Genomic DNA, 54,937 nt, shown 5'->3' with positions numbered 1-54,937 from the left:
GAAGCCGATCGGCGCCCACGGCCACGCCGGCACGTAGGCCCTCACCTTGCGCTTCTCGATGGCCGCGACCATGGCGCGCACGCCCACCTCGGTGTCGACCATGAACCGGGTCCGGTGCGCCACGTGCTCGTTCATCTCCGAGCGGATGTAGCCCGGGTGGATCACCGACACGTCCACGCCCGGGACGCGCTCGGAGCGCACCCCTTCGGCGAGGGCGGACACACCCGCCTTGGTGGCGGCGTAGACCGTCATGGCCTTGCGCATCCCGCGCAGCGCCGACATCGACGAGATGATCACCAGGTGGCCGCGGCCCTGCGCTCGGAAGATCTCCAACGCCGCCTCCGTCTGGGCCAGCGCCCCCACGAAGTTGGTCATGGCGGTCTGCCGGTTGGCGTCGAAACGGCCGGTGCCCAGCGCCGCGCCCTTGCCCAGCCCGGCGTTGACCACGACCCGGTCGACACCGTCCAGAGCGGCGGCCAGTTCGCCGAACACCCGGAAGACGGCCTCGTCGTCGGTGACGTCCAAGGCCCGCAGCACCACGCGCCGTCCGGGGTGGGCGGCGGCGATCTCCTCGCGCAGCCCCTCCAACCGGTCCACGCGCCGGGCGCACAGGCCCAGGTCGTAGCCGAGCGCCGCGAACTGTCGGGCCATCTCCGCGCCCAGACCGGAACTGGCGCCGGTGATGACGACGGTGCCCTCGCTCACGCGTCCTCCCTGTCGCCGACGTGCCGCAGCATCCGCCCGGCCACGGCCCGCATCGCCCGGTCGTACAGGGGGCGCGCCAGACGCTTGCCCCAGAACGCCGCTCTGGCCTGCGCGTCGGGGATGATCAGGTGGGTGCCCCGGTCGATGGCCCTCACGACCCGGGCGGCGATGTCCTCGGCGCCCAGGCGCGACCCGTTGATGAGCCTGACGGCGCTCTTCTCCACCTCGGGGTCGCTGCCGCGCAGGGACGACGCCAGGTTGGTGCGGAAGAACGACGGGCACACCACCGACACCCGCACCCCATAGGGGCGGAGTTCGTGGTGCAGGGTCTCGCTGAGCGCCACCACGGCCGCCTTGGTCGCGTTGTAGGAGCCCATCGCGGGCGGGTGGATGAGACCGGCGGCCGAGGCGGTGTTGACGATGTGCCCCGATCCCTGGCGCTTGAACAGGGGGGTGAAGGTCCGACAGCCGCGCACCACACCGAAAAGGTTGATCTCGGTGATCCACCGCCAGTCGTCCATGTCGAGCACGTCGATGCGACCGCCCGCGGCCACACCGGCGTTGTTGACCAGCAGGTCCAGGCCCTCCCAGTGCTCTTCGACCCAGGCCAGGGCGTTCGCCCAGTCCTCGTCGGAGGTGACGTCCAGGCGCAGGTACTCCGCCTCGGCGGGCAGGCCCGCGGGGGCCTCGTCGGCCAGGTCGGTGGCGAGGACGCGGTCGCCGCGCGCGGAGAACGCCGCGACGAGCGCGGCGCCCAGCCCGGAGGCGCCACCGGTCACCAGGACGGTGCGGCGGGTGGAAGAGGTGGTCATGTCCGGCTCCGTGTTCCATCGGTTCGCTGACGACCGACGGGAACCCGGTGCGCCAGGTCGGGTCCGTCGGCGGACGCCTCCGCCCTGCGGCGGCGCGTCGCGCCAACGATCCTAGTGAACGGTGTTCGGTATCTCCTCGACCGGTACCGCACACCATCCCGGGTACCGTCCGTGGACCCCTATCATTCCCGCATGAGCGAACCCACGATTCAGCGCGGCGACGACCACCCCCACCGAGGCGAGGTGCGGGAGGTCCCCACCTCCGAGAACGCCACCAGGCTCGCCTACGCCCCCGAGCGGGACGGCCTGGCCGACGCCGGGGAGATCGTGTGGACCTGGGTCCCCTTCGAGGAGGACCCCTCCCAGGGCAAGGACCGGCCGCTGCTCGTGGTCGGCCGCAAGGGCCGACGACTGCACGGATTGATGCTGTCCACCCAGCGCCCCGAGCAGTGGGAGCGTGAGGACTGGCTGCCCATCGGACCGGGCCCCTGGGACCGCGAGGGCCGCGACTCCCACCTGCGCATGGACCGCCTCTTCGAGTTCGACGAGGACGACATCCGCCGTGAGGCCGCCGTTCTGGACGAGCGGACGTTCTGGCTGGTCGCCGACGTCCTGCGTGCCCGCTACGGCTGGAGCTGACCGGCGCCGGGGCCCGCGCCGACGCGGGCCCCGGGCCCGTGCGCGCTCCCGACGCGGGGCGACCCGGACCGATAGTCTGGACGGACCACCCCGGCCAGGTCCTTCGACGCGGCGGGCCCCGGTACTCGGGGGTGGCCCTCCCGACTTGCGAGAGAGAACGCCATGAGTGACATCGAGCGCGAGGTACGCGCGGTAGCCGAACGTGCAGGGGACGCGGCGGCCGACCTCGCCCCGCTCAGCCGGGCGGTCAAGGACGCCGCGCTGACGGCGATCGCCGACGCCCTGGTCAAGAGGGCCGACGAGATCACGGCCGCCAACGCCGAGGACGTGGCGCGGGCCCGGCGGGACGGCACCTCCGAGGCCATGATCGACCGACTCACGCTGACCCCGGGGCGCATCGAGGCCATCGCCGACGCCGTGCGCGAGATCGTCGAGCTCCCCGACCCGGTGGGCGAGTCCCTGCGCGGCGGTGTGCTCCCCAACGGCCTGGACCTGCGCCAGATCCGTGTCCCGCTCGGCGTGGTCGGCATCATCTACGAGGGCCGGCCCAACGTCACCGTCGACGCCGCCGCGCTGTGCCTCAAGAGCGGCAACGCCGCCCTGCTGCGCGGCTCCTCCTCGGCCTACGACTCCAACACCGCCATCGTCGGCGTCATCCGCGACGCCCTGGCCGGCACCGGGGTCCCCGTGGACGCCGTGCAGCTCGTGCCCGGCCGCACCCGCGAGTCCTCCCTGGCCCTCATGCGGGCCCGAGGGCTCGTCGACGTCCTCATCCCGCGCGGCGGCGGCTCCCTCATCCAGGCCGTGGTGCGCGACTCCACCGTCCCGGTCATCGAGACCGGCGAGGGCCTGTGCCACGTGTACGTGGACGCCGAGGCCGACCTCGACAAGGCCGTGGACATCACCGTCAACGCCAAGGCCCAGCGCTGCTCCGTGTGCAACGCCGCCGAGACCCTGTTGGTGCACGAGGCGGTCGCCGAGGAGTTCCTGCCCCGGGTCCTGGCCGCGCTCGCCGAGGCGGACGTGACCGTGCACGGCGACGACCGGGTGCGAGCGATCGCCGCCGCCCACGACTCGCCCGCCACGGTGGTCGAGGCCGGCGAGGAGGACTGGGCCACCGAGTACCTGTCGATGGACCTGGCGGTGCGGGTCGTACCGACCATCGACGAGGCCCTGGCGCACATCCGCCGGTACTCCACCAAGCACACCGAGGCGATCATCACCGACTCGCTGAGGGCCTCCCGGTATTTCGTCTCCCGGGTCGACGCCGCGGCCGTGATGATCAACGCCTCCACCCGTTTCACCGACGGTGGAGAATTCGGGTTCGGGGCGGAGATCGGCATCTCCACCCAGAAACTGCACGCCCGCGGTCCCATGGGGTTGACCGAGATGACCTCGACCAAGTACATCGTCACCGGTGACGGCCATGTGAGGTGAGTCGCCCTCACTCGGGGCCGTCGCGGACATCCGTCCGGGGCGGCCCTCGGCGTAACCGGGGCGGCCGGGTCGGGGCACGTCACCGAGGGTGCCGGACCGCTATTGGCACCTCGTCCGTTTTCCCGGCGGAAACCTGGACAGAAGGGAATCTTCTTGTAGCAAGTATTCCCAAAGCGGCGAGAGGTCGGTACTTTCACTGGGGTGTCTTCCCGAAGCTCTTCCCCGCTCGGAGAACCGGAACGTCACCCCCACGGTCACGATGAAAGGAATCCCCCCGCATGAAGATCCGGAGTACGGTCGCGGCCGTCGCCACGGCGGCCCTCGCTGTCGGCGGTGCAACGCTCATGGCCGTTCCCGCCCAGGCTGACCTGGTCACCCTCTGCTCGGGCCACGGCGGTGCCATCACGCTGCCCACGGACCTCGCCGTTCCCGCCGGCAAGAGCTGCTTCCTCGACGGCACCGTCATCCAGGGTGACGTCACCGTTCGCAAGGGTGCCAACCTCCACATTCTGGGCGGTGAGATCCAGGGCGAGGTCATCGTCCAGCAGGACGGTTACTTCGACGCCTCCGACACCTCCGTCGACGGCCGCGTCGTCAACCGCGGCTCCTACGGCACCTACCTGGAGGAGAGCACCGCCGGCGCGGCGCTGCGCACCGTCCCGGTGAACGGCGCCTCCAACGACGGCTTCGCGTTCGTCGTCGACTCCTCCGTCAAGAACATCAACGCCGAGACCGGCGCCGTCTACGTCGAGGGCTCCCGGATCGGCGGTGCCGTGAAGGGCACCGGCGTCGAGTACCTCGACGTCTACGACTCGGTCGTGCGCGGCGCCCTCACCGTCAGCGGCTCCACCAGCGGTGGCATCCTCTGCGACAGCGAGGTCCTCGGCGCCGCCTCCTACACCGACGGCGCCGGCCCGGTCGCCATCGGCGCGGGCGAGCAGGAGGGCTTCTGCTCGTCGATCAACTACATCGACGGCAAGCTGACCGTCACCGGCATCACCGGTGGCGTCTACATCGACAACAACATCATCGGCGGCGACCTGGCCGCGTCGGGCAACAGCCCGACGGCCCAGATCGGCGACGCCAACCGCGTCCGCGGCGACATCCTCACCCAGGAGGTGGCGCTGCGCTCCTTCAGCGCCGCCGTGGTCGAGGAGTTCGAGGCCCACCAGGAGGACCTGGTCGAAGAGGTCGAAGAGGCTCGCGCCGAGACCGTCGACGAGGCCATGGCCGCCGGTCCCGCCTTCTAGGGCGACGACAGCGGTTCACCCCTCCTCGCGCATCGGCGCCGCCGGCATCCAGTGCCGGCGGCGCCGAGCTTCGTGACGGGGGTCGGCGGATCGTCGCGCTGGGCCGGTCCGATCACCTCCGTGCCGGGGAGGAACCCGACGTCGAAGCGGTCGGCGGGGAAGGAACCGCTACCGTGTGGGCGACGCGAAGAGGCGTCGTACGAGGAGAGGGCCCATGCCGACCACACCGACCACCGAGTCCTACGGCGACCACCCGAGCACGATCGTCCACCGGTGGGAACCGGAGGGCGGGGGCCCGCCCGCACCCGTGGCCGTGCTGCTGCACGGGGGGTGGTGGCGCGATCTGCACGACGCCTCGCTCATGGACCCCCTCGCCCGCGACCTCGCCGAGGCCGGATGGGCGGTGTGGAACGTCGAATACCGGCGCACCGGCACCGACGGCGGCGGCTGGCCGCGGACCCTGGAGGACGTCGACGCCGCCCTGACCCACCTCGGCCGGGCCCTGCGCGCCGCCCCCGACCGCTACGACACCTCCCGGGTGGTGAGCGTCGGACACTCCGCCGGCGGACACCTCGCCCTGCTCAACGCCCTGTCCCTGGACACGCCCGTCACCGAGGTCGTCGCCCTGGCGCCCATCACCGACCTGGAACGGTGCGCTCGGGCCGGACTCGGCGAAGGGGCCGTCGAGCCCTTCCTGGGCGCCGACCCCGAACCGGGGCTCCACTCCATCGCCTCGCCGTTGCACCGGGTCCCGATCGGGCGTCCCCAACTGGTGGTGCACGGCGACGCCGACCAGCGCGTCCCCGTCGAGCACACGCGCGCCTACGTGACCGCGGCCCGCGCCGCCGGCGACCGGGTGGAGTTCTCCGAGCCGGTCGGGGCCGACCACTTCGCCGTCATCGACCCCGGGCACCCGGCCTGGGGCGGGGTGCGCGCCCACCTGGCGCGCTGAACGCGACGGGAGGGGCGGGGCCCGAAGGCCCCGCCCCTCCCGACGAACCCGCGGTGGGGGTCAGGTGCCGGAGTTCTGCTCGCCGCGCGCGCCGCCGCGCCAGCGGTCGGCCACCGTGTCGAAGATCTTCCCGCCGGCGCTGGCCGCGCTGCCCGCGACATCGCGCAGCGTGCCGAGCAGCGGGTCGCCGGTGCGCTCCCACGACTCCTTGTACGACTTGGCGGCGTTGCGCGCCTCCTCGCCGACCCGGGCCTCCTTGTCGGTGGAACGGCGCGGGTAGTCGCCGTCGAGGATGCGCCGGTAGGAGCCCTCCTCCACCCAGCGGTCCAGCTCGGCCAGGCGCACCACCGCGAACGGGTGGGTCTGGCCGACCAGGCTGAGCAGCTTGATCAGGCCGTCCCGGGCGTCACCGCCGCTCTCGTACTCGCGGGCCTGCTCCAGGAAGGCGTCGGGGTTCATCTCCGCCAGACGCGAACCGCCGGCCAGCTTCATCAGCGCGCGCTTGCCCGCCTCGGGGTCCTGCGCCGCGAGGATCCCCGCCCGGTCGCAGGACAGCTCCGACTTGCGGTACCACTCCTCCAGGGCGGCCACGATCGCCTGGAGACCGATGTAGCCCAGCGGTACCCACGCCACCCGGGTCGCCAAGCGGATCAGCGCCAACAGCATGGTGCGGTAGACGGCGTGACCGCTGAGGATGTGGCCGACCTCGTGGCCGACGACGAAGCGCTGCTCGTCGGCCTCCAACAGGTCGAACAGCCCCGTCGTCATCACGATGAACGGCTTGTGGCTGCCGATCGCCATCGCGTTGGGCTTGGGGTTCATCTGGATGTACAGCTCCGGTACCTCGTCCAGGTCCAGGACGTAGGCGGCGTCGCGCACGTAGTCGTACACGTGCGGGAACTGGGTGGGGCCGACACGGACCGCGCTCGACAGGAACATCAGCCGCAGGGAGCGCTCGTTGAACAGCCCGGAGAGGCGCTTGAAGACCTCGTCGAACCCGCGCAGCGACCGCAACGCGACCAGCGCGCCACGGTCGGCGGGATGCTCGTAGGCACGGGGCGAGATGTCGGAGAGCCGGACGCGGACGCGATCTGGTGAGTTGGACATACCGGCATGCTATGCGGCGTCATGCCGCTTGGCCACGGTTTCGGGCCATCGAGATATGACGCGAGCCTCGTAACCGTCGAGGTCGGCGGGAAGCGCTCCGGGGAACCTCGGGGAAGGGGCCCGGGGGAAGATCAGGGGCGCTTCGGGGAAAGGCCGGGGACGGCCCGGGGGCATCGGAGGGCGCGTCGGGAGGATCGATGGGAAGGAAGCGGGCGGGAGCGTCGTTGTCCCTGTTCCACGGGGCAAACCCGTGAAAATGGACTAACAGGGCAAAGCGTGCGGCGTTCGCGTGCGGCGTCGGCTAATCTCGGTTGGCCGATTCCGGCGCGCGACACCGAGGAACGGAGCACGCGAGTGGCGCACGAGGACAACAAGGGGAGCGGCGTCCGCACCCCGCCGACCCGCGTCGGCATCATGGGCGGCACCTTCGACCCCATCCACCACGGCCACCTCGTCGCGGCCAGTGAGGTCGCCCACCTCTTCGACCTCGACGAAGTGGTGTTCGTCCCCACCGGGATGCCCTGGCAGAAGGACCCCGCGAAGGTCACCCCGCCCGAGGACCGCTACCTCATGACGGTCATCGCCACCGCCGAGAACCCCCAGTTCCGCGTGGACCGCATCGAGATCGACCGGCACGGGCCCACCTATACCATCGACACCCTGAGGCAGTTGCGCGCCTCCTACGGGCCCGACGTCGAACTGTTCTTCATCACCGGGGCCGACGCCCTCGGCGCGATCCTCGGCTGGCAGAACGCCGACGAACTTTTCGAGCTCGCGCATTTCGTAGGCTGTAACCGTCCCGGTCACCGGCTCAGTGACTCCGGACTACCCGAGGGCAAGGTCTCCCTGGTGGAGGTCCCCGCGCTGGCCATCTCCTCTACCGAGTGCCGCGAGCGCGTGCGCAAGGGCGAACCCATCTGGTACCTGGTCCCGGACGGCATCGTCCGCTACATCAACAAGACCGGGCTCTACCGAGACAGCTGAAAGGCAGCAAGCACAACGTGACAGTCACCGACAGGGCGCTGGAAATGGTCAAGGTCGCCGCAGAGGCCGCCTCCGACAAACTCGCCCAGGAGATCATCGCCTACGACGTCAGCGAACAGCTGGCCATCACCGAGGCCTTCGTGCTCTGCTCGGCGCCCAACGACCGCCAGGTCCGCGCCATCGTGGAGGAGGTCGAGGACCAGCTGCGCCTCAAGGCGGGGGCCAAGCCCCTGCGCCGCGAAGGCGAGCGCGACGGTCGCTGGGTGCTGCTGGACTACGCCGACATCGTCGTGCACATCCAGCACGAGGAGGAGCGCGGGTACTACGGCCTGGAGAGGCTGTGGAAGGACTGCCCGACCATACAGCTCCCCGAGAGCGCGCGCGGCGCCGAGCGCACCCCGCTGGACGAACTGTAGGAAGCGGTTTGTCCCGCATACCCCCGAGTGGAGAGACGCACCAGGTGAGCGACACCCGTCGTGTGCTGTTCTGGCGGCACGGCCGAACCGCGTGGAACGTGGAGAACCGGTTCCAAGGCCAGACCGACATCGAACTCGACAAGGTCGGACACGCCCAGGCCGAACGGGCCGGGCGGTTGCTCGCCACGATGGGCCCCGACCTCATCGTGGCCTCCGACCTCAAACGGGCCGCGGACACGGCGGGCTACCTCGGTCGGGTCACGGGGATGCCGATCGAATTCGACAAGGGGCTGCGCGAGCGCTTCGGCGGATCCTGGGAGGGGTTCACCGGCAAGGAACTCGCCGAACGGTGGCCCGAGCGGCACCCGCGCATGGACATCCCCGACGGGGAGCCCATCGGGGACGTGGGGGACCGCATGTACGCGGCGATCCACCGGGCGCTGTCCCGCACCCCGGAGGGTGGTCTGCTCGTCGTCGTCAGCCACGGCGCGGCGCTGCGGGTCGGCATCTCCCGGTTGCTCGGGATCCCCGACGAACAACGCGAGATCCTCGGTCCGCTCAGCAACTGCTGCTGGTCGGTGCTCCAGCAGCGAAGGGACCGGTGGCGGCTCATGGAGCACAACGCCGCGAGCCTGCCGGAACCGGTCGTACTCAGCGACGACGCGTAATCCGTTTCGACGTCCGGGCGGGATTCCGCTATGGTGTGGGAGTCGGCAGCGCACACAGTGCGCGACCGACTCCCACAAGGGGCTATGGCGCAGTTGGTAGCGCGCCTCCATGGCATGGAGGAGGTCTGGGGTTCGAATCCCCATAGCTCCACGGACTCAGGGCGATCCTGCTCGCAAGCTTCGCTTGCTCGCCGGGTCGTCCTTCGTGTTTCCCGGGGGGAGACCCCCCGAACCCCCCGAGGTGACCCCCTGTGGCGGGGGTGGTGTGTGTCGGTGGGGTGGGTGGGGGCTTCTGCCTCGACGGGACGGCTGCGCCTGTTCGCGGGGGCGTTCTTCGTGTTCACCCGGGGCCCGGAACTTTTTGGGGTGACCGCCTGTGGCGGGGGTGGTGTGTGTCGGTGGGGTGAGAGGGACTTCGGCCTCGACGGGACGGCTTCGCGCGTTCCTGGCGGGGGAGACCTCTGAGTCCTCCGGAGGTGACGCCTGCGGCGGGGCCGCGTCCGTCGGGGGCGCCTGCGTGGCGGTCTCGCCCGTGTCCCCGACCCGTCTCAGGAGATCTGGCGGCGGTAGGTGTTCATCGCGAAGCCGTAGGCCACGACGAGGATGCCCACGCACCAGGCCGTCGCGATCCAGATGTCGTCGCCGACCGGCTGCTCGGCGAACAGGTCGCGGATCGTGTTGACGATGGAGGTCACCGGCTGGTGTTCGGCGAACCACCGCACCGGGCCGGGCATCGTGTCGGTGGGCACGAACGCCGAGCTGAGGAACGGCAGGAAGATGAGCGGGTAGGAGAACGCGCTCGCGCCGTCCACGGTCTTGGCGGTCAGACCCGGGATCACGGCGATCCAGGTCAGCGCCAGGGTGAACAGGAACAGGATGCCGATGACCGAGAGCCAGGCCGTCAGCCCCGCGCCGGTGCGGAACCCCATGAGGAGCGCGACGCCCGTCACGGTCGCGAGCGAGACCAGGTTGGCGACCAGCGAGGTCAGCACGTGTGCCCACAGCACGCCCGATCGGGCGATGGGCATGGACTGGAACCGCTCGAAGATCCCGCCCTGCATGTCCTGGAACAGCCGGAACGCGGTGTAGGCGATGCCCGAGGCGATCGTGATGAGCAGGATGCCGGGCAGCATGTAGTTCACGTACGACTCCGAGCCGGTGTCGATCGCGCCGCCGAAGACGTAGACGAACATCAGCATCATGGCGATCGGCATGACCGCGGTCGTGACGATGGTGTCCGGGCTGCGCGAGACGTGGCGCAGGGAGCGCCCCAGCAGGGTGGTGGTGTCACTGAGGAAGTGCGTGGTCATGACCGTTCCTTGTCCGTGCCGTCGTCGCCGACCAGAGCGAGGAAGACGTCTTCGAGGGAGGGCTGCTTCTCGACGTACTCGACGGTGGCGGGGGGCAGCAGCCGCTTGAGTTCGTCGAGGGTGCCGTCGACGATGATGCGGCCCCGGTGAAGGATCGCGATCCGGTCGGCGAGCTGTTCGGCCTCGTCCAGGTACTGGGTGGTGAGCAGCACGGTGGTGCCGTTCTCGGTGAGTTCCTTGACGGTCCGCCACACCTCGATGCGTGCCTGGGGGTCCAGCCCGGTGGTGGGCTCGTCCAGGAAGATGATCGGCGGGTCGCCGATCAGGCTCATCGCGATGTCCAGGCGGCGACGCATGCCGCCGGAGTACGTCGCCACCTTCCGCCCGCCCGCGTCGGTGAGCGAGAAGCGGGCGAGCAGGTCGTCGGCGACCGCGCCCGGGTCCCGGAGGTGGCGCAGCCTGGCGACGAGCACGAGGTTCTCCCGGCCGGTGAGGATCTCGTCCACGGCCGCGAACTGTCCGGTGAGGCTGATGGAGTCGCGCACCTTCGCCGGCTGTGCGGCGACGTCGAAGCCGTTGACGCCGGCCGTGCCCGCGTCGGCCTTGAGCAGGGTGGACAGGATCCTCACCACCGTGGTCTTGCCCGCTCCGTTCGAGCCGAGCAGGGCGAAGACGCCGCCCCGGTCCACGTCGAAGTCCACACCCCGCAGCACACGCAGGTCCTTGTAGGACTTCTCCAGGCCCCGTACCCGGATCGCCGGGCCGGCGGTCGAGCGCGCCGTCATGAGCGGTTCCCCTCTTCTTCCTCGGCGCGTGCCACGGCTGCGACCAACCGGTCGCGCTCCTTCTTGATCCACTGGCCGTCCGAGTAGTTCGCGAGGAACATCTCCGCGAACTCCACCGGGTCCTCTCCGACGACCGCGCGGATCGGGGTCCCGTCCGCCGCGGCCTGCTCGAACAGGTCCGCGAGCTCCTCCAGCATCGACATGAGGACGTCGCCCTTGACGATCGAGCCGAAGTACATCAGGTACCGCTCCAGCGCTTCGGCCGTCGTGCGGTAACTCGCGGGAAGCGCCTTGACGCGCGCCTTGTGCTCGCGCCAGCGGCGCTTGTCACCGAAGTCGCCGACGATCTTCTCGATGAACGATGTCATCGGATCTCTCCTTCTTCTCTTTCGACGGCCGCGCGTTCGGCGGCCCGGTGGTGCTGCCCGGGAAGTCGGCCGGCGTGCGAGGCGCACGCCGACCGGTGCTCGCGCGGGCCGATCACGTTGGTGGTGGAGCGGGTCTTCTCGGCACCGTCGTCACCCGTCTCCTTCGCGGAGCTGTTCCAGTCGTTGGGAGAGGAAGCTCCACGTGCTCCAGAACTCGTCGAGGTACTCCCGTCCCTGTGCGTTGAGGGAGTACACCTTGCGCGGCGGCCCCTTCTCCGACGGGACCTTCTCCACGTCGACCAGGCCGCGCTTCTCGACCCTGAGGAGCAGTGCGTAGACCGTGCCCTCCGCGATGTCGGAGAACCCCTGCTCCCGCAGCCATGCCGTGATCTCGTAGCCGTACGCGGACCGCACGGCCAGGATCGCCAGGACGATGCCCTCCAACGTGCCCTTGAGCATCTCCGTCATCTGCCTGCCCACGGAACACCTCTTCCGGCTACTCAATACTGTTGACTACTGGTACATAGTAGCAATGAATAGTGGGGGCGCAAGTCCCCGGTCGCAACGGGGTTCCCGCCCTGGGAGGGTCCGGACGGCGCAGAGGCGGGTACCGACCACGCTCGCGTGTCACCCGGCCCGTGCCGGGGCGGGTCGTGGCGGTATCGCTCCGCGTGCGCACGGCGGTGGTCGGGCGCGGGTCGTTCCAGGCCGGGGCCGACGGCCACACCGGGGTTCCTCGGGGTGTCCCCTCTTCGGCGTCGACCCGTCCGCGCTGCCCGGTCCCGCACGTCGGGGGAGTGGAGAGCGGGTCCTGCTTCGGTGAGGTGCGCGAGGTCGTGCGCCGCTGATTTCCCGAGGTGGAGGAGATGGTGATCCCGGGCGCGGACCCCGGTGCGGTCGTTTTTTCGGCGCCGCTCCCGAGGTGGTCGGGGGCGGCGCCGGTGGGGGATGTTCGAGGGTCGTCAGCCTCGGTCAGGGCTGAGAGGCCGCCAGTAGGAGCGCGGTCCATTCGGCGGCGGGGACCTCCAGGTGACCGAGCCCCGGGTTCTGTGAGTCACGCACGGCAGCGGCGGACGGAAGGTCCGCGACCTCGACACATGCGGCCTCGTTGGCGCTGTAGCTGGACTTGTGGAAGTTCGAGGGAGGGGGACCGCCGGTGTGCATCGTCGTGTCTCCGGGGGTGGGCAACGCTGCCGTCTCTCGTCTGCTTGCCCCTCACACCTGTCCGCGACACCCGACCTGACCTCATGAGGCCACCGGGCTTCGCGGCCTTTCCCGTGCAGCCCTTACGGGGTACGGTGAGCGCGGGATATGCTTCTGGTGAGCATCGCGAAGGCCCCGGTCGCCGAGACCGGGGCCTTCGTCGTTTTCGGCCTACCGGTTTTGCTGTGCCGTGGAAAGAAGCGCCGCCCACTCGGAGCAAGGGAAAAGTAGGTGCCCCGCATCCCTGTTCTGCGTGTCTCGCACGGCTGCGCCACCGGTGGGGAGTTCGGCGATCTCAACGCAGTCCTGCCCCTTCGCGGAGCTGTAGCTGGATTTGCGGAAGTGCAGGTGGGATGTGCTCTGGTGCATCAGGTCCTCTCTTCGAGCCGGCTGAGCCGATCCTCCAGCCATGCCCGAGAGGCCTCCACGCTGAGCGCGGCGGCTTGGACGTGATCGAGGACGGTCTCGTAGATCGTAGTCTGCTCGGGTTCTTCTACGAGCAGCCCACCTCCGCCGACCTGTTCGACATAGACCACTGTGGGGTCGGACGGAAAATCGAGCACCACGAAGGACCCGTCCATTCCCGCATGCGGACCGGCCTCGTCCGGGAGCACCTGGATACGCAGGGACGGCCGTTGGATATCGATCAAGTGTCGGATCTGGTCGACCGCCACATCTGACGGGAGCTTACGGAACGCGGTCTCGTCGATGACCGCCCACAGTCGAGGCGCGTCCGTGCGCGACAGGAGGTGCTGGCGCATCATCCGCACTTCGACGCGGCGATCGATTTCAGCGTCGTCGGTGACTCCACCGGAGCGGATGACGGCGCGGGCGTAGGCCTCGGTCTGGAGAAGCCCAGGGACGTATTGCACCTGGTAAGTGCGGATAAGGGAGGCTTCGTTCTCCATGTCCACATAGGTGCCAGCGCCGAGAACGTCCCGGTATCCGTACCACCAGCCACTGATGGAAGCCTCACGTGCCAACTTCAGGTAGGCCTCGCGTTGGGTTTCGTCAGTGACCCCGTAAATATCGAGAAGCACCCGCAGGTCGACCTCGCGAACCCGAAGGACCTTGCGGTTCTCGATACGGGTGATCTTCGATTCGGACCAGCTCCGGCCGGGTGCCCGCTTCTTGGCTTCAGCGGCGGCCACCTTTGCTGTGAGGCCCGCCTCTTCCCTCAGCCGGAGAAGCTGTCTGGCCAGCCGACCTCGGCGAAGCATAGGGCTGGAGGCCACAGTCTCGGTACTCCCTCGTGAGCTGCTGCGCTGACGTGCCGAGCCTACGCGGCGAACCGAATTTTCGGACATTGAACGCATCCTTCGATAGAAGCCATCAGCAGCTGCTCAGATTGTTGCACGCTTTTAAAAATGCATCTTGCACTTTTGTATGTAGGGGGGCACGATGGTGTCACCAGAAGCTCGCCGGGCCTCCCACCCGGCACCCTTGACCGGAGGTGTGCGCATGGCGCGCTACCGCTACTTGAACTGCTCTGAGTCGCTGACGATCCGATGGCTGCTCACCGAAGTGCTCCGTTGGCGACGACCCCGGCGCGCGAGTCGGATCCGGCTCTACATCGCTCACCCGGCCCGGGACCTCGCGCCCCTGACCCTGGCCGTCCGCGCACTTCTCAGCGTGCGAGGTGCCGTGTGAACCGGGTCTGCGACATCCGCCGCCTCTCCTCGATCCAGGCGTTGGGGGTGTGGGCGAGCGTCCACCACGTGCCCTTGCGCTACCTGGGGCCGACCCTCGAAGGGCACGCCGTCTACGCCGCCACCCACGGACGCGCCACCCGGGTCGCGGTCACCTCCGGACGCGACCCGCACCCGCTCCCGCTCGTCTGGCGTAGCCCCTTGGAGGCGCTGTGACCACCGACCCGACGCCGCGCATGCCGGACGACCTCATCCACCGCCGCTGGGTCCTCACCCTCGAACCGACTCCGGACGGCGGCACCGAGGTGGTCGCCTACCGGCCCATCGGCTGGACCGGCCCCCACCCCCACGAACGCCTCGCCGCGCCCGACCACGCGACCATGCGCGCCCTCCTGACCCGCCGCCACACCCGAACGGAGCCCACCGTGACCGACCACGTCGACCCCGACCCGATCCCGGACGACCTCACCCCCGCCGAACGCGACGCGGTCCTGCGTCAGGGCAGGGTCATCGCCGACCAGCGCGCCGCCGGTGCCCCTCTCCTGGGCGATCCCGACCGTGACTACCGCCACGGCGACTGAACCCCGATCACCGTGACGCGACGGCGCCGGCCGGGAACACGTCCCGACCGGCGCCGTCCTCCGATTTCTCGCCGAGAGGTCACTCCTCCCGGCCGTAGTCGGCGTTCTGGTCCCGGAACATCGTGTGCTGGTGCACCTCGGAGGTCTCCACCCGGGCTGGTCGGAGAACTCGATCCACGCCGAGGGCCCGTCCAGACGGATGTAGGTGTCCACGTCGTCGGCGTCGATGGAACCGCTCCACGACAGGCGGGTCTCGTCGTACTCGGACACGTACCGCTCGATCAGCGCGTCCGCGGCCTCCTCGTCCAGGGCCGCGACCGCGGTCGGCATCGTCACCTTCGTGGCCCTGCGGCCACGGTGTGCGGTTGAAGTGCCGTCGGTCATGGGTCCCCCGGACGGTGTCCCGATCGTTTTCCGTTCCCCGATGCTCGGTGAACAGGGTGATGGCGGGACCAGAGCCGGTTGAAGGACCCGTGAGAAAAGCGCCGAAGGAGCGCGGGCGCTTCACGGCGTGACGGCGAGGGCCTCGATCTCCACGAGGACCTCGGGGCGGGCGAACCCCGCGACCTGGAGCACGGTGATCGCGGTCGGGTGCGGCCCCCACACCTCGGCGGCGGCCCGGTATCCGGCGGTCACGTCACCGCCCGCCTTCAGGTGGACGGTCAGCTTGGCGACACGGGTCTGGTCGGCCCCCGCCTCGGCGAGCACCGCGAGCACGTTGCGGAACGCCTGCGCCGTCTGCTCACCGAGGTCGTCGGAGACGACCGCGCCGGTGGCGTCGGTGCCGTTCTGCCCGCCGACGACGATCAGGGATCCGCCGTCGACGCGGACCCCCTGCGAGAACGCGGGGTGGGTGTGGAGCGCGGCCGGGTTCAGGTGGGTGATCTCCGACATGTCAGTTCTCCTCGGGGTTCGCGGCGGCGCGGCGTTCGCGCAGCCGTCGGATCTTGTGGCGGTTGCCGCACCGGCGCATCGAGCACCAGGTGCGCGATCCCGCGCGCGAGGTGTCCAGGTACATGAGGGCGCAGTCGTCGGCGGCGCAGATGCGGACGCGGTCGGGGCGGCCGAGCGAGGTCACCGCGTCGCGCCCGATGACGGCGAGCAGCCGGTCGGACGTGGGCTCCACGCGCGCACCGAGCTGTGGCGGCAGGTCGGGCATCGCGGCGTACCGGTCGATCACGGCGGCGGCCTCGTCCGGGAGCGGCAGGTCGCGTGCGACCGTCATCACGGCTCGGGCGATCGCGTCACGCAGCTCGCGTGCGTGCCGGTACGCCGTCCCGTCGACCGGTACCGCCGCCTCGAACCGCTCCCGCCACCACCGCTCCACGTCCGCCGGACCGTGCCAGTGCTCCCATTCGGGTGGGCCCTCGAACCCGCCGGTGTAGGCGAAGTCGAACGCGAGCGCGCCGGAGTCGAACCACCAGCGCCGCCCGTCAGGGGCGTCCAGCCACTGACCCGTGGTCGGTGTGCTCATCATGTAACCAGGCTAGGTGGTTACCGATGGCGGCACAAGGACCTGGGCGGGTGACTCCCCGGTCACGGGCGGCGAGGCCTCCGGTCCTCCCCCCGGTCCGGGACCGCCGCCTCGGCGTACCGCTCGGCGAGGAGGGCGAAGGCGTCCTTGAGCGCGTCCGGGCCGACGACCTCGATGTCGGCGTCGAACCGGCCGAGGTCGGCGGCCAGCGCGACCCACGACCACGAGCCCACGACGAGCCTGCACCGGTCGGGCCCCAGTTCCTCGACGACACCGTCCCGGGTGTACGCGGACACGGTGGTGGCGGGCAGGCCGAGGATCACCTCTCCTCGACAGGGGGGACCGCCGGGGCCGTCGGATCCACCGAACCGGGCGGCGACGAAGGCTCCCGCGTCCCCTCCCGGAGGCTCGCGGGGGGTGAACCGCGGTCCGGTGGGCGTGCGCGGGGCGATACGGTCCGCGCGGAAGGTCCGCCAGTCGTCCCGGTCCAGGTCCCAGGCGAGCAGGTACCAGCGCCCTCCCCTGGTGACCAGGTGGTGGGGCTCCACCCGCCGTGGTGGGGGACCGAGGGGGTCGTCACCGCGTTCTCGGTCCGGTGAGGTGTGGTCGAAGCGCAGCACCTCGCGTGCGTGCACGGCGGCGCCCAGCGTCGTGAGGACGTCGCCGTCGACCGGTGTGTCCGGTCGGGGGCCCGAGGTCTCGACCGCCGCGACCTCCAGGGTGTCGATCCGGCGGCGCAGCCGTGCGGGCATGAACTGCCGGACGGTGTTCAGGGCGCGCGTCGCGTCCTCGGCGATGCCGGCGCCCGCGGCGGAGGTGGCGGCCAGGCGGAGCGCCACGGCCAGGGCGACGGCCTGCCCGTCGTCGAACAACAGCGGGGGCAGGTCGGCACCCGCGTCGAGCCGGTATCCGCCGTCGGGGCCCTTGACGGTCGCGACGGGATAGCCGAGCTCGCGCAGCCGGTCGATGTCACGGCGCACGGTGCGCGGGCTGACGTCCAGCCGTTCGGCCAGGAGCGCCCCCGGCCAGTCCCGACGTGCCTGGAGGAGCGAGAGCAGCGTCAGCAGCCGCACGGAGGTCTTCTGCATGTCCCCATTCTGTCCGAGGAAGAGGCCACGCCCTGGCCTCTTCCCCGGCGATCGTGTCCATGGGACGGCGGGTCGCCGAACACGGTGATCCGCCATGGGAACGATCGAGTACGAGGAGCCGGACATGTCCGTCAACACCGTGGTCCACGCGAACTTCCGGGGGGACGCCCGCGCGGCGCTGGACTTCTATCAGGGCGTCTTCGGCGGGGACGTCGCCGTCATCACCTACGGGGACGCGCACAACGTCACCGACGAGTCCGAGTCGGACCAGGTGATGTGGGGGCAGGTGGTCTCCGCCGCCGGCTTCCACCTGATGGCCTACGACGTGCCCGGACACACTCCGTGGAACCGGGGGGAGAACGCCTACTTCGTGTCGGTGCGCGGCGACTCGGTGGAGGAGGTCACCGCCTACTGGAAGGGGTTGAGCGAGGGCGGCACCGTCGTACAGCCCTTCGCGGAGTCCCCGTGGGCGCTGGCCTACGGCATGCTCAGGGACCGTTTCGGTCTCACCTGGGTCCTGGACGTCCCGCGCCCCTACGACGCCTCCTGAACCGCCCGGGGCCGGACGGCGCACGCCGTCCGACCCCGGGCGGTCATCGAACCGGCCCGGCCCCCGTCGGGGGCCGGGCCTCGCTCACTCCTTCGGGGTCACTTGGTGACGAAGGGGACCAGCGCCTCGTTGACCTCGGCGGCGTGCGTCCACAGCAGACCGTGGGGGGCGCCCTCGATCTCCACGTACTCGGCCTCGGGCACGGCCTCGTGGAACGGGCGCGCGGTGGCGTCGATCGGCAGGATGTTGTCGGCGGTCCCGTGCAGGATCAGGATGGGTTTGCCCGCCTCACGGACGGCCGCGACGTCCGCGCGGAAGTCCTCGATCCAGGTCGGCACCACGGCGTAGGCCGCCACGGGGGCGCTGCCGACGGCCGTGTTCCAGTTGGCGGTCACGACCTCCTGGCTGATCCGGGTGCCCAGGTTCTCGTCCAGGTTGTAGAAGTTCTTGTAGAAATCCGTGAACCAGGCGTACCGGTCGGTGTACGCCGCGTCGGCGATGCCGTCGAAGACCTCCTGCGGTACCCCGGTCGGGTTGTCGTCGGTCTGGAGGAGGAACGGCTCCAGCGAGGCCAGGAAGGCCAGTTTCGCGACGCGCTCGTGTCCGTGGTTCTTGACGTACCGGGCGAGTTCGCCGGTGCCCATGGAGAAGCCGACGAGGATCACGTCGCGCAGGTCCAGGGTCTCCAGCAGGGTGTTCAGGTCGGCGGCGAAGGTGTCGTAGTCGTACCCCTCGCCGACCTTGGAGGAGCCGCCGAAGCCGCGCCGGTCGTAGGTGATCACGCGCTTGCCGGCCTTGATCAGCTCGCGCGCCTGGAGTTCCCAGCTGGCGCCGTTGAGCGGATAGCCGTGGATGAGGACGACCGGCTGCCCCTGGCCGTGGTCCTCGTAGTAGAGCTCGATGTCCGTGCTGTTCTCGGTGCCGACCTTGATGAACGCCATGATCTCGCCTTTCCCGCTGTGGAGAACGGTCGTTCTCTCTCTTGTCGGCTACTATAGAGAACGATCGTTCTCATTGCAAGGAGGGGACCGAAGTGATCGATGACGTGCAGGCCCGGGAGAGGATCGTGGTCGCGGCCGACGCACTCTTCTACGCCCACGGGGTCAACTCGATCGGGATGGACGCGGTGCGCGAGCGGTCCGGTTTCCCCCTCAAGCGCATCTACAAGCTGTTCCCGTCCAAGGAGGACCTCGTCCTCGCCGTGCTCGATCACCGGTCGCGGCGCTGGGACTCGGGCATCGCGCGGGCCGCGGAGACCGCCGCCGACCCCACCGGCCGACTGCTGGCCGTCTTCGACTTCCTCGCCGCCTGGTTCCGTGAGGACGACTTCCGGGGCTGCGCCTTCATCAACGCCTACGGCGAACTCGGCCCCGGCTCCTCCCGGGTGGCGGGTGCGGTGCGCGCGCAGAAGGAGTCCTTCCAGCGCTACGTCGACGACCTGGTCGGTCGGATCGGCGGTTCTCCCGGGCTGGCCGCGCAACTGGTGCTGCTCGCCGAAGGCGCGCAGACCACCGCCGCCATCTCCGGCTCCCCGGCCGCCGCCGACGTGGCCCGCGACGCGGCCCGCATCCTCATCGAGGCCGACCGCGACGCGGCCCGGGACCGATGAGGGGACGCTCCCCGTCGCGATGTCCGCCTCCTCGGGGTGATCAGCGGCGCAACCACACGGCGGTGTCACCCGGCAGGCGGTCCTCGACCGGGCCGCTGGCGAGCAGGACCCTCCCCTCGGGCAGCTCCACCGGTTCGGGGCCCGTGTTGACCAGGACCAGGGTCTCCGGTCCCCGCCAGAAGGCCAGCACCGGCCCCTGGTCCGACGTGTCGTCCCAGACGAGGCCCTCGTCGGAGGCGAACCCGCGACGCAGTCCCAGGGCCCGCCGGTACAGGTGCAGTGTCGAGTCCGGGTCCCGTTCCTGGGCGGTCACGGAGTACCGTCCCCAGTCGGTGGGCTGGGGCAGCCACGACCCGTTCACGCCGAACCCGAAGGAGGTGCCCCCCTCGGTCCACGGGAGCGGCACCCGGCAGCCGTCGCGGCCCTTGTCGGTGCCGCCGCCGCGGACCCAGCGCGGGTCCTCCAGGGCCTCGCGGGGTAGATCGGCGACCTCCGGCAGGCCCAGCTCCTCACCCTGGTGGATGTAGGCCGACCCCGGCAGGGCGAGCTCCAACAGGGCCAGCGCGCGTGCCCGGCGCGTGCCCAGGGCGAGGTCCGGGGCCGGGTCGCGACCGTCCCCCAGGAGCCAGGTCCGGTGATCGGTGCCCGGGGGCAGCCCCAACGCCGACACCGGGCGCACCACGTCGTGGTTGCCCACCACCCACGTGGGCACGGTGCCCACCGCGCGGGCGTCGGCCAGCGAGGAGTCGATGACCTTCCGGTAGGCGTCCGCGTCCCACGGCGTGCGCAGGAAGTCGAAGTTGAACGCCTGGTCCAGTTCGTCCGGCCGGGTGTACAGCACGCGCCGTTCACCCGGCAGCCACACCTCTCCCACGGTCGCGGGCGGCGGGTCGAACTCCGCCAGCACCCGGCGCCAGTCCCGGTAGACGTCGTGGACCTCGGGCCGGTCCAGGAACGGGTGATCGGGGTTGGCCAGGATGTCCTCGAACCGGTCGCCCTCCACCAGCACCAGGTCGCGCAGCGGATCCAGGTCCTTGACCAGGGCGTAGGCGACGTCGACGCGGAATCCGTCCACCCCGCGTCCGCTCCAGAACCGCAGGATGTCGCGGAACTCCTCGCGGACCCGCGGATGATCCCAGTTCAGATCCGGCTGCTCGGGGGCGAACACGTGCAGGTACCACCGACCGTCGGGCACCCGGGTCCACGCCGGTCCGCCGAAGGTCGAGCGCCAGTTGGTCGGCGGCAGCGCGCCGTCGGGTCCCCGGCCGGGGCGGAAGACGTACAGGTCGCGCTCGGGCGCGTCGGCGGAGGCCAGGGCCGCCCGGAACCACGGGTGCTCCTCCGAGGTGTGGTTGGGCACGATGTCCACCATCACCTTGAGGTCGAGCCGGTGCGCCTCGGTGACCACGGCGTCGAATCCGGCCAGGTCCCCCAACCGGGGGTCCACGTTCCGGAAGTCGCTGACGTCGTACCCCCCGTCGGCCCAGGGCGAGGTGTAGAACGGCGACAGCCAGACCCCGTCCGCGCCCAGGTCCGCGATGTGCCCCAGCCGGTCGACGAGTCCCGCCAGGTCGCCGACCCCGTCCCCGTCGCCGTCCGCGAAACTGCGCGGATAGACCTGGTAGAGCACCGCGTCGCGCCACCATCGTCGTTCCATGGCCGCCTTCTCGTCCGCCGGATGTACCCGATGTCGCGTCCACGTTACGAGCGCGGTCCCTGAGGGTGCAATGCCCGGGTGGAGAGTGGCCATATACACCATTCATGTGGCTTTTTGGGGGCTTTCTTCCGTGTTTCTATGTTGACCTGATCACACTTTGAGTGACATCGTTCTCACACGACCACGGGAAGCCTGACGACCCAGACGCACTCGGTGCCTCGCGACCGGACACCCTCCGGGCGCGGAAGGAGAGAGTCATGTCCGTACTGTCACGTCGTGGTGTGCGCGCGTTCGCCGCCGGCACCTCCGCCTTCGCCCTGGCCCTGGCCACGGGCTGCGGATCGCCTCCGGGCGAGGAGGTCGGGGGGGAGGGGGAGAGCGCCGGTCTGGCCGACGACCCCCAGTTCGTGTGGGCCGTCACCGGAGCGGACCGGCAGATCCACGAGGACGTCGCCCGCCTGTGGAACGAGGTCAACCCCGAAGAGCAGGTCGAGGTCTTCTTCCTCGCCCCCACCGCCGACGAACAGCGCCAGGCCATGTTCCAGGACCTCCAGAGCCAGGCCGGGCAGTTCGACGTCCTGGGCCTGGACGTCATCTGGACCGGTGAGTTCGCGGACTTCGGCTACATCGAGAGCCTGGAGGACCTGCGCCCGGAGATCTCCGACGTCAGCCTGCCCGGCGCCATCGACAGCGCCCAGTGGCAGCAGGAGCTCTACGCCCTGCCCTACTCGTCCAACGGCGCGTTCCTGTACTACCGCACCGACCTGATCGACGAACCGCCCACCACCTGGGACGAGCTGTACGAGACCGGCACGGAGGCCGCCGAGGAGGCCGGGATCTCCGCCTACGTCGGCCAGGGCGACCAGTACGAGGGTTTCGTCGTCAACTACCTGGAGCTGTTCTGGGCCGCCGACGGCGAGCTGTTCGACGAGGGCCAGACGGAGAGCCTGTTCCTGGAGGGCGACGCCGCCACCACCGCGCTGGACTTCATGACCGAGGCCTATGAGAGCGGCTTCTACGCCGAGGGCTTCGACTCCATGGTCGAGGACGACGCACGCGCCCTCTTCCAGGCCGGCGAGGCCGTCTACATGCGGAACTGGCCCTACGCCGTGCCGCTGCTGGAGGGCCAGGAGGGCGAGGAGAGCGAGGTCGCCGAGGACTTCGCGGTGGCGCCGCTGCCCACCTTCGACGGCGAGGGCAGCACCAGCGCCCTGGGCGGGCTCAACAACGCCGTCAGCACCCTGAGCGAGAACAAGGAACTGGCCCGCGAGTTCGTCCTGTGGGCCGCCACCGACCCCGACGCCCAGGCGATCCTGGCCGACAACAGCCTGCCGCCCACCATGCTCAGCGCCTACGAGGGGGCCGAGGACCCCAACTTCGAGATGCTCCGGGACATCCTGACCGACGCGCACGCCCGGCCGCCGGTGCCCGGGTACAACTCGCTGTCCCTGACGATCCAGGACAACCTGCACCCCGCCTACCTGGGGCAGGCCGACGCCGAGGAGTCGTTGGAGACGGTCGACGGGGCCGCCGACGACGCGCTCGAACAGGAGTAGGGCCGCCCATGGCGACGATCCGCAGCGCCGGTCCACCGGTGCGTAAGAAGGACGAACGCATCCGTCGCGGACTCGGAGAACGGGCGATGGGGCGCATCTTCCTGGCCCCGTCGTTCACCTTCATGGCCGTGATCGCGCTGTTCCCGGTCTTCTACGCCCTCTGGATGAGCCTCTACCAGATCCGGGGCTTCCGCCAGGAGTTCATCGGTATAGACAACTACCTGCGGGCCCTGAGCGACCCCGGCTTCTACAACGCGGTCCTCAACACCCTGATCTTCACGCTCGCGTCGGTATCGCTGGAATTCGTCATCGGTCTGATGTTCGCGCTGATCATGCACCAGGTGTTCGTCGGTCGAGGCCTGGCCCGCGCGATCATCCTGGTGCCCTGGGTGATCCCGACCGCCGTCGCCGCCCAGGTGTGGCGGTACATGTTCGACCACAACCCCGGGTTCGTGAACGGGGTGCTGAACACGGAGATCAACTGGTTGCGCGACCCCGCCTGGTCGATGGTCGGGATCATCGCCGCCGACGTCTGGAAGACCGCGCCGTTCGTGGCGCTGCTGCTGCTCGCGGGGCTCCAGACCATTCCCAAGGACTACTACGAGGCGGCCAGGGTCGACGGGGCCGGGGCGATACAGCGCTTCTGGTCCATCACCCTGCCGCTGCTGCGTCCGGCGATCGTGGTGGCCCTGTTGTTCCGCACCGTGGACGCGCTGCGCATGTTCGACTTCGCGTACGTGTTCGCGGGGTACTCGAACTCGCTGGCCACGCTGTCGGTGTACGCGCAGCGCTTCCTGGTCGCCGAACCCCAGCTGGGGTACGCGAACGCGCTGTCCACGGTCACGTTCGTGGTCGTCATGCTGGTCGGTCTGGCCTTCATCAGCCGGATGGGCCGCCACATGGTCGGTGACGTGGCACGGCGAGGGGAGAAGCGATGACGGAGCGGACGGAGACGGACCGGGCGCGGGGAGCGGTGCGCCGCGCGCACCGGCCGCGCCGCACCACGCATCCGGCCGTGACCGGCGGGCTCAAGATCCTGGGGCTGGCCCTGGTACTGGGATGGTGCCTGTTCCCGTTCCTGTGGATGGGCATGACCAGTCTGCGCACCGGTTCGGTGGCGCTCACCGATCCCAACATCCTCCGTGGCCCGTTCAGCCTCGCCAACTACGAGCAGGTCCTCGACCTGGGGTTCCAGTACGCGCTGCGCAACTCGCTGATCGTGGCGGCCCTCACCACCATCATCTGCATCCCGGTGGCCTCACTGGCGGGTTACGCGCTGGCGCGGCTGCCGCTGGCGGGCAGGTTCCTGCTGCTCGCGGCGACCCTGGTGGCGACGCTGTTCCCGCCGGTGGCACTGGTCAACCCGCTGTACCAGATGTACCTCAAGCTCGGCGAGTGGACCGGGATCAACCTGCTCAACACCTACACGGGCCTGGTGATCCCGTACGTGGCCCTGACCCTGCCGCTGGCGATCTTCATCCTCGCCACGTTCTTCGCGGGCATCCCCCGCGAGATCGAGGAGTCGGCGAAGGTCGACGGGGCCACGCCGTTCCAGGCGTTCTGGCGTGTGGTGGTCCCGCTGGCGGCGCCCGGCGTCGGGGCGGCGGCCATCCTCACCTTCGTGTACGCCACCAACGAGTTCCTGCTCGCGTTCTCGTTCGCGCCCCGCGACCTCAACGTGCAGACCGTCCCCGTGTTCGTCGGCACGTTCGAGCGGGTCGGCTACGAGAACCCGATCGGGCAGATCATGGCCGCGTCGGTGCTGGTGTCGGTTCCGCTGATCGCCTTCGCGCTGATCCTGCAACGCCGGATCGTGGCCGGCCTGACGTCCGGGGCGGTCAAGGGCTGAGTCCGGGCGCCCGGGTGGCGGGACCCGGTCAGGACAGGCAGGCGCGGACCACGGCGGCCATCCGCTCCCGGGGTTCGAGGACCTCGGGGCGGGTGACCCCGCGCAGGATGAGCCCGTCGACGTAGGCCATGAGGCTGCGCGAGGCGGACTGCGGATCGTCCGCCCCCAGGTGGTCGAGGATCCGCCCGCCCCACTCCTGGACGGCGGCGGCGCCCCGGGCCAGTGCCGCGGCGATCCGGGGGTCGTGGGTGGCCTCCACCGACAGCGCGTACCGGGCGACGGTGCGGACCCGGTCGGTGGTCACCGCCGCCCCGACGAATCGGGCCAGGGCGTCGATGAGGTGATCGACGGTGGGCTCGTCGGGGGTGTGCGTCCTCGCCCAATCCCGTCGGTCCAGCTCCTCCAGCCGTTCCACCACCCCGATGATCAGCGCGTCGCGGGTGCGGAAGTGGTTGGAGGTCGACCCCTTGGGCAGGCCGGCCGCGGCGTCCACCTTTCCGTGGGTGAGGGCGTGCACGCCTCCGGTGCCCAGCAGGGTGATGGCGGCGTCCAGGGCGCGATCGCGGGTCCGTGACATGGTTCTACTATAAACGTAGTGACTCTTCACTATGATCGTAGTAGCGTGGTGCCATGAACGGAAGAGCACTGATCGTCGGCGGCGGTATCGCCGGACTCGCGGCGGCCCGAGGACTCCTGCGCGCGGGCTGGGAGGTCGACGTCCGCGAACGCCTCTCCGAGCCCCCCGACATCGGTGGCGCCCTGGGCATGTGGTCGACCGCTCTGGAAGCCCTGGACCGGCTCGGCCTCGTCGATGAGGTGCGCGCCGTCGGATGCGCCCCCACCGGCGCCCTGATCGCCGCCTCCGACGGCAGGACCCTCGCCCGACTGGACTCCCGAGGTCCCTCCGCCCTCCTCGTCTCGCGTTCCACGCTGCTCCGGATCCTCGTCGCCGCCCTGCCCGCGGACACGGTCCGCTGGAACACCCCCGTCACGGCCGAGGAGATCGGACGGGCCACCGGGGCGGACGGGTTCGACGTGGTCATCGGCGCCGACGGCATCAACGGGACGGTCCGGCGGACCGTGTTCCCCGGCGCGCCCGCCTCCCGGCCGCTCGGCACCATCGCCTACCGAGGCGCGGTCCCCGGCCATGTGGACGCCTTCAGCGAGACGTGGGGGAACGGCCGGATCTTCGGGATCACCCCGATGGACGGTGAGAGGACCAACTGGTACGCCTCCCTCAACGCCGACCTGCTGCGCGGGCGCGACCCCGACGAGGACCCGGTCACGCTGCTGCGCGACCTGTACGGGGACTGGCATCCCGGGGTCGCCCGGGTCCTGGCGGGTCTGCCCGGCACCGCCATCGACCGGCGCGTCCTCCACGACCTGCCCGTCCTGCCCTCCTACGTGTACGGCCCCCACGCCCTCATCGGCGACTCCGCCCACGCCATGGCGCCCCACCTGGGGCGGGGGGCCTGCGAGTCCCTGGTCGACGCCGCGGCCCTGGCGGAGGCGCTCTCCCTCGGCCCCACGGTCGCCGACGGGCTGCGCCGCTACGACCGCCTCTGCCGCCGCTCGGCCGGACGGATCGTGCGCGCCTCGCGGGTGATGAACCGGGTCGCCATGGTCTCCCGCCTCACGGGCGTCCGCGACGGCGTGCTGCGCACCGCCGGAACCCTGATGCGATGATCGCCGCGGTGCTCTGGGCCGGCCGGAGCGGTCGGCCCCGCACCGGGGGAGGGGGTGGTGTCCGGGCCCTCGCGGTTCGGGAGGTTCTCGCGCCCCCGTCCTCTTCGCCGTGGTCGTCCTGCCGGGGCGACCGTACGGGGCCGGGGCGCGGGTCCGCAGGGAGCGCGCCTCGCCCCCGTGCCCGGTGCCCCGGCGCTCGGTGCCCCGCTTCGTCCGCGATCCGCCCCGGGGCGGTCCCGAAGCCCCCGCCCCGGCCGGGGGAGCGGCCGGGGCGGGGACCGGGAGGGACCGGCGACGATCAGACGGTCGCGGAGGGCTCCGGCAGACCGGCCCCGATCTCGGAGATGTGCAGGGCCGCCACCAGGTCCCGGTAGAGGCCGTCGCGTTCCAACAGTTCGGCGTGGGTCCCCTGGGCCCGTACCCGGCCGTCCTCCAGGAGGATGATCCGGTCGGCGTGGATCACCGTCGACAACCGGTGCGCCACCGTCACCACCGCCGCGTCAGCCGCGTGCCGGCGCACGCTCTCGGTGATCGCCGCCTCGGTGATGGCGTCCACCTGCGAGGTCGCCTCGTCCAGCAACAGCACGTCCGGAGAACGCAGCAGCGCTCGCGCCAGCGCCACCCGCTGACGCTGTCCACCCGAGAACGCGGTGGCGTCCAGCGGGGTGTCCAGCCCTTCCTCCAGGGAGTCGACCTTCTCGGTCAACCGGACGTCCTCCACCACCCGGCGGACCTCCTCCTCGGTGGCGTCCGGACGGCTGAACAGCAGGTTGTCCCGCAGGGTCCCCGGCACGACCGGGGTGTCCTGCTCCACGTAGGCGAAGTGCGCGCGCACCTCCTCGGGGGTCATCTCCCGGTAGGGGACGCCGTTCACCGAGACGCCGCCCCCCTCGGGCTCCAGGAAACGGAGCAGGAGGGACAGCACGGTCGTCTTACCCGCCCCGGACGGGCCGACGATCGCCGTGTGCCCACGCCTCGGGATGGCCAGATCGACCCCCTTCAGGGCCGGCTCCGCGCCGGGGGCGTACCGGGCGGTGACCCCGTGCAGCCTCAGCAGCGCGTCCTCGGTCCGGACGTGACCGTTGGCGGAGGGGGCGGCCTTCTCCACGGTCGACGCGGGTTCTTCGGCGGTCGGCTCCAACGGGATCGCCTCCACCTCGCGGATGCGCTTGGCCGCGGCGATGCCCGACTGGAGGGTGGTCATGCTCTGGGACAGTTCCATGACCGGGTTGAGCAGGGTGAACGCGTACAGCAGGAACGCGATCAGGGTCGACACCCCGATGTCCCCGGAGGCGACCCGCAGGGCGCCCACGCCCAGGATGGCGATGATCGCCAACTCGACGCCGCTGAACGCGATCGTCCAGGCCACCGCCTCCCGGCGGACCGTGCGCACGCCGTGGTCGGCGGCCTCCTTCGCGTGGGTGAGGATCGTGTCGCCCAGCCGTCGTTCGGCGCGGCTGACCTTGACCGTGCGGATCGCCCGCAGCGCCCCGTCGAGGACGCCGCCCATGAGGCCGAGCGAGTTCTGCGCCTTCTCCTGGGCCGTGGCGATGGCGGGCATCAGAGTGAGGAACAGGATCGTCACGATGAGCACGGCCACGGCCGTGACACCGAAGAGGACCAGGTCCAGGATCGCCATCATCACCAGGGTGCCGACCAGCAGGACACCGCCGTTGATCAGGCTGATGACACTGCTGGAGGCCGCTTCGCGGAGGAGGACGGTGTCGGAGGTGGCCCGGGTGACCAGTTCTCCCGAGGAGCGCTTGGAGAGCGGGATGAGGGCGGCGCGGAAGTAGCGGCGCACCAGGGAGGTGCGCGCGTCCAGCACGACCTGCTCGGCGACGGAGCCGAGCAGGATCCAGTGGTACATGCCCATGCCCGCGCCGACCACGAACAGGCCGAGCAGCAGCAGGATCGGCATCAGCAGCCCGCCGCCCCCGGAGAGGGTGTCCAGGACGAGCTTGATCACCATCGGGTTGGCCAGCTGCAACGCGGAGCCGATCAGGGCCAGGACGAGGCCCAGTAACAGCTTCCCCCGGTGCGGGCGAACGAACGACCACAGCACCTTGAGCTGGGCGAAGCGCGGCTCGGTGGATGCCGAAGATGGGGCATCACGGGTTTCAATCGGATCTGTCATGCTTCAAATTAGGTCATAGGTGACCGATTATTGTCAAGAAAATACCCACAAGCCTAGGATGGACGCATGGTGAAGAGCGCTCCTGTAGACGAAGAGACGAGGACCCGTGCCCGAACCCGCCGCGCCATCCTCGACGCGGCGGTGGAGGTCCTCGGTGACAACCCGGCGGCACCCCTGTCCCACGTGGCCAAAGCCGCCGGGGTGGCCCGCAGCACCCTTCAGCGTTACTTCGCCGAACGCGCGGACCTGATCGCCGCCCTGGGCGAGTACGCGGACGAACTGGCCAACGAGGCCACCGAACGCGCCCGCACCACGGAGGGCACCGGCATCGAGGCGTTCACCCGACTGGTCGCGGAGTACTTCACGCTGCGGAAGATCATCATGCTGGCGTTCGGGTCGGAGGACTTCATCGAGGCCCCCCCCGACGAGGAGAACTGTAGCTCCGCCGACCTGGCGCTCTTCGCGCTCGTCGAACGGGGACACGAGGACGGCACCATCGACCCCAGGATCACCCCGTTGTGGGCGCAGCAACTGCTGTGGTCCGGGCTGTACGCGGGGTGGACCTACGTCACCACGGCCAAGGTGCCCGCCTACGAGGCGCTCACCCTGTGCCTGCACTCGCTCGTCAAAGCGGTGGAACGACGGCCCGCCCGGGGATAGGGGCGAGGATCACAGGTACAGGCCGGTGCCCCGCTGGGGGGCCTCGTTCGCGATCGCGTGCACGTCCCGCTCGCGCAGGATGACGTACCGTTCGCCGTTCAGCTCGACCTCGCCCTGCTCCTCGGGGTCGAAGAGCACCCGGTCCCCGGTCTTGACGTGTCGGGCGCCGGTCCCCGCGCCGACGACCTCGCCCCAGGCGAGCCTGGTCGCCAACTTCACCGTGTCCGGGATGACCAGACCCGCGCTGCTGCGCCGCTCACTCTTGTCCGGGACCGTCTTCACCAACAGGCGGTCGTGGAGCATCTGGATCTCAAGCTTTGATTCGGCCACCACTCCAGGGTATTCGGCTGCGGAGGGGGCTCGTCGCCCGCACCAAGGACCCCGACGGCACCCCATGGCGCAACCCGCACTTCACCTCCGGTACAGTATTTTCATCGCCGACCGGGGTAACCGAGCGGCGCACCAGGGGCTATGGCGCAGTTGGTAGCGCGCCTCCATGGCATGGAGGAGGTCTGGGGTTCGAATCCCCATAGCTCCACGGACTCAGGGCGATCCTGCTCGCAAGCTTCGCTTGCTCGCCGGGTCGTCCTTCGTGTTTCCCGGGGGGAGACCCCCCGAACCCCCCGAGGTGACCCCCTGTGGCGGGTGGCGTGTACCGGTGGGGTGGGTGGGGTCTGGTGCCTCAACGGGACGGCTTCGCTTGTTCGTCGGGGCGTTCTTCGTGTTCACCCGGGGTGAGATCCCCCGAACCCCCCGAGGTGACCCCCTGTGGCTTGGGTCGCGCTGATCGGTGGGGCGGATGGGGCGCTTTCCTGCAACGCGAGGCCGCGCCTCGCGGGTTGTGGTCACGTCCCCCAGGGTCCACGGACTCAGGGCGATCCTGCTCGCAAGCTTCGCTTGTTCGTGGGGGCGTTCTTCGTGTTCACCCGGGGTGAGACCCCCTCGAACTTCCCGAGGTGACCCCCTGTGGTGGGGGCGTGGGTGGGGTCTGGTGCCTCGGCGGGACGGCTTCGCTTGTTCGCGGGGTCGTCTTCGTCGTTCTGTGGGGGAGCCCACCTGGTCGTCGTGGTGTGGCGCGGGTCACGTGGGGTGACTCCTCTTCTTTCCTTTCGGGAATCACATTCTCCGGTGTCGGAGAAACAACGGTGAACATTCCGCGACCGGTTCCGGCCACCGAGGAATGGTGTGGAGTTCGCGATCACCGCCACGGAAAAGGAGAATCCGCAGTTCACGCGGGCATCACCACTTTCGTCGGTAGTGCCACCACCACCCGGGAGGTGGGCGTGGCGGGACGATGGTTCGGGAGTCGGCACCATCGAGCCCTCTGACCCGCGCGTCTAACGTCGGAGCACATGGGAAATCCCTCGATCCGACGGAGGATCATGATCACTGCGGGCCCCCGAACCGCACCGTCCCCCACGCCCCTGCACTACGAGGAGCGAGAGTGGAACGGCCTCCGACTGTTGGCCTATGACGAGACCGGTGACGGGCGTATCGTCGAGGCGCTCGGCGATGTGGCGACCGCCGACCACATCGTCGTCCTCGTTCCGGGAAATGACAATTACCTGGGAAATTACTTCGACCCGAGCAGAGCCACCCGACCCCGGGTCAACGGCGCCACGCTGTTGAGGACCATGGGCGGTATCTCCCGGGGAGAACGGTTCGCCGTCGTGGTCTGGCTCGGCTATGACACCCCGCGCGGTTTCTTCGAAGGCGCCATGCGCGGCCCCGCGCGGGAGGGCGCTCGCGACCTGGTCCGGTTGACCCGCTTCCTGCCCCGTGACGCGCGGATCACCCTCATCGGCCACAGCTACGGCACCGTCGTGTGCGGGCTGGCCCTGGCCGACGCGCGGGTCGACGACTGCATCGCCCTGGGCAGCCCCGGCATGGGCGGTTCCTCCGTCGCCGACCTGCGTTACGGCGGGAACCTGTGGGCCCTCCAGGGCGAGGAGGACTGGATCCGTTTCTTCCCGCGCGGCCGACTGGGCGACATCGGTCACGGCCCCACCCCGTTGCGGCCCGGCTTCGGGGCCGTGCGCGTCGAGACCGGACCCATCTCCGGACACTGCGCCTACTACACCGACGGCAGCGAATCGGTGCGCAACATGGCCCGGATCGCGCTGGGCCGGTACGACGAGGTCACCCTGGTCGACCCCCTGACCCGGATCCCCCTGCCCCGGCCGGCCGTCGTCCTCTCGGAGGAGAGGATCCCCTCGTGATCACCCCGACGGACCCGGTCATCCTCGCCGAAGGGGTGCGCAAGACCTACGCCTCCCGGAGCCGTCCCTCCCTGGACGGTTTCGACCTGACCGTGCTCCCCGGCACGGTGCACGCCCTGCTCGGCCCCAACGGCGCCGGCAAGACCACCGCCGTGCGGGTGATGTCCACCCTGACCCGCTTCGACGAGGGGCGGGTCAGGGTGGCCGGCCACGACGTGGTCGCCGAGAGCCGACGGGTGCGCGAACGCATCGGCCTCACCGGCCAGTACGCCGCCCTCGACGAGGTGCTCAGCGGGCGACGGAACCTGGAGATGTTCGCCCGCCTGCACCATCTGCGCGCCAGGGCGGCCAAGGTCCGGGCCGCCGAACTATTGGAGCGGTTCGGTCTCACCGACGCCGCCGAGCGGCCGGTCCGCCACTATTCCGGCGGCATGCGCCGCCGGCTGGACCTGGCCGCGAGCCTGATCCTGGATCCGAAGGTGCTGTTCCTGGACGAGCCCACCACCGGTCTGGACCCGCGCAGCCGCGCCGAGGTCTGGCGTGCCGTGCGGGACCTGGTCGACCGGGGCACGACCGTGCTCCTCACCACCCAGTACCTGGAGGAGGCGGACCGGTTGGCCGACGCGGTGTCGGTCGTCGAGGCCGGCCGGGTCATCGCCGAGGGCTCGCCCGAGGAACTGAAGAAACGGGTCGGGGGCAGCCGCGTGGAAGTGGTCCTCGCGGACCCCTCCCAGGTCGAGAAGGCCGCGGAGGTCCTGGGGAGGATGTGCGGGTCCCCCCTCGACGTGGACCCCGACACCCAGACGGTGCGCGCCCCCGTGGGCGGCCGTGGAAGTGAACTGGCCAAGGTCGTGCGGGCCTTGGACGAGGCCGGTCTGGAGGTGGAGGACATCGCGCTGCGCAGGCCGAGCCTGGACGAGGTGTTCCTCAGCCTGACCGGGCGCCGGACCGGGGAGGAGACGTGATGACGCGCGTGGGATGGGCGGTGTCCGACACATGGGTGGTGACCCGCCGCTACCTGTCACACCTGGTGTACAAACCCGACGAGCTGATCGGCACCCTGCTCATCCCGGTGCTGGCCGTGCTGTTGTTCGGGTTCGTGTTCGGCGAGACGATGGGCGCCGCCGCCGGGGTCGACGACTACCGCGACTTCCTGATGCCGGGCCTGTTCGCGCTGACGATGGCGTTCGGCATCGGCAACACCACGATCGCCGTGGTCACCGACGCCGGACGCGGTGTCATCGACAGGTTCCGCACCCTGCCGATGTCGCCCTCGGCGCTGTTGGCCGGGCGCAGCCTCTCCGACGTGATCTCCGGCGTGGTCGACCTGGTGGTGCTGGCGGGCATGGGCCTGCTCATCGGATGGCGCTGGCACGAGGGCTGGCTCTCGGCGCTCGCCGCGCTGGGACTGCTGCTGTGGCTGCGGTTGGCCTTCACCTGGATCGGCATCTACCTGGGCCTGGTGGTGCGCAGCCCCGAGTCGGCCATGAAGTTCTTCTCGCTGGTGTTCCCGTTGGCGATGGTCGCGGACACGTTCGTGCCGACCTCGGCCATGCCGGGCTGGCTGGCCCCCATCGCCGAGTGGAACCCGTTGTCGGCGACGGTGATCGCCGCCCGTGACCTGTTCGGTTCTCCCGGTGTCGTCTCCGACTCGTGGGTGGCGCAGAACGCCCTGCTGATGGCGCTGGTGTGGCCGCTGATCCTGTTGTCGGTGTTCGTGCCGCTCGCGGTGCGCCGCTACCGTCGGGCCGCCCGGTAGTCGGCGGGTCGGGAACGCTCGGCGACGGAGGCGGGGAGCGCCGGGCCCTCCGACACCGGGCGCTCCACCTCCTCGCCGCCGGCGCACCGGCGCGGGGACACCGTCACCCGCGACGGGGACCGCTCCAGGACATGCCGCACACCGCCGTGCTCCTGTCGGCGCACGAGCACGTCGACCGGGTCCGTTCCGTTCACGGCCACCTCTTCAGGGGCGGGGCGGCGCCGTGGAATCGCGCACCACCAGGGTGGGGGTGAGGACCTCGTGCCGGTCCCCGGTACGGCCGCCCATGCGCTCCAAGAGGAGTTCGGTGGCCAACGTCCCCATGACCGCGCGGGGTTGGTCCACGCTGCTCAACCGAGGACGGACCACCTCGGCCAGGGACGTGTTGTCGTACCCCACCACGGAGACCCCGGGCGGGGCGTGGTCCAACACCGCGAGCGCGGCCAGGTCGTTGACCGCGAACACCGCGCTCGGACCCGCCGCCACGAGCGCGCCCGCCGCCTTCTCCCGGTCGGTGCCCACCGGCCGGACCAGCACCTCGTCGGCCAACCCCGCCTCGCGCATGGTCTCCCGGTAGCCCTCCTCGCGTGATCGCGACGACGGGCTCCCGCTGCCGGACAGGTGCGCGATCCTCGTGTGGCCCAGCTCGACCAGGTGCCGGACCGCGACTCGCGCCCCCGCGACGTCGTCGTTGGCGACCGTGTCCACACCGGGCGCGAACTCCCTCGGGCGTCCCACCATCACCACCGGCACCCGCCGCGCCGCGTCCGCCAGGGCCCGGGGTCCCACCCACGAGCTGACCACCACGACCCCGTCCACGTTGAGCTGCAACAGGGCGTCCAGCTGGTGTTCCAACCGTTTCCGGTCGCGGCGGCCGTGGGCCAGCAGCACCGTGAACCCCCGGGCGTCGGCGGCCTCCTCCACCCCCGCCACGACCTCCGTGTGGTACGGGTTGGCCAGGTCGGTGAGCAGCACGCCCAGGATCATCGTGCGTCCCTGCACCAGCCCGCGCGCCAGCCGGTTGGAGCGGTAACCGAGCCGGTCGGCGGTGGCCAGGATGCGCGCCCCCGTCGCCTCGCTCACCCCCGGATCACCGCGCAACGCCAGCGACACCAGGGATTTGGACACGCCGGCGGCCTCGGCCACGTCGACGATGGTGGGGCGGCGGGGTCGTGTTCCTGTCACCCGGACATTGTGTCCCGAATCCGGTGTGCTCGCCCGATGCCGCCTGGAACGTTCCAGGTTCGTTTCCCGGACATCCACCGCGTGTCCTTCCCGTGGCTCCGGCCCCTGCCTAACGTCACCGGTGAACGCACATCGCGCCGGCACACCGAACCACGGGAGACATCTTGGAACCGGACATCCCCGCCCTGCGACGACGCCCCGACGCCCTCCTCCTGGACTTCGGCGGGGTCGTCTTCCAGACCCGCAAGCTCCCCGAGGGCCGCGACGCCGTCGCCCTCCACCTGCGGGAGACCCTGCTCCGAGCGGGCCACGACGTGCCGGCCCCCGTCCTGCGCGCCTCCCTGGACGCCGGCCTGGCCGCCCTCAAGGACTGGAAGAACGCGGCCGGTCGCCGCCGCACCCCGCGCGAACTGACCCACCGCGAGATCTGGATCGACTTCATCGCCTCCGACCTGCCCGAACCGGTCCGCGAGACCCTCGCCGGCAGCGCGGGCACCCTGCTCGCCGACATGTCCACCCTGATCTCCGAACACCGGGTCCGACCGGGCGTGCGCGACCTCCTGCACGCCGCACGCGCCCTGGGCGTGCGCACGGGCATCGTCTCCAACGCCCACGCGGGCCGTGCCCACCGCACCCTCCTGCGCGAGGCGGGCCTGGAGGCCCAGATCGACGTGCAGGTCTACTCCGACGAGGTCGGCATCCGCAAACCCCACCCGGAGATGATCGGCCTGGCCGCCCGCGCCCTGGGCACCGTCCCCGAACGCTGCTGGTACGTGGGCGACACCCAGGACCGCGACGTCGTCGCCGGCCGCCGCGCCGGGGTGGCCGCCGCCATCCTCACCCGCCACCACCACACCGACACCCCGCCCTACCCGGTGCGCGAGAGCGCCGACGCGGTCTACGACACCCCCGAAGGGCTCGTCGACCCGCTCTGGCGCAGCGTTCCGGAGGAGGGCGTCCACCACGTGCCCGTCCTGCCGCGCCCCGCCGCGACCGAGGCCGGCGAGGACGCCGACCCCGTCCGGGTCGTCGCCCCGCGCACGGCCGACACGACCCGCCCGCTCGGGCCCCGACCCGAGGGCGGCCCCCTCGACCACCACCCCGGTGCCCCGGGCGCGCTCCTGCTCGACCAGGGCGGCGTCATCGCCCTCTCCACGGCCACCCCCGACGTCCAGCGCGACTTCGCCGCGTCCCTGGCCCGGCGCCTGGACCGGGCCGGCTACGCCAGCACCACCGAGGCGGTCCTGTCCCTGGTGCGCGCCGGCCGCGAACGCTACCGCGCCTGGAAGGCCGAACACGACGAGGACGGGCCGATCCCCGAGATCACCCCCCGCGCGTTCTGGCACGACATGGTCGGCCGCGACCTGCCCGAACGCGCCCGCGCCTTCCTCCACGCCGAGTCCGCGCAGCTCACCCTGGAGTACGCCGACTCCAAGAGCCTGGCCCGCATGCGCTCCGGGGTGCGCGAGGTCCTGGACTTCTGCGCCGAACGGGCGATCCCCGTCGCGATCGTCTCCAACACCGTGTGCGGACGGGCCGTCCGCGAAGAACTCGACCGGTTCGGCATCGCCCACCTCATCGGCGCCCACGTGTACTCCGACGAACTCGGTCACCGCAAGCCCGACCCCACCACCGCCCGTTCCGCCCTCACCGCGCTGGACGTCGACCCCTCCCGGGCCTGGTTCGTCGGCGACAAACCCTGGCGCGACACCGCCGCCGCCCGCCGGGCCGGCGTGGGCACCGCCGTCATCGTGCGCGGCGGCTCCGCCTCCGACGAGCGCATCCACGCCGCACTCACCGGCGACGACCCGCTGGTGCGCCCCGATCACGTCATCGACGAGATCGGCGACCTGCTCGGACTGTGGGCCGCGGAGCCCGCCCCCCTGCTCCCCTGACACCCGCCTCACCCATCCCCCGCCTCCCCCTCCGCCGAAAGGTCGGTGCACCATGTCCGCCACCCCTCGCCCCGTCGACGTCCGCGACACCGCCGGACCGCCCGCGCTCAACTCCGGGCAGAAGCTCATGGTCTTCGTGCTGAGCATGACCCTGTTCGGACTGGCCAACATCCTCACGGAGGTCCTGCCGGAGGTCCGGATCGGCCCGGTCGAGATCTCGGTGTCCTACCTGGCGTTCGTCCCGGTCGTCATGGCCTCGCTGTTCCACCCGCTCTACGCCGCCCTGGGCGCCCCGCTCGGTGAGATCGTCTTCGTCGACCTGCTCATGGGCGACTTCTCCGGCCTCGGCGAACTGGAGGGCTACCTCCAGATGTTCCTGGCCGTGTACATCGGCGGCTGCCTGGTCCGCGACCCGCGCCGACGCGGCCAGCTGTTCCTGGCCGGGGTGACGGTCGTGGTCGTCGACAAGATGCTGTCGGCCATCGTCGACATCGGCAAGGTGATGGTCGGCGTCGAGGACGCCGAGTACGTGCCCGGCCTGCCCGAGTCGATCCTGCTGCTGGAGGGGGTCGGGTTCACCACCGACGTCATCATCAGCGGGGTGCTGTTCGGTGCCCTGCCCGCGATGGTCCTGGCGCCCCGCCTCTACGGGAAGATCGAGCCGCTGCTCGGGCTGGCCCCGCGTGACCCGGCCCGCCCCCACCCGCTGACCGAACGCGGCACCGGCGCCTTCCTGCTGCTGGCCCTGGTGCTGGCGTTCGTGTCGATGATCGCGGCGTTCACCTCCGAGATCTTCGACAACTTCGGGGTGTGGGAGCCCGACTTCATCGATCAGTACGGACAGCGGTTCCTGTGGATCGGGGTGTCCGCCGCGGTCATCGTCCTGGCCGCGCTGGTCATCGCCATCCGGTTCGTCGTCCACTCCCGCCGCGAACGCGCCGCCCAGGAGGACCGATGAACAGCGGGCAGGAGCCGACGTCCGCCATCGAGGTCGACGGTCTGCGCTTCCGCTACCCGGGCGCCGACGTCGAGGCCCTCACCGGCGTCGACCTGCGGATCGAACGCGGGGACATCACCGCCGTCGTCGGCGGCAACGGCTCGGGCAAGACCACCCTGTGCAAGACCTTCAACGGACTCGTCCCGCACTACTGGTCGGGCGACTTCGCCGGCACCGTGCGGGTGTGCGGCGTCGACACCCGCACCACCTCCGTGGCCGACCTGTCCCACCTGGTCGGCTACGTCTACCAGGACTTCGGCAACCAACTGGTGCGGCCGACGGTGCGCGACGAGGTGTCCTTCGCCCCCGTCAACTTCGGGCTGGACGACCACGCCGAACGCACCGAGGAGGCCATGGAACTGCTCGGGGTGGCCCACCTCGCCGACCGGTTCACCTGGCAGCTGTCCGGCGGCCAGCAGCACCTGGTGGCGCTGGCCGGAGTGCTGGCGCTGCGGCCCGAGGTCATCGTCGTGGACGAACCCGTCGCCGAACTCGACCCGGCCCGGGCCGAAGGGATCTACGAGGCGCTCACCGGGCTCAACGCCCGCCTCGGCACCACCATCGTCGTCATCGAGCACCACGCCGAGTTCGTCGCCCGGTACGCCCGCACGGTGCTCCTCATGGCCGACGGTGCGCCGGTGTGGCACCTGCCGGTGCGCGAGGCCCTGGAACGCCACGAGGAGCTCGACCGGCACGGCATCCCGGCACCCCAGATCGCGGGGGCGGTGCGCGCGCTGGTACCGGCGGCACCGGTCCCCCTCACCGTCCCGGAGGCGGCCGAGGCCCTGCGCGGGGTGCCCCTCGGCGGGGCCGCCGAGGCCACCCCCGCCCCGCCGGTGGGGGAGACCGTGGCCGAACTCGTCGGTGTGCACCACGGGTACCGCGAGGTCGGCGGTGGACTCACCCGGGTCCTCCAAGGCGTGGACCTCACCCTGCGCGCGGGCGAACGGGTGGCCCTCGTCGGCGGTAACGGGGCCGGCAAGTCCACCCTGCTGCGGCTGCTCACCGGCCTCAAGGTGCCCCGCGAGGGCACCGTCCGGGTCGAGGGCACCGACACCCGCACCGTACGGCCCGCCGCCCTGGCCGACCGGGTCTGCCACCTGTACCAGCGGCCCGAGCAGATGTTCCTCAAGGACAACGTGCGCGAGGACATCGCCATGTTCCCCCGGGGGCGCGGCGTCCCGGACACCGACGCCCTGGTGGACTCGATCCTGGACCGCATCCGACTGACCGACCTCGCCGACCGCGACGGGCGGCTGCTCTCCGGCGGCCAACAACGCCGGGCCACCCTCGGCATCGGGTTGGGCGTGCGGCCCGCGCTGCTCCTCCTGGACGAACCCACGTCCAGCCTCGACACCGCCAGCCGGGACGCCGTCATCGCCATGCTCGACTCGCTCGCCGAGACCATCCGCTGCACGGTCGTGGCCACCCACGACATGCACCTGGTCGCCGCCTGGGCGCACCGGGTCGTGGTCCTCGACGGCGGTCGCATCGTCGCCGACACCGACCCGGCCGCCCTGTTCGCCGACCCCGACCTCATGGACTCCGTGGGACTGATCCCGCCTCAGATCGTGCGGTTGGGCCTGGAACTCGGAATGGAACCACCACCGCTGTCCGTGGCCGAACTCCTCGACCGCGGTCTCGCCACCACCGGAGGGGGAAGCGATGCCCACCGCTGACCGACGCCGTGAACGCAAGGAGCGCGACACCCTCTCCGTCGAGTGGGTCAAGCTCGAACTCCTGCGCACCGCCTACGCCACCCGGGGCGGCCTGCTCGCGAGCCGGGACCCCCGGTTCGTCATCGGCTGGTACCTGATCTTCGCCGTGGTGCCCTGGTTCACCCACGATCTGACGGTGCTCGCCGGACTGTTCCTCGTGTGCGCGGTCGCCGTGGTCCTCAGCCGGGTGGGACCGCTCATCCTCGGACTGTTCGTGTTCGGGTTCGTGCTGGAGAGCCTGTACGTGCTGTTCGCCGCCTGGTTCTTCGGGGGCGACCTCAGCACGGTGCTGGCGCTGGTGGAGCTGACCCTCAAACTGGCGACGGTCAGCCTGGCGAGCATGGCGGCGTTCGTGTCGCTGGACCCGGAGAAGCTGTCCGACGCGCTGCTGGCCCTGCACGCGCCCGCCATGGTCGCGTTCGGCGTGAGCTACGGGTACCGGATGCTGCCGATGCTCATGGAGGAGTTCCACACCGTCGTCGACGGACACCGGCTGCGGGCGGCGCCGCTGCCCTCGCCGGGGTTCCTGGGATGGCGGGTGGTGGTGCGGACGGGGAGCACGGTGGTGGCGGCGTTCTACCCGCTGATGCTCAACACCGCCAAGCGCACCCGCACCACGGTGGAGGCCCTGGAGACGAAGGGGTTCACGTACGCGGCCGAGCACCCGGCGGGACGGCGGATCCGACTGGCGCACCTGAAGGCGGACCGCTGGGACGCGGTGCTCATCGCCGCGACCGTGCTCCTGGTGGCGGGCTGTTTCACTCTGGGAGAGCTGTACCCGCTCCCGGTCCAGGTCGGCTGACCGGGGGTGTCGGGCGGCGGTGTGGGCCGCCCGACACCCGGCCCGGTCACGGCACCCTCCCGAATCCGATAGACTCGGTCATGTCGACGGGCCACGGCCCGGTCGGCACCCGCAAGGGGCTATGGCGCAGTTGGTAGCGCGCCTCCATGGCATGGAGGAGGTCTGGGGTTCGAATCCCCATAGCTCCACGGACTCAGGGCGATCCTGCTCGCAAGCTTCGCTTGCTCGCCGGGTCGTCCTTCGTGTTTCCCGGGGGGAGACCCCCCGAACCCCCCGAGGTGACCCCCTGTGGCTTGGGTCGCGTGTACCGGTGGGGTGGGTGGGGTCTGGTGCCTCGGCGGGACGGCTTCGCTTGCTCGCGGAGGCGTCCTTCGTGTTCACCCGGGGTGAGACCCCCCGAGGTGACCCCCTGTGGCGGGTGGCGTGTACCGGTGGGGTGGGTGGGGTCTGGTGCCTCGGCGGGACGGCTTCGCTTGTTCGTGGGGCGTTCTTCGTGTTCACCGGGGGAGACCCCCGGAACCTCCTGCGGTGACCCCCTGTGGCTTGGGTCGCGTTGATCGGTGGGGTGGGTGGGGCTTCTGTCTCGGCGGGACGGCTTCGCCGCTCGGCCTTGGTGGGGAGGCCCCTGGAACTTCCCGAGGTGACCCCCGGTGGTCCGGGTCGGGCTGATCGATGGGGTGGCTCTCGTGCAAGGCGAGGCCGCGTCTCGTGGGATGTGGTGACGTGGCCCAGAGCCCGCTCGGCTCGGGGGCGTGGGGTCAGCGGATTTTCCAGGCCTCTTCGAGGGTCCGCTTGGCCCGTTGGGCGTCCCCGCGTTCGGTGCGTGCGATCACCACGGCCAGCAGGGGGCGCAGGAGACGATCGCCTCCGGTCAAGGTCACCCGCTTGACGATGTCCACCCGGCACGAATCCGCGCCGGTCGGGGTCACCGAGCGGCTGCCCTCGGCGATCGCGCCCTCGACGACCCGCCATGTGAACGAGTGCCCCTCGCGCACGTCCGAGACCTCGACCAGGCTCTCCACGACCCTGCCCAGCACGCGGAGGGTCTCCTCCACCCGGGCTCCGTCCCGTACCGGGCCGGGCGGGCTCTGGGTCATCTTCTCCAGGCCGGACCGCCAGGTCGGGTCGTTGTCGTAGACACGGAGGAAGTCCCACACGAACTCCGCGGGAGCGTGCACGGCGACAGAGGATCGTACGGCGATGGGTCTCATCGGAACACCTTTCCCATATGGTTAACCAGTTGACTATATACCGGTTGCGGTAGGATCTCGCTATGGCCGACAGATCCGAGACCCCGCCCGACTTCGCCGATGTCGCCGTCGCCCACTGGGAGCGCGAACGACCGGAACTCGACTTCACCGCGATGGCCCCGCTGGCGCGCTTCGCCCGCCTCTACATCGCCGGTAGCCGTTACGTGGAGGAGGTCTTCGCCGCCCACGGCCTGGACCGGGGCGAGTTCGACGTCCTGGCCGGCCTGCGCCGCACGGGAGCGCCGCACGAGCTGTCGCCCTCCCGGCTGGCGGACATCCTCCTCATCACCCGCGCGGGGATGACCAAGCGCGTCGATCGCCTTGAGGCGCGCGGTCTCGTCACCAGGCGTGTCGCCCCGGGGGACCGTCGCAGTCTCCGCATCCGACTCACACCGGAAGGGCTCGCGCTCATCGACGCCGCCGTCGCCGACCACGCCGAGAACGAGAACCGCCTCCTCGGACTGCTCACCGAGCAGGAGGCGCACGCGTTCGACGCGGTCCTGCGCAAGCTGTTGGCCGCCCTCGAAGAGCGCCCTCCGAAGCCGGTGTGATCGTCCGGCACGGAACGACGGGGGTCCGTCCCGGTGTTTCCGGGTACGTCGACCACGTGCGACCAACGGAGACGGACGTCGACGACCACCTGCGGAGAGCGGCCGACCGGACGCTGACCGAGATGGACGCGATCATCACCGGGATCCTCACCGGGCGGAGCCGACGCCTCTGGGCCGGCACGTTCTGGGGCGGTACCGAGCAGGAGATCATCGGGTACGCCGACATCGCGCAGCCGAGACCGCGCGGGCGTTCCGTGGAATGGTTCGCGGTCGGCCTGGCCTCGCAGAAGAACCGTTACAGCCTCTACGTCAACGTCGCCGACGAGGGCCGTTACCTGTCCCGGATGTACGCCGAGCGGCTCGGCCGGGTGAAGGTCGGTGCCGCCGCCATCGCCTTCGAGGACGTCGACTCGTTCGATCGGGACGCGTTGACGGAGATGCTCCGGCACGTCGATCGCCTGACCCCGCCCTGATCCGGGGCTCAGCGGGTGTCGGCGGCGAGGTGCCGTTCGAGGCTGTCGAGGATGAGGTCGAGGCCGAACGCGAACTCGCCGCCGTAGGTGTAGTCCTTTCCCATGACGTGATCGGCGACCAGCTCCGCCAGGTGCGGATACCTGTCCGGGGGCATCTGCGGTCGGACCCCGCCGACGAACTCGTCGACGCTCTCGTCCGCGTCGAAGGGCAGGTTGAGCTCGGTCAGGACGAAGCCGTACACGTAGGCGTCGATCGCCGAGGACGCGTGCGCCGCCAGCGGGATCGAGAAGCCGTTGTGCCGCAGGCACGCGAGGACCGCCTCGTGATGGGAGAGCAGGGCCGGTCCGGGCGAGCGCGACTCGATGACGCCGAGGGCCCACGGGTGCGTCGCGAGGGCACCGCGGGCCGACGCGGCCCGGTCCGCCATGGCCGGGCGCCACGGTTTGCGCGGCTCGGGGAGTTCGATCCGCGTGAAGATCCAATCCGCGAGACCGTCGAGCAGGGCGTCCTTGCCGGCGAGGTGATGGTAGAGCGACATCGCCTCGACGCCGAGTTCCCTGCCGACGTTGCGCATGCTCACCTGCGCGATACCGCCTCGGTCGGCCACGCGCGCAGCCGCTTCGATGATGCGCTCCTCGTTGAGCGCGGGACGACGGGGCATGCTTCTCCGAGACCATTGACGGGCTTACGGGTGTAAGGCTAGCATTCCCATCAGAGCCTTACACCTGTAAGGCCAGGTCGGGTGCGCAGCGGTCGCTCCTCGACGCGGGCCCCCGATCCCGGGCGGCCCCTTCCGACGGCACCGCCGACCCGCCCGCGCATCAACGAAAGAGGCGCCCATGACCACCACGACGAACCTCGAACCGTCCCCCGTGAACGTGCGGATCAAGATCTCGGCGCTCTGGGTGACCGTGCTCCTGCTCTTCGCCTTCGTCGACATCTTCGGCCTCTACCGGCCCGACGTCCGAGCCGCCATCGAAGCCGGCGAGATCGGCGGATTCGCCGTCGACCAGGTGTTCCTCTTCTCGGCCGTCGCCTACGTGGTCGTCCCGAGCCTCATGGTGTTCTTCGTCCTCGTCCTGCGCCCACGGGTCAACCGGATCGTCAACATCGTGCTGGGCGCCGTGTACGCGCTCACCATCGTCGCCGCCGCGCTCGGGGAATGGGGCTACTACCTTTTCGCCAGTGCCCTGGAGATCGGCCTGCTCGCGGCCATCGTCTACTACGCCTGGACCTGGCCCGAGGAGCCCGCCCGAGGCACCACGCCCGGCCGGGAGGGCGTCCGTCGGACCGAGGTTCCGTAACGCGCCGACGGCCTCCTCGGACCTCACTCCGGGCGGGGCTCCAGGACCACGATCGCGGTGGGGCGTGAGCGGAGGGCCGCGTAGTCGTCGAGTTTCCCGTCCAGCCCCCGCCACAGATCCCACAGGCGGGCCCGTTCGGCTCCGACGGCCTCGCGGGCCCGGACCGGGCGCGGCCCCCCGGGGAGATCGACCTTCGCCTCGGGGTGCTCTCGGAGGTTGAGCCACCAGGCCGGCTCCCCGTCGGCCCAGCCGTTCATCGCCAGCGCGGTGAGGTTCGGCCCGTCCTCCAGGTAGGCGACGATCACGCCGCGCTCCCGGCCGGTGCGCCGCCCGGTGGTGGTCAGGCGCAACGCGCCCCAGCGGGTGTCCTTCGGACGCCAGGTACCGATCCGGCCGCCGGTCACGCGGTACAGGCCGCGGTGGAGGTACCAGAAGGAGCGCACGAACCAGCGCGGTGGGACCTTCACGGACTTCTCGCCCAGGTTCGACATGGCACCGGCCTCTCCGTGGTGACCAGCCGTCACTTCTCGTGCGTGTCGGTCCGGCTCCCCGTCTCGATCGCCTTCAGCCTAGGAAGGCCCGCCTCCGGGCCGCAATCGGCCGGAAGGAGGATCCGACCCCCGTTCCGAAGGAGGAGGCGGGCCTCGCGCTCAGGGGGCGACGGGCGCGGTCTCCTCGGCGGACTCCCTCTGCCGGGGCGGTCCTTCCCTGGGAATCCAGCGCAGCGCGAGCACCCCCAGGGCCAGGCACAGCGCCCCGCCCACGGCGACGGTGACGTGCAGGCCCGTCACGAACGCCTCCCTGGCCCGGTCGGCCGCGGCGGCGGACAACCCCGGTGTTCGGAGCGTCTCGTCGAGGGTGCCCGCCACGTCCGGACCCAACAGCCGGAAGATCAGCGCCGCCAGCGACCCCAACAGGGCGATGCCCAGCGCGTGCCCGAGCTCGTTCCCGGTCTCGGCGAGTGCCGCCGCCGCGCCCGCGCGCCCGCTCGGCGCGGCCGAGACCGCGATGTCGGCCACCAGGCTGAAGGAGATGCCGTAGCCCACGCCCGCGATCATCGTCGCGGCGACGAACGGGCCGACCCCGCCGGTCGCGGTCAGCGTCAGCAGGAGGAGCAGGCCCGCGCCCATGCAGAAGTGCGCCGTGATCAGCGCAGCCCGCGCTCCGATCCGCCGGACCAGCACCGGCGTTCCGACACAGGTCAGCGTCAGCACCGCCGCGCCCGGCAGGGCGAGCAGGGCGGCGATCAGCACCGGCAGCCCGAGCACCGATTGCAGGTGGATCCCGGTCAGGTAGATCGACGCCGCCCACACCACCAGGGTCGACGCGCTGGTGATGATCGCGACGGTGAACACCCGATCGCGGAACAGGCCCACGTCCATCAACGGGTGTTCGAGCGTGCGCTGCCGCCGCACGAACCACACCAGGAGAGCCGTGCCGGCGAGCCCCGCCACCATCGGGCCGACCGCGATCCCGTGCGCGGCGACGTCCTTGACCGCGTACACCGCCAGCAGGAGACCACCGGCGGACAGCGCGACGCTCGCCACGTCGATCCTGCCGGGGCGCCCCGCACGTACCTCGCGCAGCACGATCGGCGCCAAGACCAGGAAACCCACCACGACCGGGACGTTGATCAGGAACACCGACCCCCACGGGAAACGGCTGAGCAGTAGCCCGCCCACGACCGGTCCGATCGCGAAACCGGCCGCGAACGTCGCCGCGAAGATCCCGATCGCCTGGGTCCGCCGGCGCGGATCGGCGAACAGTTCACCGATCACCGCCAACGAGGAGGGCAGCAGCGTCGCGCCTCCGAGCCCCATGAGCACCCGGCATCCGATGAGCGCCTCCGGGGTGGGGGAGAGGGCCGCCCCCACGGATCCCGTGCCGAACACCACCGCCCCGATCATCAGCAGCCGCAGTCGTCCGTACCGGTCGCCCAGGTTGCCGAACGCGATGAGCAGCGAGCCCACCACGAAACTGTAGGAGTCCAGGATCCACAGGGCCTGGTCCGCGCTCGGCGCCAGGTCCGCGATCACCCGGGGCATGGCCAGGTACAGCACCGACGCGTCCATCGCGACCAGGAGCACCGGCCCCAGCACGATCACCAGTCCGAACCACGTCCGGGCGGACGTCCGTTCTCGATTCATGTCCATGGACGCAACGGTGCCGTCGACCCCGCCACCCGAACCAGACACCTGTCATGGGTACACCTCGCAGGGGCAGGCACGCCGCCCCGTCGGCCGTCTACGATCGGTCCCATGAAGCCGGACAGCCTCGGAGCCTTCCTCAAGACCAGGCGGGACCGCGTCACCCCGGAGGACGCGGGCCTGCGCACCTACGGCACGGTCCGGCGCGTCCCGGGTCTGCGCCGTGAGGAACTGGCCCAGCTCGCCGGGGTCAGTGCCGGCTACTACACCCGGCTCGAACAGGACCAGGCCGGCACCGCCTCGGCCCAGGTCCTGGACGCCCTCGCCCGGGTCCTGCGCCTGGACGCCGCCGAGACCGCCCACCTGCGCAACCTCGCCCACCGCCCGGCCGTGCCCCGGATGGTCCGCCCCCGGCCCGAACGGCCGCACGCCCGGGTGCTCACCCTGCTGCGGTCGCTCGGGGAGAGCGTTCCGGCGATCGTGCTGGGCCGCCGGGGGGACATCCTGGCGTGGAACCGCACCGGCCACGCCCTGGTGGCCGAGCACGCCGACTTCGACGCCCCCGGCGATCCGGCCCGACGCCCGTCCGTCCCCCGGATGTTCTTCCTCGATCCCCTCACCCGGGAGCTGTACCGCGACCGGGAGCGGATCGCCCGCGTCCACGTGGCCTATCTGCGGCTCACCTCCGGCCGCCACCCCACCGACGGGCGCCTGGCCGAGCTCATCGGCGAACTGGCCATGCACAGCCCCGAGTTCGCCTCCCTGTGGGCGGAGGGGGACGTCGCGGACTGCGTCACCGGGCCGATGCGCCTGGACCACCCCACCGTCGGCGCGCTCGACATCGACTACCAGATCTGGCTCCAACCGGAGAGCCCCGATCACCGTCTGGAGATCTACACCCCCAACGACCAGCCCTCGGCCGACGCGCTGCGCCTGCTCGCCGCCGAACAGGGGGCTTCGGCACCGGACCGCGCTCGGACCGGGGCGTCGGCCTGACCTCGGAGCACCGAACCGAGGGGGAGCGGGCGCGGTCGCCACGGCGGTGCGGCCGGGGAGGACGCCCCGCTCACCGGGGAGTCCTGCCGCCGACCGGGGTCAGCCGTCGAACCGCTCCCAGTCCACGGGCAGGTCCCGCAGCGGCGCCAGCGCGCCCCGGTGCGAGGCTCCGGCCCACACGTCGTATCGGTCGTCGGAGACGGAGACCGACACCACCAGTCCCGGCGCCGCGTACAGGCGCGTGGGCATCCAGGAGGCCAGGAACGGCCGCAGGGGCACCGGTCGCAAGACCCGGGTCACGGCTTCGGTCTGCTCGACAGGGGTGCTGAAGGTCAGGGCGACGTACTCGGCGCGGACGGCGGCCTCGTAGAGCGCGAACTGCAACAGGAACCCGCTGAGCGGTTCCTCCTCGGGCACCGGTTCCTCGCCGTCCCGCTGGAACCAGACGGTCGGGTCCTCCCCGAAGCCGTCCTCCTCCCGCCGCAGCGTCCAGTGGAACACGCCCTGGTTCTCCCGGCCGATGACGTACGCGTCGTCCTCCTCGTCCTCTCGGGCGGGTCCTTCCGCCGACCGGAGGAAGTTCTGTCCGCCGAGGAGTTCCGGCCTCGTCGCGGCCAGACGGTGGAAGCGGCGCAGGGGCTCGGGCAGGTCCGAGGGCACCTCGGGTCCCGGCCCCGCCTCCGCCGGATACCGGTCGGCGGCGAACTCCTCCAGGGCCCGGACGGGGTCGGTCCCCACCCGGTCCAGCCAGGAGGGTCCGGACGGGTCGGCGACCCCGACGGGGCGCACCCGTTCGAGCAGGGCGCGCTCCAGGGGCTCGTCCAGGCGGAGGCACGGGTCGGCGAGCGACCCGGAGGGCGTCCCACCGCCCCGGGGGCCGCCCGGTGTCGTCCATCGCGCCATGGTGGCGGTGCCGAGGTAGAGGTGTCCGTCGTCGAGGCGGACCGCGATGTGCAGGAGCGGCGGCTCGACGCGCGGGAGGCGCCACGGATCGGTGTCGAAGATCCCGCGCAGCCGGGGGGTGACGGGCACCTCGCCGAGGAGACGGACCTCCCGGTCGCTCCAGACGCCGCTGCGGTCGGGGCCGTCGCCCGAGTCGACCACGACGAGGACGCCGTGTTCGCCGAGGAGGAGTTCGGCGTGGCGGAACGCCGCGCGCTCCACGACTCCGCCCGTCAGGGCGGCCATGCCCGCCGCGTCGATCGCCGTCACCCGGATCCCCCCGCTTTCTTTCGAGGGAACCGTACCGGGCCTTGACGGCGGCCGCGCCCCGGGTCCTGGTCGACACATCGATCGATGAACGAGGAGTTCGAACGATCGGACGGCGGACGACCCGTCGAGCCCCACCTCCGCCGCGCCGGCCGAAGACGGTCGCACGCCCTGCGCGCACGTGTCGGGTCAACCAGGGCGCGCGGGCCGCGACGGCATGGTCGCCTCGTGCATGGAGACGGGCCGGTCCGGGCCCCGTAGGGCCTCGACGAACTCCGCGCACACGCCCGATCCGCCGGGGAGGTCCGGCGGATCGGGCGTGTGGACGACGCACCGACGGTCCCCGCCGGCCGGTACTGTCGATCCGTGGCAGATCTCCCCGACGTTCCGACCCTGCTCGACGCGGCCGTGACCGCCCTCGGCGGCACCCGACGCGAAGGCCAGTCCACCATGGCGACCGCCGTCGCCGACGCCGTCGAAAGACGCGAGCACCTCGTCGTCCAGGCCGGCACCGGCACCGGCAAGTCCCTGGCCTACCTGGTCCCCGCCCTGCGGCACGCGATGGAGAAGGAGACCACCGTCGTGGTCTCCACCGCCACCATCGCGCTCCAGAACCAGCTCATCGACCGTGACCTGCCACGCCTGGCCAAGGCCCTCACGCCCATGCTGCGCCGCGAGCCCACCTTCGCCGTGCTCAAGGGTCGCCGCAACTACCTGTGCCGCAACCGGCTGAACACCGAAGCCGACGACTCCGACGAGACCGAGCTGTTCGACCCCCGGCAGTTGTCCTCGCTGGGCAAACAGGTGGCCCGCCTGCACGAGTGGGCCGACGAGACCATCACCGGCGACCGCGACGAACTCGCCCCCGGCGTCACCGACCTGGCCTGGCGCCAGGTGTCGGTGGCCGCCAACGAGTGCATGGGCGCCCGCATCTGCCCCTTCGGGCAGGAGTGCTTCGCCGAGTTCGCCCGCGAGGCCGCCAAGGGCGTCGACGTGGTCGTCACCAACCACGCCATGCTCTCCATCGACATGACCCAGGGCAACCACATCCTGCCCGAGCACGACACGATCATGATCGACGAGGCCCACGAACTGGTGGACCGGGCCACCTCCGTCGCCACCGGCGCCCTGACGGAGCGCGCGGTGACCGCCGCCGCCAAGCGCGCCTCCCGCCTCATCGAACCGATGGTCTCGGAGCGGTTGAGCGAGGCCGCCGACGGCCTGGCCCTGATGTTCGCCGACGCTCCCGAAGGCCGTATCGACCACATCGACGACGCCCTGGCCGGAGCGGTCGCCGCCGTCCGCGACACCGCCTCCGCCTGCCTCACCGCCATCGGCCCCTCGCCCGGCGAACAGGAGGCCGAGGCCGCCAGCGAACGCCGTCTGGCCCTGGCCGCCCTCACCGAGGTGCACGACACCGCCGTGCGGGTCCTGGAGTCCTTCGAACCGGCGTTGCGCGACCGCACCGACGTCGTGTGGCTCACCAAGGCCCCCGGCCGCCGCCCCACCCTCAGCGTCGCCCCGCTCGCCGTGGGCGGGCTGCTGCGGGAGAAGCTCTTCGGCGACCGCACCGTGGTCCTCACCTCGGCCACCCTGACCCTCGGCGGCTCGTTCGGCTCCCTGGCCCGCCAGTGGGGGCTGGGCCGTGAGGTCGCCCAGGAGGAGGCCGAGCGCGCCGAACGCCCGCCCGCGGCCGAGGGCGACGACGAGGACGGCCCGCATCGCGCCGCCGGCGAACCCCGGTGGCGGGCGCTCGACGTCGGTTCCCCGTTCGACCACGCCCGCAGCGGCATCCTCTACGTCGCCACCCATCTGCCGACCCCCGGCCGGGACGGCCTGGCGCCCGCCTACCTCGACGAGATCGCCGAACTGATCGAGGCCGCCGACGGCCGCGCCCTGGGTCTGTTCTCCTCGATGCGCGCCGCCCAACAGGCCACCGAGGAGTTGCGCGAACGCCTCGATCACCCGTTGCTGTGCCAGGGGGAGGACTCCACGGGGCAGCTCGTCCGCCGCTTCGCCGAGGAGGAGCGCGCCTGCCTGTTCGGCACCCTGTCCCTGTGGCAGGGCGTGGACGTGCCGGGCCCGTCGCTGTCGCTGGTCATCGTGGACCGGATCCCGTTCCCACGGCCCGACGACCCCCTCGCCTCGGCCCGCCAGCGCGCCGTCGCCGCCCACGGCGGCAACGGGTTCCTGTCGGTGGCGGCCACCCACGCCGCCCTGCTGCTGGCCCAGGGCACCGGGCGCCTGCTGCGCTCCACCGACGACCGGGGCGTCATCGCGGTCCTGGACCCGCGCCTGGCCACCGCCCGCTACGGCGGCTTCCTGCGCGCCTCCCTGCCGCCCTACTGGGGCACCACCGATCCGGAGGTGGCCCGGTCGGCGCTGCGCCGACTGTCGGGACGGGCCGCATCGGCGGCCTGACACCCGTCGCGGACACGGGGACGGCCGGGCACCTCTCGGGGGTACCCGGCCGTGATGCCCTCGTACCGGCTCAGCCGCGCGTGCGGTATCCGAAGAGCCGGACCGCGTAACCGGGGGAGTCGTCCTCGGCCTCCTGGATGAACCAGCGGTCGTCGTGCTCCCCCACGAGCAGCTCGTTCCACATCATGTCGATGAGTTTGAGCCGGGAGACCACCGACGCCTCGGGGTCCAGGACGATCGAGTACGCGCGGTCGGTCAACCGCTGGGTCACCATGCCCACGGACTGCCCGTCCCAGATGGCGGGGACGGGGGCGTGGCCGACGTCCACCCCGCACAGCCGCAGCTGTTCGACCTCCTCGTCGAGGGCCTCGGCGGCCAGAGCGCCGTCCAGGCGCAGGGCGTCCTCCAGTTCGTCGCGATCCTCGTCGACCCGCAGGTAGGCGTGGTAGGTGCGACGACCGCAGGCGCGGCATTTGCGCCAGACGACGCACCGGGCCAATCCGTAGGCGGACTGGGCCTCGCCGACGCTCTGGTAGTCGCTCACCTCGCGAATCGTGCCGCATTCGCAGCACAGGGCCGTGAGATCCTGCTTCATCAGAGTCCCCCCTCCCAGGTGAGTATGCGACGGATGAAGGCCGTTAGGGAACCCGTTCGGAGAGGAAGTCGCGGCAAGGAGTCGTCATCAATGCCCAAAATGACCCGGTGACGGGTTTCGGGTGGGCCGGTCCCGGTTCTCCACGTGTCCGGTCTCACCTCCTTCGTCCGGGCGTGTCCCCGTCCATGGGGACGATGGAACGGATCCGAGGGGGGCGGGGAGTGACCTGCGTCTCATTGATCCGGTCGGGGTGCGCGGGAATCGGGTCGCGCCGTGATCAGTCCAGGGACCTGCCCTGTTTGTTGCGGGCGCTCCAATCGCGCATCCGCTGCGGGTAGCCCACGATCTGGACGTCGTACACCGGGATGCCCCGTTTGCCCGCCACCTTGCGGATGACGGCGGGGGAGCCGCAACGGCGTCGGATCCATTCGCCGTCGGTGGCCACCGCCACCGCCGTGGTCTGCGTCGCGAAGGTCTCCGGTTCGACGAAGAACTCCACCCCGACCCGACTCTGGGTGAACTCGATCAGGGCCTTGATGTCACCGTCCTCGGTCTCCCGGTCGAATCGGGCCTTGCCGGTGCGGTTGGCCTTGCGCAAACCGAAGCGGTCTCGCCATCCCATCGGTGCTCTTGTCCCCTAACGGCGTTCTCGCGGGCGGATGACACCGAGTCTATCGGTGGGTGTTTCGCGATGGCAGGCCCTCACCGCCTGCCCTGCACCGGTTTCACGCGTTTTCCGGACAGGCCGATCCACCGACTGCTACTTTCTGTCTCCACTGCACTACAGGGGGAGACAAGATGCCGATGTGGACGTGGGCGGGGGAGACCGCGCGTCGACTCATCAACGCCGGACAGGTCGATTTGGCCGAAGCGGTCACGGGCCTTCCCGAGCTCGCGGAGGCGGGCGACGCCGTCCAGGTGGAAGCGGTCGCCCGTTCGGCCCTGCGCACCGCCCGCCGTCTGGTGGCCGAGGCGGGCACGGCCGAGGCGGAGGTGCCCGGGGTCTTCGGACCCGACACCCTCTTCTACCTGGCCCACTGGCCCCTGGCGGTACGGATCTCGGCCCTGGCCGAGGGCGGCCGGGCGCTGCCCCGCGCCGTGGCCGCGGCCGAGGACGCCCCCGGCCCGCACACCCACGGGCCGCTGCCGGTCTCCGCCCTGGAGACCCTGGTGCGGTGCCACGCCAACATCGACGCCGCCGGCACCACCGACCTGCGCCGCGAGCTGCTCTCCAGCCGCAACCTCGCGGGCTGGGAGCGTACCCCCGCCTGGCCCGCCTTCACCCTGGCCAGGGTGCACCTGCTCATCGACGAGGGCGCGCCCGACCGCGCCGAGGTCGAACTGCGCCGCTACGAGCACACCGCCACCGGAGCGGCCCTGCTCGGTGCCGACGGCGCCTTCACCCTGGTCCGCGCCCTGCGCCACCGCGACGCGCACGCCCAGGCGCTGGAGACGCTCGACCGGATGGAGGCCCAGCTCGCCCTCGACCCGCACAACACGCGCCGGCCCGCCCTGCGCAGGCGGATCCGTTTCGAACGCGCCCGCCTGCTGTCCTGGCTCGCCCGGCTGGGCCAGTGCCCGGCCCGCGACGCCGTCACGCCCCTGCCCACCGTCGAGGAGGCCGAGGCGCACCCGCACCTGCGCCCCGCCTGGGTGGAGGCGGTGGAGAACCTGGTCTGCCAGGGCATCGTCCGCAACGACTGGCGCCTGGGCGTGCGCGTCACCACCTGGTCCCGCTACTTCGAAAGGGTGGGCGCCCCCCGACGCGGTGCCGAACTGGCCCTCGCCGCGGCCCGCCTGGCCGTCGGCCGCGGCGCCCTGTGGGTGGCGGGCTGCTCCGCCCGCCGCGCCGAACGCCTCATCGGCGAACTCGGCCGCACCGAGGAGATCCTCGGCGACCTCGGCGAGGTGCACGCCATGATCGCGGCCATGCCGCCGATCCGGCCGCTCGCCCCGCCCGACCGGATCCTCGACTTCCTGCGCGCCCAGAGCGCCGAGGAGGTCGACCCCGAGAACCAGGCCGAACAGGTCAACGCCGCCCTGGAGCACCGCCCGCACGACACCATGCTGCTCAGCGCCCTGGGTCAGGTCGGCCGCACGCTGATGCTCTCCGACGCAGCCACCGAACCCCAGTGGCGTCACGTCCGCCAACGCCCCGGCGACCAGCGCGCCGCCCTGTCGCTGCTGGAGACCCTCCTGCACGACAACGACACCGCCGGGGTCCGCGACCTGGTCCGCACCCTCGCCGCCGGGGCCCTGCCCGACGCCTCCGCCGACCTCCTCGCCTCCCGGGCCGAACTGGCCCCCCACTCCTGAGCGACGACCCGGGCCGTGCCTCCGCCCGCCACCACCACGATGCCGAACGGCCACACACGTTCGGCGTCGTGTGTTCGACACGTCGACGGCCGTCCGCCGCCGGGCGCACGGGGTCGGGCCGCGCTCCCGTCCGTTCTCACGGTCGGCCGCACCGCCGTCGACGCTCGACCGGTGTCCGCTCCGCTTCCTCTCACGCGGGCGGCGTCCGCCCTACCGGGTCGGGGCCGCCTCGCCCACCGCCAGGGCGCGCCCGGCCGGATAGGCCCTCGCCGCGTCGGGCAGCCGCGCCGGACGGCCGCTGGCCAGCACCCGCACCCGGCCCGCGCGCGCCTCCACCGGGGCCTCTCCGATCCGGCGCAGTGTCTGCGCGGCCACCGCCCCCGCGGCGGTGAACAGCCCCACCCCCGCGGCGGCGCCCTCCCGCCCCAACGCCTCGGTGATCGCCCCGCCCACCAGGTCGTAGTGCGTGCAGCCGAGCACGATCGCCCCCACCCGCGCCGGAGTGCGCTCCGCCGCGTACGAGACCGCCTCGGCGATCCGCCCCGGATCGGCCGACTCCACGGCCTCCGCCAACCCCCTACAGGCCACCGGGGTCACGTCCACACCCCGCGCGAACGTCTCCACCAACCGGCGCTGGTACTCGCTGCGTGTGGTCGCCTCGGTCGACCACACCGCGATCGGGGCGCCCGCGGCCGCCGCCGGTTTGATCGCCGGCACCGTCCCCACCACCGGGACCTCCGGCTCGAACCGCGCCCGCAGCTCCGTCAACCCGTGCACCGACGCGGTGTTGCACGGCACCACCACCGCGTCCACGTCACCCCCGGCCGCCGCCACGGCGGCCTCCGCGCCCGCCAGGGCGCGTTCGATGACCTCGCCCGGGGCGCGCGGCCCCCACGGCATGTGGTCGGGGTCCATGGACAGGAACAGATCGGCGTCCGGTCGGGCCGCGAAGAGCGCCGCGGCGGTGGACAACATGCCGATGCCGGAATCTACGAGAGCGATGCGCACGACCCCCGATCCTATCCGCGCTCTTTCGTGACCCACTCGACACACCGATCGAACGCGCACGTCGTCACCTCTCCTCGCCCCTTCGCGGGTCCGACACGACCGGGACACGAAGCAAATGGGGTGGTGCGATTCGGTTACCGGTAGGTAGAACTGTGGGAGTCGGTCCGCTCCGGTCTCCCCACGACCGGTTCGACCGATCCCACGCTGTACACCACTCGCACCGACCACCGGGAACGGGAACGGGAATGAGTCCTCAACGGCAGGGAACGAACAGCGAAACCGCCATCGGCGATGGAGTCGGCCTGGCCGCTCACATCGCGGCGGTCGCCCGACTGCGCCGCGACTACCGGGCGCTGCCCCCGGACGCACCCGTCCGGCTGGCCAAACCCACCTCCAACCTCTTCCGATTCCGCGAACCCACCGGAGCCCCCGCCCTCGACGTCTCCGCCTTCGCCGGCGTCATCTCCATCGACCCGGTCGAACGCCTCGCCGACGTCGGCGGCATGACCACCTACGAGGACCTGGTCGCCGCCACCCTCCCGCACGGGCTCATGCCCACCGTCGTCCCCCAGCTGCGCACCATCACCCTGGGCGGCGCCGTCACCGGGATGGGCATCGAATCCTCCTCCTTCCGCAACGGCCTGCCGCACGAGGCCGTCCAGGAGATGGAGATCCTCACCGGCTCCGGCGACATCGTCACCGCCACCCGGGACAACGCGCACTCGGACCTCTTCCACGGGTTCCCCAACTCCTACGGAACCCTCGGTTACAGCCTGCGCCTGCGCATCGCACTCGAACCCGTCTCCCCGTACGTGCACCTGCGCCACCTGCGCTTCCACTCCGCGGCCGAGGCCATGGACGCCCTCGCCCGCATCTGCGCCGACCGTTCCCACGACGGACGCCCGGTGGACTTCGTCGACGGCGTCGCCTTCTCCCGCGACGAGCTCTACCTCACCGTG

General features: G+C 71.1%; 58 protein-coding genes, 3 tRNA genes and 1 pseudogene (2 of these 62 running past the window's edge). 33 read left to right on the top strand and 29 right to left on the bottom strand.

Annotated elements, in window-relative coordinates; translation table 11 throughout:
• Positions 1-705, bottom strand: partial view of an SDR family oxidoreductase gene (locus PWG71_RS15250; RefSeq protein WP_274810370.1) — the 5' portion only. 45 nt of this gene lie to the left of the window's left edge; 705 of the gene's 750 nt are visible here — the first part of the coding sequence; it begins with the start codon at positions 703-705; its stop codon lies off the left edge, out of view.
• Positions 702-1,517 carry an SDR family NAD(P)-dependent oxidoreductase gene (locus tag PWG71_RS15245; RefSeq protein WP_274810369.1) on the bottom strand — a complete coding sequence of 272 codons (816 nt, stop codon included), beginning with the start codon at positions 1,515-1,517 and terminating at the stop codon, positions 702-704. Before PWG71_RS15245 ends, PWG71_RS15250 begins: the two co-directional genes overlap by 4 nt.
• Positions 1,518-1,709: 192 nt before the next feature.
• Here PWG71_RS15245 and PWG71_RS15240 point away from each other — a divergent pair, with 192 nt between their 5' ends.
• The 4 genes from PWG71_RS15240 (at position 1,710) to PWG71_RS15225 (ending at position 5,795) form a co-directional block, all read left to right on the top strand.
• Positions 1,710-2,156, top strand: a complete 447-nt coding sequence (locus PWG71_RS15240; RefSeq protein ID WP_274810368.1) for a type II toxin-antitoxin system PemK/MazF family toxin — start codon at positions 1,710-1,712, stop codon at positions 2,154-2,156.
• 162 nt (positions 2,157-2,318) lie between these two features.
• Positions 2,319-3,593, top strand: coding sequence for a glutamate-5-semialdehyde dehydrogenase (locus PWG71_RS15235; RefSeq protein WP_274810367.1), 1,275 nt, complete (start codon positions 2,319-2,321; stop codon positions 3,591-3,593).
• 278 nt (positions 3,594-3,871) lie between these two features.
• Positions 3,872-4,843: a hypothetical protein gene (locus tag PWG71_RS15230; protein ID WP_274810366.1), complete on the top strand. Its 972-nt coding sequence runs from the start codon at positions 3,872-3,874 to the stop codon at positions 4,841-4,843.
• Between the two features lie 214 nt (positions 4,844-5,057).
• Entirely contained in the window at positions 5,058-5,795 is a 738-nt protein-coding gene (locus PWG71_RS15225) for an alpha/beta hydrolase family protein (protein WP_274810365.1), read from the top strand.
• Between the two features lie 60 nt (positions 5,796-5,855).
• Here the strand turns inward: PWG71_RS15225 and PWG71_RS15220 are convergent, their stop codons facing one another.
• The gene (locus PWG71_RS15220) at positions 5,856-6,902 is read right to left on the bottom strand and encodes a M48 family metallopeptidase (RefSeq protein WP_274810364.1); all 1,047 of its coding nucleotides are present in this window, start codon (positions 6,900-6,902) and stop codon (positions 5,856-5,858) included.
• A gap of 354 nt (positions 6,903-7,256) precedes the next feature.
• On the opposite strand from PWG71_RS15220, the gene nadD reads away from it, so the two are divergent.
• The 4 genes from nadD to PWG71_RS15200 all read left to right on the top strand — a co-directional run bounded on the left by nadD (position 7,257) and on the right by PWG71_RS15200 (position 9,121).
• The gene (nadD, locus tag PWG71_RS15215) at positions 7,257-7,886 is read left to right on the top strand and encodes a nicotinate-nucleotide adenylyltransferase (protein ID WP_274810363.1); all 630 of its coding nucleotides are present in this window, start codon (positions 7,257-7,259) and stop codon (positions 7,884-7,886) included.
• Between the two features lie 17 nt (positions 7,887-7,903).
• A complete protein-coding gene (gene rsfS / locus PWG71_RS15210) occupies positions 7,904-8,302 on the top strand; it encodes a ribosome silencing factor (protein ID WP_274810362.1) in 399 nt (132 codons plus the stop codon).
• A gap of 44 nt (positions 8,303-8,346) precedes the next feature.
• Positions 8,347-8,970, top strand: a complete 624-nt coding sequence (locus PWG71_RS15205; RefSeq protein WP_274810361.1) for a histidine phosphatase family protein — start codon at positions 8,347-8,349, stop codon at positions 8,968-8,970.
• A gap of 78 nt (positions 8,971-9,048) precedes the next feature.
• Positions 9,049-9,121 (top strand) — tRNA-Ala (locus PWG71_RS15200).
• Between the two features lie 397 nt (positions 9,122-9,518).
• Here the strand turns inward: PWG71_RS15200 and PWG71_RS15195 are convergent.
• From PWG71_RS15195 to PWG71_RS15165, 7 genes are all read right to left on the bottom strand, one after another.
• Complete coding sequence (locus PWG71_RS15195; RefSeq protein WP_274810360.1) at positions 9,519-10,280, bottom strand: ABC transporter permease; 762 nt, start codon at positions 10,278-10,280, stop codon at positions 9,519-9,521.
• A complete protein-coding gene (locus PWG71_RS15190; RefSeq protein ID WP_274810359.1) occupies positions 10,277-11,065 on the bottom strand; it encodes an ABC transporter ATP-binding protein in 789 nt (262 codons plus the stop codon). Before PWG71_RS15190 ends, PWG71_RS15195 begins: the two co-directional genes overlap by 4 nt.
• On the bottom strand, positions 11,062-11,433 hold the full coding sequence (locus PWG71_RS15185) for a DUF1048 domain-containing protein (RefSeq protein ID WP_274810358.1): 372 nt from the start codon (positions 11,431-11,433) through the stop codon (positions 11,062-11,064). Before PWG71_RS15185 ends, PWG71_RS15190 begins: the two co-directional genes overlap by 4 nt.
• Positions 11,434-11,583: 150 nt before the next feature.
• Positions 11,584-11,913, bottom strand: a complete 330-nt coding sequence (locus PWG71_RS15180; RefSeq protein ID WP_274810357.1) for a PadR family transcriptional regulator — start codon at positions 11,911-11,913, stop codon at positions 11,584-11,586.
• Between the two features lie 492 nt (positions 11,914-12,405).
• A complete protein-coding gene (locus PWG71_RS15175) occupies positions 12,406-12,597 on the bottom strand; it encodes a DUF397 domain-containing protein (protein WP_274810403.1) in 192 nt (63 codons plus the stop codon).
• Positions 12,598-12,807: 210 nt separating this feature from the next.
• Positions 12,808-13,005: a DUF397 domain-containing protein gene (locus tag PWG71_RS15170; RefSeq protein WP_274810356.1), complete on the bottom strand. Its 198-nt coding sequence runs from the start codon at positions 13,003-13,005 to the stop codon at positions 12,808-12,810.
• On the bottom strand, positions 13,005-13,856 hold the full coding sequence (locus tag PWG71_RS15165; protein ID WP_342455979.1) for a helix-turn-helix domain-containing protein: 852 nt from the start codon (positions 13,854-13,856) through the stop codon (positions 13,005-13,007). The genes PWG71_RS15170 and PWG71_RS15165 overlap by 1 nt, the downstream gene beginning before the upstream one ends.
• A gap of 426 nt (positions 13,857-14,282) precedes the next feature.
• Between PWG71_RS15165 and PWG71_RS15160 the strand changes: the two genes are divergently transcribed.
• Positions 14,283-14,501: a hypothetical protein gene (locus tag PWG71_RS15160; RefSeq protein ID WP_274810354.1), complete on the top strand. Its 219-nt coding sequence runs from the start codon at positions 14,283-14,285 to the stop codon at positions 14,499-14,501.
• Positions 14,498-14,866, top strand: a complete 369-nt coding sequence (locus PWG71_RS15155) for a hypothetical protein (protein ID WP_274810353.1) — start codon at positions 14,498-14,500, stop codon at positions 14,864-14,866. The genes PWG71_RS15160 and PWG71_RS15155 overlap by 4 nt, the downstream gene beginning before the upstream one ends.
• 210 nt (positions 14,867-15,076) lie before the next feature.
• On the opposite strand, the pseudogene PWG71_RS28815 reads toward PWG71_RS15155, so the two are convergent.
• The 4 genes and pseudogenes from PWG71_RS28815 to PWG71_RS15140 form a co-directional block, all read right to left on the bottom strand.
• Positions 15,077-15,196: pseudogene (locus PWG71_RS28815) on the bottom strand (hypothetical protein); the annotation flags it as partial.
• A 174-nt stretch (positions 15,197-15,370) separates the two neighbouring features.
• Complete coding sequence (locus PWG71_RS15150) at positions 15,371-15,760, bottom strand: RidA family protein (RefSeq protein WP_274810352.1); 390 nt, start codon at positions 15,758-15,760, stop codon at positions 15,371-15,373.
• A gap of 1 nt (position 15,761) precedes the next feature.
• The gene (locus PWG71_RS15145; RefSeq protein WP_274810351.1) at positions 15,762-16,343 is read right to left on the bottom strand and encodes a CGNR zinc finger domain-containing protein; all 582 of its coding nucleotides are present in this window, start codon (positions 16,341-16,343) and stop codon (positions 15,762-15,764) included.
• A 59-nt stretch (positions 16,344-16,402) separates the two neighbouring features.
• Complete coding sequence (locus PWG71_RS15140) at positions 16,403-17,428, bottom strand: helix-turn-helix transcriptional regulator (protein WP_274810350.1); 1,026 nt, start codon at positions 17,426-17,428, stop codon at positions 16,403-16,405.
• 94 nt (positions 17,429-17,522) lie between these two features.
• Between PWG71_RS15140 and PWG71_RS15135 the strand changes: the two genes are divergently transcribed.
• Complete coding sequence (locus PWG71_RS15135) at positions 17,523-17,978, top strand: VOC family protein (RefSeq protein ID WP_274810349.1); 456 nt, start codon at positions 17,523-17,525, stop codon at positions 17,976-17,978.
• A 98-nt stretch (positions 17,979-18,076) separates the two neighbouring features.
• Here the strand turns inward: PWG71_RS15135 and PWG71_RS15130 are convergent, their stop codons facing one another.
• Positions 18,077-18,919 (bottom strand): alpha/beta fold hydrolase, encoded by an 843-nt coding sequence (locus PWG71_RS15130; RefSeq protein ID WP_274810348.1) that lies wholly within the window; start codon positions 18,917-18,919, stop codon positions 18,077-18,079.
• 92 nt (positions 18,920-19,011) lie between these two features.
• Between PWG71_RS15130 and PWG71_RS15125 the strand changes: the two genes are divergently transcribed.
• Positions 19,012-19,587 carry a TetR/AcrR family transcriptional regulator gene (locus PWG71_RS15125; protein WP_274810347.1) on the top strand — a complete coding sequence of 192 codons (576 nt, stop codon included), beginning with the start codon at positions 19,012-19,014 and terminating at the stop codon, positions 19,585-19,587.
• Positions 19,588-19,627: 40 nt separating this feature from the next.
• Here the strand turns inward: PWG71_RS15125 and PWG71_RS15120 are convergent, their stop codons facing one another.
• Positions 19,628-21,244 carry a glycoside hydrolase family 13 protein gene (locus PWG71_RS15120; RefSeq protein WP_274810346.1) on the bottom strand — a complete coding sequence of 539 codons (1,617 nt, stop codon included), beginning with the start codon at positions 21,242-21,244 and terminating at the stop codon, positions 19,628-19,630.
• 257 nt (positions 21,245-21,501) lie between these two features.
• On the opposite strand from PWG71_RS15120, the gene PWG71_RS15115 reads away from it, so the two are divergent.
• The 3 genes from PWG71_RS15115 (at position 21,502) to PWG71_RS15105 (ending at position 24,649) form a co-directional block, all read left to right on the top strand.
• Positions 21,502-22,800 (top strand): ABC transporter substrate-binding protein, encoded by a 1,299-nt coding sequence (locus PWG71_RS15115; RefSeq protein WP_274810345.1) that lies wholly within the window; start codon positions 21,502-21,504, stop codon positions 22,798-22,800.
• Positions 22,801-22,886: 86 nt separating this feature from the next.
• Entirely contained in the window at positions 22,887-23,738 is an 852-nt protein-coding gene (locus PWG71_RS15110; protein ID WP_274810402.1) for a carbohydrate ABC transporter permease, read from the top strand.
• Positions 23,735-24,649, top strand: coding sequence for a carbohydrate ABC transporter permease (locus tag PWG71_RS15105; protein WP_274810344.1), 915 nt, complete (start codon positions 23,735-23,737; stop codon positions 24,647-24,649). Before PWG71_RS15110 ends, PWG71_RS15105 begins: the two co-directional genes overlap by 4 nt.
• A gap of 28 nt (positions 24,650-24,677) precedes the next feature.
• Here the strand turns inward: PWG71_RS15105 and PWG71_RS15100 are convergent, their stop codons facing one another.
• A complete protein-coding gene (locus tag PWG71_RS15100) occupies positions 24,678-25,226 on the bottom strand; it encodes a TetR/AcrR family transcriptional regulator (RefSeq protein WP_274810343.1) in 549 nt (182 codons plus the stop codon).
• A gap of 53 nt (positions 25,227-25,279) precedes the next feature.
• Between PWG71_RS15100 and PWG71_RS15095 the strand changes: the two genes are divergently transcribed.
• A complete protein-coding gene (locus PWG71_RS15095; protein ID WP_274810342.1) occupies positions 25,280-26,335 on the top strand; it encodes an FAD-dependent monooxygenase in 1,056 nt (351 codons plus the stop codon).
• Positions 26,336-26,633: 298 nt separating this feature from the next.
• Here PWG71_RS15095 and PWG71_RS15090 read toward each other — a convergent pair whose 3' ends face one another.
• On the bottom strand, positions 26,634-28,400 hold the full coding sequence (locus PWG71_RS15090; protein WP_274810401.1) for an ABC transporter ATP-binding protein: 1,767 nt from the start codon (positions 28,398-28,400) through the stop codon (positions 26,634-26,636).
• 138 nt (positions 28,401-28,538) lie between these two features.
• Here PWG71_RS15090 and PWG71_RS15085 point away from each other — a divergent pair, with 138 nt between their 5' ends.
• Entirely contained in the window at positions 28,539-29,132 is a 594-nt protein-coding gene (locus PWG71_RS15085; RefSeq protein ID WP_274810341.1) for a TetR/AcrR family transcriptional regulator, read from the top strand.
• Positions 29,133-29,141: 9 nt separating this feature from the next.
• Here PWG71_RS15085 and PWG71_RS15080 read toward each other — a convergent pair whose 3' ends face one another.
• On the bottom strand, positions 29,142-29,435 hold the full coding sequence (locus PWG71_RS15080) for a GroES family chaperonin (protein WP_274810400.1): 294 nt from the start codon (positions 29,433-29,435) through the stop codon (positions 29,142-29,144).
• 162 nt (positions 29,436-29,597) lie between these two features.
• Here PWG71_RS15080 and PWG71_RS15075 point away from each other — a divergent pair.
• The 4 genes from PWG71_RS15075 (at position 29,598) to PWG71_RS15060 (ending at position 33,110) form a co-directional block, all read left to right on the top strand.
• Positions 29,598-29,670, top strand: a tRNA-Ala gene (locus PWG71_RS15075).
• Between the two features lie 844 nt (positions 29,671-30,514).
• A complete protein-coding gene (locus PWG71_RS15070) occupies positions 30,515-31,351 on the top strand; it encodes an alpha/beta hydrolase (RefSeq protein ID WP_274810340.1) in 837 nt (278 codons plus the stop codon).
• Positions 31,348-32,316, top strand: coding sequence for an ATP-binding cassette domain-containing protein (locus PWG71_RS15065; protein ID WP_274810339.1), 969 nt, complete (start codon positions 31,348-31,350; stop codon positions 32,314-32,316). The genes PWG71_RS15070 and PWG71_RS15065 overlap by 4 nt, the downstream gene beginning before the upstream one ends.
• Positions 32,316-33,110, top strand: coding sequence for an ABC transporter permease (locus tag PWG71_RS15060; RefSeq protein ID WP_274810338.1), 795 nt, complete (start codon positions 32,316-32,318; stop codon positions 33,108-33,110). Before PWG71_RS15065 ends, PWG71_RS15060 begins: the two co-directional genes overlap by 1 nt.
• Here PWG71_RS15060 and PWG71_RS15055 read toward each other — a convergent pair.
• A complete protein-coding gene (locus PWG71_RS15055) occupies positions 33,089-33,304 on the bottom strand; it encodes a hypothetical protein (protein WP_274810337.1) in 216 nt (71 codons plus the stop codon). The two genes, PWG71_RS15060 and PWG71_RS15055, sit on opposite strands and share 22 nt — an antisense overlap.
• A gap of 10 nt (positions 33,305-33,314) precedes the next feature.
• Entirely contained in the window at positions 33,315-34,295 is a 981-nt protein-coding gene (locus tag PWG71_RS15050; protein WP_274810336.1) for a LacI family DNA-binding transcriptional regulator, read from the bottom strand.
• A 164-nt stretch (positions 34,296-34,459) separates the two neighbouring features.
• On the opposite strand from PWG71_RS15050, the gene PWG71_RS15045 reads away from it, so the two are divergent.
• The 5 genes from PWG71_RS15045 (at position 34,460) to PWG71_RS15025 (ending at position 39,895) form a co-directional block, all read left to right on the top strand.
• Positions 34,460-36,190, top strand: a complete 1,731-nt coding sequence (locus tag PWG71_RS15045) for an HAD family hydrolase (protein ID WP_274810335.1) — start codon at positions 34,460-34,462, stop codon at positions 36,188-36,190.
• Positions 36,191-36,242: 52 nt separating this feature from the next.
• Positions 36,243-37,148, top strand: a complete 906-nt coding sequence (locus PWG71_RS15040) for a cell division protein FtsQ (protein ID WP_274810334.1) — start codon at positions 36,243-36,245, stop codon at positions 37,146-37,148.
• Complete coding sequence (locus PWG71_RS15035) at positions 37,145-38,866, top strand: ABC transporter ATP-binding protein (protein ID WP_274810333.1); 1,722 nt, start codon at positions 37,145-37,147, stop codon at positions 38,864-38,866. Before PWG71_RS15040 ends, PWG71_RS15035 begins: the two co-directional genes overlap by 4 nt.
• Entirely contained in the window at positions 38,853-39,707 is an 855-nt protein-coding gene (locus tag PWG71_RS15030) for an energy-coupling factor transporter transmembrane component T family protein (RefSeq protein ID WP_274810332.1), read from the top strand. Before PWG71_RS15035 ends, PWG71_RS15030 begins: the two co-directional genes overlap by 14 nt.
• Positions 39,708-39,822: 115 nt before the next feature.
• Positions 39,823-39,895 (top strand) — tRNA-Ala (locus PWG71_RS15025).
• Positions 39,896-40,465: 570 nt separating this feature from the next.
• On the opposite strand, the gene PWG71_RS15020 is transcribed toward PWG71_RS15025, so the two are convergent.
• A complete protein-coding gene (locus PWG71_RS15020; protein ID WP_274810331.1) occupies positions 40,466-40,918 on the bottom strand; it encodes an SRPBCC family protein in 453 nt (150 codons plus the stop codon).
• A gap of 62 nt (positions 40,919-40,980) precedes the next feature.
• Here PWG71_RS15020 and PWG71_RS15015 point away from each other — a divergent pair, with 62 nt between their 5' ends.
• Together PWG71_RS15015 and PWG71_RS15010 are read left to right on the top strand one after the other, a co-directional pair.
• Positions 40,981-41,508: a MarR family winged helix-turn-helix transcriptional regulator gene (locus tag PWG71_RS15015; RefSeq protein WP_274810330.1), complete on the top strand. Its 528-nt coding sequence runs from the start codon at positions 40,981-40,983 to the stop codon at positions 41,506-41,508.
• 56 nt (positions 41,509-41,564) lie between these two features.
• Positions 41,565-41,981: a hypothetical protein gene (locus PWG71_RS15010; protein ID WP_274810329.1), complete on the top strand. Its 417-nt coding sequence runs from the start codon at positions 41,565-41,567 to the stop codon at positions 41,979-41,981.
• Between the two features lie 8 nt (positions 41,982-41,989).
• Here the strand turns inward: PWG71_RS15010 and PWG71_RS15005 are convergent, their stop codons facing one another.
• A complete protein-coding gene (locus PWG71_RS15005; protein ID WP_274810328.1) occupies positions 41,990-42,643 on the bottom strand; it encodes a TetR/AcrR family transcriptional regulator C-terminal domain-containing protein in 654 nt (217 codons plus the stop codon).
• 178 nt (positions 42,644-42,821) lie between these two features.
• On the opposite strand from PWG71_RS15005, the gene PWG71_RS15000 reads away from it, so the two are divergent.
• On the top strand, positions 42,822-43,286 hold the full coding sequence (locus PWG71_RS15000; protein ID WP_274810327.1) for a DUF6326 family protein: 465 nt from the start codon (positions 42,822-42,824) through the stop codon (positions 43,284-43,286).
• A 23-nt stretch (positions 43,287-43,309) separates the two neighbouring features.
• On the opposite strand, the gene PWG71_RS14995 is transcribed toward PWG71_RS15000, so the two are convergent.
• A complete protein-coding gene (locus PWG71_RS14995; RefSeq protein WP_274810326.1) occupies positions 43,310-43,777 on the bottom strand; it encodes a nitroreductase/quinone reductase family protein in 468 nt (155 codons plus the stop codon).
• A gap of 159 nt (positions 43,778-43,936) precedes the next feature.
• Positions 43,937-45,439 (bottom strand): MFS transporter, encoded by a 1,503-nt coding sequence (locus PWG71_RS14990; RefSeq protein WP_274810325.1) that lies wholly within the window; start codon positions 45,437-45,439, stop codon positions 43,937-43,939.
• 105 nt (positions 45,440-45,544) lie between these two features.
• Between PWG71_RS14990 and PWG71_RS14985 the strand changes: the two genes are divergently transcribed.
• On the top strand, positions 45,545-46,429 hold the full coding sequence (locus PWG71_RS14985) for a helix-turn-helix transcriptional regulator (RefSeq protein ID WP_274810324.1): 885 nt from the start codon (positions 45,545-45,547) through the stop codon (positions 46,427-46,429).
• Between the two features lie 99 nt (positions 46,430-46,528).
• Here the strand turns inward: PWG71_RS14985 and PWG71_RS14980 are convergent, their stop codons facing one another.
• A complete protein-coding gene (locus PWG71_RS14980; protein ID WP_274810323.1) occupies positions 46,529-47,641 on the bottom strand; it encodes a hypothetical protein in 1,113 nt (370 codons plus the stop codon).
• Between the two features lie 363 nt (positions 47,642-48,004).
• On the opposite strand from PWG71_RS14980, the gene PWG71_RS14975 reads away from it, so the two are divergent.
• A complete protein-coding gene (locus PWG71_RS14975; protein ID WP_274810322.1) occupies positions 48,005-50,059 on the top strand; it encodes an ATP-dependent DNA helicase in 2,055 nt (684 codons plus the stop codon).
• Between the two features lie 70 nt (positions 50,060-50,129).
• Here the strand turns inward: PWG71_RS14975 and PWG71_RS14970 are convergent, their stop codons facing one another.
• Positions 50,130-50,654: a DUF6315 family protein gene (locus PWG71_RS14970; protein WP_274810321.1), complete on the bottom strand. Its 525-nt coding sequence runs from the start codon at positions 50,652-50,654 to the stop codon at positions 50,130-50,132.
• Positions 50,655-50,931: 277 nt separating this feature from the next.
• On the bottom strand, positions 50,932-51,276 hold the full coding sequence (locus PWG71_RS14965) for a hypothetical protein (protein ID WP_274810320.1): 345 nt from the start codon (positions 51,274-51,276) through the stop codon (positions 50,932-50,934).
• 176 nt (positions 51,277-51,452) lie between these two features.
• On the opposite strand from PWG71_RS14965, the gene PWG71_RS14960 reads away from it, so the two are divergent.
• Complete coding sequence (locus PWG71_RS14960; RefSeq protein WP_274810319.1) at positions 51,453-52,970, top strand: hypothetical protein; 1,518 nt, start codon at positions 51,453-51,455, stop codon at positions 52,968-52,970.
• A gap of 210 nt (positions 52,971-53,180) precedes the next feature.
• On the opposite strand, the gene PWG71_RS14955 is transcribed toward PWG71_RS14960, so the two are convergent.
• The gene (locus PWG71_RS14955; protein ID WP_274810318.1) at positions 53,181-53,978 is read right to left on the bottom strand and encodes a glutamate racemase; all 798 of its coding nucleotides are present in this window, start codon (positions 53,976-53,978) and stop codon (positions 53,181-53,183) included.
• A gap of 245 nt (positions 53,979-54,223) precedes the next feature.
• Between PWG71_RS14955 and PWG71_RS14950 the strand changes: the two genes are divergently transcribed.
• Positions 54,224-54,937 carry the start of an FAD-binding oxidoreductase gene (locus tag PWG71_RS14950; protein WP_274810317.1) on the top strand. The gene runs 738 nt beyond the window's last position, so the window shows 714 of its 1,452 coding nt (coding positions 1-714); it begins with the start codon at positions 54,224-54,226; its stop codon lies off the right edge, out of view.

It is taken from the genome of Nocardiopsis sp. N85 (assembly GCF_028882275.1).
GTDB lineage: Bacteria > Actinomycetota > Actinomycetes > Streptosporangiales > Streptosporangiaceae > Nocardiopsis > Nocardiopsis lambiniae.
Note: the sequence above shows the minus strand (reverse complement) of the source record. Positions and strands in the feature narration are given on the sequence as shown.

Bases quoted from the DNA above. Each gene is read 5' to 3' on its own strand.
- PWG71_RS15245 (WP_274810369.1), bottom strand. From the start codon at position 1,517: ATGACCACCTCTTCCACCCGCCGCACCGTCCTGGTGACCGGTGGCGCC.
- PWG71_RS15240 (WP_274810368.1), top strand. From the start codon at position 1,710: ATGAGCGAACCCACGATTCAGCGCGGCGACGACCACCCCCACCGAGGC.
- PWG71_RS15235 (WP_274810367.1), top strand. From the start codon at position 2,319: ATGAGTGACATCGAGCGCGAGGTACGCGCGGTAGCCGAACGTGCAGGG.
- PWG71_RS15230 (WP_274810366.1), top strand. From the start codon at position 3,872: ATGAAGATCCGGAGTACGGTCGCGGCCGTCGCCACGGCGGCCCTCGCT.
- PWG71_RS15225 (WP_274810365.1), top strand. From the start codon at position 5,058: ATGCCGACCACACCGACCACCGAGTCCTACGGCGACCACCCGAGCACG.
- PWG71_RS15220 (WP_274810364.1), bottom strand. From the start codon at position 6,902: ATGTCCAACTCACCAGATCGCGTCCGCGTCCGGCTCTCCGACATCTCG.
- PWG71_RS15195 (WP_274810360.1), bottom strand. From the start codon at position 10,280: ATGACCACGCACTTCCTCAGTGACACCACCACCCTGCTGGGGCGCTCC.
- PWG71_RS15190 (WP_274810359.1), bottom strand. From the start codon at position 11,065: ATGACGGCGCGCTCGACCGCCGGCCCGGCGATCCGGGTACGGGGCCTG.
- PWG71_RS15185 (WP_274810358.1), bottom strand. From the start codon at position 11,433: ATGACATCGTTCATCGAGAAGATCGTCGGCGACTTCGGTGACAAGCGC.
- PWG71_RS15175 (WP_274810403.1), bottom strand. From the start codon at position 12,597: ATGCACACCGGCGGTCCCCCTCCCTCGAACTTCCACAAGTCCAGCTAC.
- PWG71_RS15170 (WP_274810356.1), bottom strand. From the start codon at position 13,005: ATGCACCAGAGCACATCCCACCTGCACTTCCGCAAATCCAGCTACAGC.
- PWG71_RS15165 (WP_342455979.1), bottom strand. From the start codon at position 13,856: ATGCTTCGCCGAGGTCGGCTGGCCAGACAGCTTCTCCGGCTGAGGGAA.
- PWG71_RS15150 (WP_274810352.1), bottom strand. From the start codon at position 15,760: ATGTCGGAGATCACCCACCTGAACCCGGCCGCGCTCCACACCCACCCC.
- PWG71_RS15145 (WP_274810351.1), bottom strand. From the start codon at position 16,343: ATGATGAGCACACCGACCACGGGTCAGTGGCTGGACGCCCCTGACGGG.
- PWG71_RS15140 (WP_274810350.1), bottom strand. From the start codon at position 17,428: ATGCAGAAGACCTCCGTGCGGCTGCTGACGCTGCTCTCGCTCCTCCAG.
- PWG71_RS15135 (WP_274810349.1), top strand. From the start codon at position 17,523: ATGGGAACGATCGAGTACGAGGAGCCGGACATGTCCGTCAACACCGTG.
- PWG71_RS15130 (WP_274810348.1), bottom strand. From the start codon at position 18,919: ATGGCGTTCATCAAGGTCGGCACCGAGAACAGCACGGACATCGAGCTC.
- PWG71_RS15120 (WP_274810346.1), bottom strand. From the start codon at position 21,244: ATGGAACGACGATGGTGGCGCGACGCGGTGCTCTACCAGGTCTATCCG.
- PWG71_RS15115 (WP_274810345.1), top strand. From the start codon at position 21,502: ATGTCCGTACTGTCACGTCGTGGTGTGCGCGCGTTCGCCGCCGGCACC.
- PWG71_RS15110 (WP_274810402.1), top strand. From the start codon at position 22,887: ATGGGGCGCATCTTCCTGGCCCCGTCGTTCACCTTCATGGCCGTGATC.
- PWG71_RS15105 (WP_274810344.1), top strand. From the start codon at position 23,735: ATGACGGAGCGGACGGAGACGGACCGGGCGCGGGGAGCGGTGCGCCGC.
- PWG71_RS15100 (WP_274810343.1), bottom strand. From the start codon at position 25,226: ATGTCACGGACCCGCGATCGCGCCCTGGACGCCGCCATCACCCTGCTG.
- PWG71_RS15095 (WP_274810342.1), top strand. From the start codon at position 25,280: ATGAACGGAAGAGCACTGATCGTCGGCGGCGGTATCGCCGGACTCGCG.
- PWG71_RS15085 (WP_274810341.1), top strand. From the start codon at position 28,539: ATGGTGAAGAGCGCTCCTGTAGACGAAGAGACGAGGACCCGTGCCCGA.
- PWG71_RS15080 (WP_274810400.1), bottom strand. From the start codon at position 29,435: ATGCTCCACGACCGCCTGTTGGTGAAGACGGTCCCGGACAAGAGTGAG.
- PWG71_RS15070 (WP_274810340.1), top strand. From the start codon at position 30,515: ATGATCACTGCGGGCCCCCGAACCGCACCGTCCCCCACGCCCCTGCAC.
- PWG71_RS15060 (WP_274810338.1), top strand. From the start codon at position 32,316: ATGACGCGCGTGGGATGGGCGGTGTCCGACACATGGGTGGTGACCCGC.
- PWG71_RS15040 (WP_274810334.1), top strand. From the start codon at position 36,243: ATGTCCGCCACCCCTCGCCCCGTCGACGTCCGCGACACCGCCGGACCG.
- PWG71_RS15035 (WP_274810333.1), top strand. From the start codon at position 37,145: ATGAACAGCGGGCAGGAGCCGACGTCCGCCATCGAGGTCGACGGTCTG.
- PWG71_RS15030 (WP_274810332.1), top strand. From the start codon at position 38,853: ATGCCCACCGCTGACCGACGCCGTGAACGCAAGGAGCGCGACACCCTC.
- PWG71_RS15020 (WP_274810331.1), bottom strand. From the start codon at position 40,918: ATGAGACCCATCGCCGTACGATCCTCTGTCGCCGTGCACGCTCCCGCG.
- PWG71_RS15015 (WP_274810330.1), top strand. From the start codon at position 40,981: ATGGCCGACAGATCCGAGACCCCGCCCGACTTCGCCGATGTCGCCGTC.
- PWG71_RS15005 (WP_274810328.1), bottom strand. From the start codon at position 42,643: ATGCCCCGTCGTCCCGCGCTCAACGAGGAGCGCATCATCGAAGCGGCT.
- PWG71_RS15000 (WP_274810327.1), top strand. From the start codon at position 42,822: ATGACCACCACGACGAACCTCGAACCGTCCCCCGTGAACGTGCGGATC.
- PWG71_RS14995 (WP_274810326.1), bottom strand. From the start codon at position 43,777: ATGTCGAACCTGGGCGAGAAGTCCGTGAAGGTCCCACCGCGCTGGTTC.
- PWG71_RS14990 (WP_274810325.1), bottom strand. From the start codon at position 45,439: ATGGACATGAATCGAGAACGGACGTCCGCCCGGACGTGGTTCGGACTG.
- PWG71_RS14985 (WP_274810324.1), top strand. From the start codon at position 45,545: ATGAAGCCGGACAGCCTCGGAGCCTTCCTCAAGACCAGGCGGGACCGC.
- PWG71_RS14970 (WP_274810321.1), bottom strand. From the start codon at position 50,654: ATGAAGCAGGATCTCACGGCCCTGTGCTGCGAATGCGGCACGATTCGC.
- PWG71_RS14965 (WP_274810320.1), bottom strand. From the start codon at position 51,276: ATGGGATGGCGAGACCGCTTCGGTTTGCGCAAGGCCAACCGCACCGGC.
- PWG71_RS14960 (WP_274810319.1), top strand. From the start codon at position 51,453: ATGCCGATGTGGACGTGGGCGGGGGAGACCGCGCGTCGACTCATCAAC.